A 57,671-nucleotide genomic window follows, 5' to 3' on the forward strand; every position below is an offset into this window, starting at 1 on the left:
TGTGTTGCGGTTTCTGTGATGGTTTGAGTCATAGTCTGCGTCATTGTTTCGGTTATAGTTTGCGTTACAGTCTGTGTTGTAGTCTGTGTCATTGTCTCTGTCACAGTCTGCGAAACAGTCTGTGTTGCGGTTTCTGTGACAGTTTGTGTCATAGTCTGCGTCATTGTCTCGGTTACAGTTTGCGTTACAGTCTGTGTTGTGGTCTGTGTCATTGTCTGCGTCATTGTTTTGGTTACAGTCTGTGTCACAGTCTGCGTTGCAGTTTCTGTGATGGTATGTGTCACAGTCTGCGTAGTTGTTTCTGTTACAGTCTGCGTTACAGTTGACGTATGCACAAGCACTGCCTGAGAATAACCTGTAGGAACGGATGCAATAACCGCGCCGCCCATCCCATTTAATTCCGCGGTAAATGTTTTTAATCCCGCGTCTGATATTGCGCTAAATTTTATTATGTCAAAATTAGGGTCAGAGAAAACATTCCATCCCGCGCCGGCATATGTTACTTCAACATCAGCGCCGTTCATTGCCGCTGTTGCGCCCGGATATGTGGTTGAAAGGCCGCCGGTTACATTAACCCCTGCAGGTATTTTTATAAGCACGCTTGTGATAGGACCTTCATTTCTTGATGATAACCTGTAAGTGTATCCTGTCAGCTGTCCGAACGCCGTATAATTGGGTTCTATATATCCATACGCCGAAGGGGTAAAAGTGGATGTGGCCGTAGCGGTTTGGGTTATTGTCTGCGTTACTGTCTGCGTGGCAGTTTCTGTTATAGTCTGTGTTGCGGTCTTAGTAACAGTGTCAGTACTTGTCTTTGTTGTTGTTTGTGTCACTGTCTGTGTGTTTGTTCCCGTCACTGTTTCCGACACTGTGCTTGTTACAGTCTGCGTGGCTGTTTCTGTAATTGTCCGGGTATTCGTTCCTGTCGCTGTTTCCGACACTGTTCCTGTTACACTCCGCGTTGCGGTTGCGGTAATGGTCTGCGTATTTGTTTCTGTCACAGTCTGTGAAACTGTACCGGTTGCAGTTTCAGTTGATGTCTGTGTTACGGTTTGTGTTTCTGTCTGCGTCATTGTTTCAGTTATAGTCTCTGTTACTGTCTGCGATATAGAACTTGTTGCAGTTTGTGTTACAGTCAGCGTTTCAGTTGCTGTCTGCGAAACCGTCGGCGTAACTGTCTTTGTGGGCGCGCTATAGTCAATTTCAAGATAAAAATGATCAATATATACAATGTCCGTTATATCCCTTGCTGTTATAACAACACCAAGGCTGTCAACTGTTGCCGCGTTCCATGCATAACCTGCCGTTATATCAACATCAAGGATTTCAAGCGCGCTTGTGGTGTGCGTCACGGCATAATACGTATCAATATTACCTGTCTGCCACGTAATGCCGTTATTCGTTGTAAGGTTAATATCCAGCCTGTCATCAACAAGCACACCTGAAGCGTACTGCCTTATACGCAGTTTAACGGAATTAATTATGATTTCACTTGTAAGAAGGTTGTTAAAACCGGTATATAACCTGTTCCCCGAAACGCCTGTCTGGGCAAGCCCATTATTAAAAGAAACAATATTTTCAGGTGTTGTCCAGTCAGACGACTGTCCGGGCATGGAACCATTGGCGGAAAGCGTAATAATATCCGCGCTAACCCCGGAAAACAAACCAGCTATGAAAACTGTAATTATCAAAAACACTCGCAGCACTGACATACCTCTATACTAATTTAGGCCTTTGTATTCCCCCGGCTTTATTTGTACTAATATTATACTATATAATATAGGCAAATAAAGGGATTATTATAAGGAAGGGGGAAAGGCGGCAGCTCGGCAGCTCGGCAGCTTGGCAGCTCAGCAGCTCAGCAGCTTGGTTGAAGCGAGCCTGCGATACGGAAATCCCCTGGCTTGCCCGAGTCTACGAGCGCAAGTGTCAGAGGACGGCACGCGCTTAAAAAATACACCCAATCCCTGTGGAACATAGGATTGTAAGGTAAGAGAGTTAAAGTCAAATAACTATGTAACTGCCGCGCCCTAAAGGGACGCGCCTACCAGGACTTTAAAAACAATAATTAAATACAAAATCCGCGGGCTAAAGACCCGCGTCTACCAATACCAAACCCGGTTGCCCAGCTGCTTAGCTGCCCAGCCGCCGAGCTGCTATTTCTTCGCCCTTGGGTGTGCTTTATCGTATTCCTTTTTCAGCCTTGCCACGGTTAAGTGGGTGTATATCTGGGTTGTGGACAGGCTGCTGTGTCCTAAAAGTTCCTGCACGGAGCGCAGGTCGGCGCCGCGGTCTAAAAGATGCGTGGCATATGAATGCCTTAGCGTATGCGGGGTCACTTCTTTTTGTATGCCGGCTTTCAATACATATTTTTTCATCATTCTTTCTATGCTTCTTGCGGTAAGCCGCGTCCCGTTTTTATTGACAAACAAAGGGCCGGAATCAAACTTTGATTTTAATTCCCTTATATACTGTTTAAGTATATTAAGCGCGATTCCCCCAACGGGTACTATGCGCTCTTTGGAACCTTTTCCCAGAACTTTTATTTCTTCATTCACGTAATCAATATCACCTGAATTAAGTTTTACAAGTTCATCTATTCGCACACCGGTGGAATAAATGAATTCAAGTATTGCCCTGTCGCGCAGCCCGAAAAATTGGCTTATGTCCGGGGTTTCCAGAAGCGCCGCTGTTTCCGCTTCGGTTAAAAAACCGGGCAGCCGTTTTTCGGCTTTGGGGGTTAAGATGTATTCAAAAGGGTTGGATGTAATTTTTTTGGAGCGCAGCAGAAACCTGTAAAAATTTCTGCACGCCACTATTTTTCTTATGACAGAATTGCGGTTGTATTTAGCGCGGGACATTTTTTCCATAAATGCCCTTATTGATGTTTCATCGGCTTTTTCAAAACCGCCGGTATGTTTTAAAAACTGACGTATGTCATTGCCGTAACTTTCGGCAGTCTTGGGCGAATAATTCTTTTCGTGTAAAAGGTGGCGCAGGTACAGTTCAAGTTCCGGGCTGTTTTCCGGCTCACTCATTCGAAACAGTTTCCTTGTCATACTTGTAATCGCACTGCCTGCAGTATACCGTCACGTTATTTTTGCGCCATTTTTCAAGAAGGAAAGGCGCCGCGCATTTGGGGCACTTTTCATCTATGGGCTTATCCCAGACCATGAATTTGCACTTTGGGTAATTGCTGCACCCGTAAAATTTTCTGGTCATCTTAAACGTTCTTTCTATTATATCGCCGCCGCATTCCGGACACGGAACGCCGGCTTTTATTATGTGCTGTTTTGTGTACTTACATTCAGGGTAGCGCGAACACGCGATAAAGGCGCCGTACGGGCCGCGTTTTAATAAAAGCGGGCTGCTGCAGTCAGGGCAGCTTCCTTCTATTTTTTCCTGCTCCCTTTCCATTCCTTCCATCGGCTTGGCGTTTTTGCATTCGGGATATTTTTCGCAGGACAGGAATTTTCCGAACCTGCCCCACTTTATTATCATCCTGCTGCCGCATTTTTCGCACTTTTCTTCAATATTGCCTTCAAGCTCGCGCTTCATTTCATCCATATGCGGTTCCGCCGCCGCTATAAGTTCCGTTAAATTGGCAAAGAAACCCTTTAACAGCGTCTTCCATTCCACGCTTCCTTCTTCCACGCGGTCAAGGTCGCCTTCCATTTTAGCGGTAAATTCTTCATTTATAATTGTGGGGAAATTCTTTGACAGAATGCCCGACACAAGCGTGCCAAGTTCCGTAGGCATAAATTTGCCCCTGTCCCTGTCCACGTATTTTCTGTATACAAGGGTGGATATAATTGGCGCGTAAGTGGACGGCCTGCCTATATCTTTTTCTTCCAGCGCTTTTACAAGCGAAGCGTCCGTAAAATACGGCGGCGGCTGTGTAAAATGCTGCTCCGGCATTAATTCAAGAAGGTTAAGCGCGTCGCCTGTGTTTAATTCGGGAAGCAGCGCCTGTTCCTGGCTGCCGTCATTTGAATCCTGTTCCCCGCCTTCCTGTTCTTTGGGTTCTTCGTCATAAAGTTTCATGAAACCGTCAAATTTCTTAATTGACCCGTTTGCCTGAAGCGTATAAGGGCCGGCGGCTATTTTTACGCGCGTGTCGTCAAATACGGCGGGCACGCTCTGTGACGCCATGAATCTTTTCCATATTATGGAGTATATCTTAAACTGATCCGGGTCAAGGCTGTCTTTTATTGCGCCTAAATTTCTGTAAGCGGATGACGGCCTTATGGCTTCATGCGCGTCCTGTGAAGATTTTTTGCTTTTATAGAAATTCGGTTCCGCAGGCACATATTCAGCCCCCAGGTTTTCACCTATGTATTTCATGGCTTCCTGCTGGGCTTCCGCGGATACCCTTAAGCTGTCAGTTCTCATGTATGTTATTAAACCCACATGCCCTTCGCCTTTAATTTCAACACCTTCATAAAGCTGCTGCGCCAGCATCATGGTCTTCTGCGCGGTAAACCTGAAACGCTTTGCGGCATCCTGCTGCAGGGTGCTGGTTATAAAAGGCGGGTACTGCTTGCGCCTTCTTTCTTTTTTCACCACATCAGAAACTGTGTACTGCTGATTTTGAAGTTCCGCCACAACGACAGCCGAATCCGGCTCTGCTTTTAAATCTATTTTTTCGCCGTTTTTTTCCGTAAGCTTGGCTTCAAATTTACCGGCATTTAATTTTTCAAATAACCCTTTTACGCTCCAGTATTCCACGGGGTTAAAGGCATCAATTTCTACCTGCCTGTCCACAATTAATTTTAACGCAACTGACTGCACCCTTCCTGCCGACAGCCCTTTCCTTAATACTTTCCATAACAGCGGGCTTAAGCGGTAACCTACAAGCCTGTCTAACACCCTTCTTGCCTGCTGGGCGTTTACAAGGTTTATGTTTATTTCGCGCGGGTTATCAAGCGCGTTTAAAACAGCGGACTTTGTAATTTCATTAAAAGTCACCCTTACTATCTTTTGGGAGCCGGGTTCTTTCTGCACGCGCAGAATTTCGTTGGCAACGTGCCAGCAGATTGCCTCTCCTTCGCGGTCAGGGTCAGTAGCCAGATATATTTCTGCGGCATTTTTTGTCTCTTCTTTTATTTCCTTTAATATTTTCTTTTTATCCTTCATTACTATATAGGTCGGGGTGAAGTCATTTTCAACGTCCACACCCAGTTTTGTCTTGGGAAGGTCAAAGATGTGCCCTTTGGTGGCAAGCACTTTATATTTGCCGGCAACAAACTTTTTAATGGTATTAACCTTGGTGGGAGACTCAACAAGTATAATCTTTCCGCTTTTTTCTTTGCCGGACTTTTTTGATTTAACCGCTTTTTTCTTCTTTGCGGCCGGTTTTGCCTTTTTCGCCGGGCTTTTCTTTTTTATTTCTTCGGTGCTGTCAGACAATGTATGACCTCCTGGTTTACCTGTTGCGGACAAAATTCATTCCAGCAAGCTGCCTTACCGCGCCCTTCATTTCAAGAAGAGTCAGCATGGAACTCAATTTAATTACATCAATATTACTTTCAAACGCTATAATGTCAACATGTTTTTTTTCAAAACTTATTTTTTCATATACCTTTTTTTCATCGTCAGTCAGTTTTAACGCCGTATTTACGGCTGTTTCACTCTCTTTTTCGGGTATTTTTATGTCTTCAAAAAATTCTATTAAAATGTCGTCCGCGTCCTGCGCTATCTTTGCACCCTGTGAAATAAGCCTGTTGGCGCCGCGCGACTTTAAGGAAAATATTGACCCCGGAACCGCAAAAACTTCCCTGCCCTGCTCCAGCGCGAAATCAGCCGTTATCATTGTGCCGCTTTTCTCTCCGGCTTCCACCACCAGCACGCCTTTGGCAAGCCCGCTTATAACCCTGTTGCGCTGAGGAAAGTTCTGCTTTAACCCTTCCGCGTAAAACGGAAATTCGGATATTATAGTCGCCTTTTCAAGCATCTCTTTTATAAGGGGCCTGTTTGCCATTGTCAAAAGCTGCCCGAACCCAAAACCTAAAACACCCGCCGTATACACACCGCTGTTTAACGCCGCCCTGTGTGCCCTGCTGTCTATGCCGGTGGCAAGCCCGCTGATTATGGAAAAATCTGAAAAAATTGCGCGCATACGCTGAACCATTCGCCTTACCGCGGCTTCACCATATTCCGTGCACTGCCTGGTGCCCACTATCGCAAGCGGAAGCGCTGTCTCCTGATAGTCCACCCCTGCCATGTACAGGACCGGAGGCGGGTCGTAAATGGTCTTTAACTGCTTTGGATATTCTATGTCATCCAGGCAGATAATCCTGATGGAATGTTTTTCGCACGCATCTTCTTCACGTTCGGTAATTTCCGGGGTTAAGGCAAGTATGTCACGCGCAATCTGTTCGCCTATCCCTTCAACCCCCATAAGCATCTGCTGCGGCGCGTCAAATATATCAAGGCATGTGCCAAAAGCATTTATAAGCCTGCGGAGTTTTATCCCGCCGATTGCGGGAATTGTATTAATGGCAATTAACGCGTCTTTTTCCGTGCAGAATTTTCCCATTATCAAAAACCCCTCTAAAGTTTTTTTGTTCAATAGGATTTTACTATTGTGAACGGGGCGGTGTCAAGGCAAGAATAGATACTTTGATGCTTGGATGCTCAGATGGTTGGATGACGGAAGAACGAATTTTTAGATTTCGCTTTTGCTTATCTGCTTATAGCTTATACTGCTGCTATTTTTTAGTTTTCTTCCGTCCCTCTGTCCCTCCGTGCATCCGTCCCTCGCGCTTCATTAATTAGGCTTCATCTTCCCTATCAGCAGATAATCTTTATCAAAGCCGGCGCTGTAATAGATATAACCGTCAGGGCAAACAGCGGCTGGATAAACATTTTTCCCGGCCGAGATATTCTGGTAGCATAAATCGTCCCCGCCGTCTAAATTTATATTCTGCGTGCTGTGCCTGTCAAGATTTTCCCCGTTATAACACACAACCTGGAACTTGGATTTTTTGTCTTTTTTGGCAAGAAAATATATTCTGCCTTCGTAATCCCCAATATACGCGTGAACCAAGTACCCTGTCCCTTTTTCCTGTTCTACAGTCCCTTCGGCAAGGTTGTACTTCATAAGCTTCATCTTACCTTTATCCACATAATCCTGTATCGCATACACGGTATATTTTCCGCCTATATACGCCTCGTCCAGCAGGCTCATATTATTTATCCCTATAAATTTTCCCATTACGCCGGTTATTCTGCTCTCTTCATCCCCGCTGCCGGCGGGAGGCAGTATTGAATATTGGCCCCTGTGAGGCATCTGGTTTTTATTGCCTTTTTCCACGGGAAGGTATTTTAACCCTTTTTGTTCATACACGCGCCCGTTTTTAGAGTCTATAAAAGCATTACTTATCTCTTTAAAAGTAATAAGCCGCTCACCCTGCGTGTCATAAAAATGCAGCTGCTGCCCCCTTAAAAAATATACGCCGTTGTCATAAAACCCGCGGAACTTCATCCTTATGACCCTGAATGAATCGCTTTTATAAAAAGTATGAATCACTTTGCATTTATCATCTTCCTTTATATACTTAAGAATCCTGTCATTTGCCTGATCTAAAAAATACATCTGCCCCGCGGCATCCGCGGCAAACTGGGTATAAAGATGGCAGCTGTCAGTACCGGCGCCGGATTCCACATTTATTCTGCCCATGTTTTTTCCCATAGCGCTTCTTGGTATTTTTATGATTTCATCCGCGGATAATACACCGGCAAACAGCAGCATAATTATAATTACAAAATATCTCCTCATCATTCAGCCACCGTGACAGCGCTTTGCCCTTCGTGTGCATTGTCACATTCTGCCAGAGCCCCGCGCATCGTTGACATTGGCACGCACACAATATCCCCGGGTACGGTATCGGTGGAATAATGGTCAAGTATACCGCTTGCGTGTATTACCACATCCCCTTCATACGAATAGCTGTAACCGGTAAATTCGCCTTCACTGTCAAATTCAGCTTTTCTCTGAATATCGTTTACCAGATACGGCAGGTCGCCGTCATTTAAGAAAGCCGCTTCGTTTCTTTTCCATGTGACTTTTTTATCCGTGAAAAACAGCCCTACATGCCTTGGCGACCTGTAAAAAAATATTATGTCGCCATTTTTTATTTTTTTAGTTTCCTGTTTTTTCAGAGCTTCAGATTTCTTCTTTTTTTCATACCAGCTGTTTTCCATACACACAAACTGCGTGCTTACAAGGTCTGATACTTTTATTGACTTCACCCCGTTGGTTTTATAGACGTACTGAATAAACCCGGAACAGTCAAAACCGGTCAAACATTTTGTGGCGCTGTCGTAACAGCCGGAAGGTTTTTCCGGGCAGGTTCTGCATTTTATGCAGGGCCCTTTTCTATTGTCATTTTTACTGCATGCAAAATGGTCATACGGCGACTTTGCGCCATAGACATAATCTTTGCCTATAAAATGAACCGCGGTTTTATATACCGCTTTGGCAAACTCCGTTTCCTGTTCAGCCGCGCCTGCCGCCGCGAATAAAAAAATAACAGCGGAAATAATAATCATTGTTTTTTTCATTCAGACATCCTGTTTTAAGGTAATTTCAAATTGCAGTATGCTATTATTTTTTCGATTTATTTTCCGCTTCTGCTTAACCGCTTATAGCTTATTTTTTCAGGTTTGTTTCCGCTTCTGCTTAACTGCTTACTGCTTTTCTGCTTAAGTCCTTACACAAACCTTATTTCCACATTGTCCCCGTTCTTAATAGGCGTTGTGTATCCCGCTTTTTCCCCGTTTAACTTAAGGTCAAGCATCTTTCCCTTAAGCCTGCCCGTATCAATCGGATAGTTTTTAAATATTGTGGAAAGTATAACCGGTTCCTGCGGCGCTTTAATCTCTATGGACGCGCCGTTTATTATGAATTCATCTTCTCCGGCCCTTCTTCCGTTCATAGTAATTTCAAACCTGTCGGCTTCTATTTCATATGGTTTTCCGTTTATTGAAATTGTAATTTTACTTTTAAGTTCTTCTTTAAAAAGGTCGCGTATCCTGTAATAGCTTGGCTTGTCAGAATATTCCAGCCTGTCCATGTTTTTTACCGTAAAATCAGGCGGCACATCCATGCCGTTTACCTTAAGCTGATAAGTTCTCTGTTTTAACACTTCGGGTTCGCCGTTTAACGTGATTATTATATCGCGTTCCTGCGCCTGCGCGCCTATTGCAAGCCCTGATTTGGACAGCACTTCAGATACGGTTTTTGGCGCCGATAATGTGACAGATGCCCTGTCCGGAACCGCTTCGTTTTCGCTTACCTGAAACCCGTTTATATAAATCTCCGGCGCTATTTTTTCCACCCTGCCGTTTATTTCCACCGTAAGGGCGTTATCCGCTGTTACAAGGTCACCGGCTTTTACCGCCGCGTTAACGCCGTTTTTAACGGCTGTTATCAAAATTTCATCGCCATTCTTAATCACGTCATCAATGCCGTGCTGAACTCCGTTTACAAAGAATTTAGCATGTTCCCCGTGGCCGCCGCGCACTATATTTAGCTGCCCGTTAACCGTAAAAGATACAGCTTCGCCCGGTTTTCCATACAGGTGTTTCAATTCCATGCCTGATGCAATTACAGCGTCCATTACTTTTATTTCCTGCTCCATGTTAATAATATAATGTTTTTCTCCGTTTACTTTAACTTCTATGAATCCCAGCCCGCGTCCGTACAGCGCGGTGTCAAGTATGCCAAGCGGGGTCGCGCCTTCTGTGCCGCCTAATTCTTCCGGCAGATTCTCTATTTTCATTGTGTTCCTGGGTTCTCTGCTGCCCACCCTGTTTTCCGGCAGCCCAAGTTTTTCCGCCACCCTGTTTCTTAAATAAACAAAAGAACTTCCTCCGCCCACCATGACAACGGCGCGCGGCTGCCTGCCGTTTAACATCAGTATTTCATCCGCGATGTCCGCGGCTATTTCTTCTGTTTTTTCTTTTACAGCCAGTATAAAATCAGCGTGAGAAATTTCAAAAGCATTACCGAAAATATCATTGCCTGACAGTGAAGTTCCGGCAGCTGACGCCCTTTTTATGATTTCCGCCTGGTTAAAATCAGTCAGGTATTCATTAACTATAACTTCCGTAATTTCATCGCCGGCTTTTGGTATCATGCCATAAGCCGTGATTTTCCCGGATTCGGTAATCGCAATGTCCGACGTGCCCGCGCCCACGTCCACCAGCGCCAGATTTAAAAGCCGCATATCTTCGGGAATGGTCACAGCCATGGCCGCTATCGGTTCAAGGGTAAGCCCTGTAAGTTTTAACCCGCAATTTTTCAAAACAGATATCAAGCTGTCAAAAGTTATTTTAGGAAGGAATGTGATAATTGTGTCCACGCTTAAACTTTCTTTGGCAAAATGCTGCAGCGGGTTTTTAACATGCTGGCCGTCAAGGGTGTAATGCGACACGCTGTACCCCACGCAGTAATACCCCTGCTTTTTTTCTTCTGTCATCTTAAGCGTCGCTTTTTTAACGCACTCTATCGTAAGGCCGCGCAGCTCATCGCGCGTTATTTCGCCTTTCTTATTTATCCGCGCTTCTGTCTTTTCGGTATGCAGGTTTCTTCCCGCAAGCGCAGTGACAGTTTCTGTTATTATAATATTATTTCTTTCTTCAAGTTCTTTTTTTATTTTTGCGACTATCCCGGAAACCTCTTCAATGCTGTGTATCTGCCCGTCCACCATTGCCCTTTTTTCGTGCTCGCGCACACAGGCATCAACTATGCGCATTTTATCGCCGCTTAATTCGCCAAGTATTCCGGCCACTTTTCGTGTCCCTATATCAAGGGCAAAAACAGCCATTGTTTAATCCACCTTTATGGCTGACAGCAGCACTTGTACGGAAGGAATATCAGGTACTAACAGCAGATACCCTTTTATCACTTTATCATTTGCCTCTGAGAACTGGGTTTCAATGGAAAGAATATGATTTGACATGCCTTCAAACCCTTCTGAAAGAGAATTTAAAATAGCGCCCGATATGTCAAAAACCAGGCTGGGTACAGACGGCAATAATAACAGCCCCAGAAATTCATTAAGGGCATTCATATATGCGCCGGCAAGGATGTTGCCGGTCTCTTTTATGGCGGAATTGCCGACTTCTGACAGCACTTTGGTGGTGCCGGCCGGATTCTGCAGCAGCATATCCGCAAGCGACAGCGCGCTTTCCCTTGTAAGCAAAAGCAGAATTTTTGCAGTCACGTCGCCAAGCACGTTCATTATTATGCCCGCGACAAGGGTATTGGAATCCCCAAGCAGGTTTTCCACTTCCTTAAGTTTTAATATCTTAACCTGCGGCACTGATATCATAATTTTTCTTTTTAAAAGCTGCGACAGCGCGGTGGCCGCGTGTCCCGCACCCACATTACCCACTTCTTTAAGCGCATCCACCTGAACTTCAGTCAGCGTCAGCAGTGAATCATCCGGCATTTTATTACCTCTTTTAATTTTTTTGTCAAACAGTATATGCCTGCACGTTTAAAGCAGCGAAGTGATATCCACAATTAAGCTTATACTTCCGTCTCCCAGGATGGTGACGCCGGAAAATCCTTTAGCGAATTTTAAAAATTCACCCAGGCTCTTTATCGCCACTTCCTGTTGACCTATCACGCGGTCCACTTCTATGGCCGCCTTTTTATCCCTTACATCCACTATCACAAGTTCGTGCACTTCAGCTTCAACGCGTTTTTTTCCAAGCAGTTCCATTAAACTGTAAACAGGTATAACTTCTTCTCTTAATATTATTACTTTTCTGTTCTGAATATAGCGGTACTCTTTTTCAAAACTTTCAAATGTTTCCACCGTGTGAATAACCGGTATGGAATATGTTTCCTTGCCGGCTTTTACAAGCAGCGCCTGTACAATTGCCAGGGTAAGCGGCAGTTTAAGTATAAATTTAGAGCCCTCTTTCGGATAATTTTCTATCCTGAATATACCGCCAAAACCTTCTACCTTAGTTTTAACCACATCCACACCCACGCCGCGTCCCGAAACTTTATTCACGCTTTCCATAGTGGAAAAACCCGGAAGGGCAATAAGCGCCACCACTTCATCATCATTCATATTTTTAAGACGCTCTTCAGTAACCACTTTTCTTTCCAGCGCTTTTTTTCTTACCGCCGCGGTGTTAATTCCGGCGCCGTCATCAGACACCTCTATTATTACGGAGTTGCGCTCCCTTTTAGCTGAAAGTCTGATTACACCCTTGGGATTTTTACCGGCTTTTATCCTTACATCCGGCATTTCTATACCATGGGCAAGCGAATTTCTTATCAGGTGAAGCAGCGGTTCGTTCATCTCTTCTAACACAGTCCTGTCAATTTCAATATCCCCGCCTTCTATTTCCACTTCCACCTGTTTGCCCGCCTGCATTGCAAGGTCGCGGACAGAACGCGGATACCTGTCAAAAATATGCGACACGGGAAGCATTCTTACGCTTGTAATTTCTATCTGCAGCTCGTCTATAACCCTGTCAAATTCTTCCACTGTATCATTAAGAAGTTCATATTTTTTTTCCTTGGCTATCTGGTCAAACCTTATCTTGTTGATGACAAGCTCTCCCACAAGGTTCATAAGCGTGTCCAATTTTTCAATGTTCACCCTTACGCTCTGCGCCGAAGAATGTTTTTTCTGTTCCCCTTCACGAGGGTTTTCTTCCGGCTTAACAGGCGCGTTTTTTTCCGGCTGTGACAAAACAGCTTCTGCCGTTTTTTCAGCCGTTAATTCTTTAATATTAACATCTTTAACCTCGGACACTTTTAACACAAGTGATTTTGTTTCCTGTACGCCAAGCGCCGTTGCAAAAACAAATTCAAATTCACTGTCAAATTTTCCTTCTTCTATATCCCGGGAAGACGGGTAAGAGCCTATTATTTCGCCTTTCTCGGAAAGGTTTCTTGACACCATAAATGAACGCACGTTTTTAAACGCGCAGTTTTCAACAAGGATTGTTTTAATAAGGTATACTTTCATTGATTTTGCCATGGCTTCACTTACTATTTTTTCATCCGCTTTCACGTTAAATCCTGCGGCTTCTGTCAAAGGTGTTTCTTTTCTTACCTCGGATTTTTTTGCCGTAATTTTTGGCGCGCTTTGAACAGGCAGCGGCTGCCCCGCATCAAGCTGTTTTTTTATGCTGTCTGCCACAATTGCGGCGCCGGCTGAATAATCGCTGTTAGTCTCTGCAATGGAATCAATAAAATCAGAAAGCGCGTCCACACTTTTAAACAGCAGGTTCATTATTTCCAGCGTCGGCCTTGTTTTGCCGGAACGCACAGAATCAAGCACTTCTTCAAGTATATGGGTAAATCCGGCCATTCTGTCGTAACCCATAGTGGCCGACATGCCTTTTAAAGTATGCGCAGCCCTGAAAAGTTCATTGACCGGCGTTAAATCATCAAGATTTTTTTCAAGGTCCAAAAGGGAATTGTTCAGGTTATTGACATTTTCCCTGGCCTCTTCCATAAAGACTTCCCTGTAACTGTCCATATTCATCATTTGCCGCCCGTTATACGCGCAATTGCCGACACAAGCGCGTCTTTCATCCCTGCGATGGATGATACTTCATCAGCCAATCCTCTTTCGATTACCGCCCTGGGCATTCCATAAATTACACTGCTGTCTTTATCCTGTGCAAGCACAAGGGCTTTTTTTGCCTTTAAGCGCTCTACTCCGGCTGATCCGTCCTTGCCCATTCCGGTAAGAACCACTGCAATTGATTTGCCTTCAAATTTTTCAGCCGCTGAAAACAGCGTCATATCTGCGCTTGGCCTTACACCCAGCCTTGTGGGTTTCTGGTTAAGCGCTATAATATAATTTCCGTCAATTTTTTCAATTTCCATGTGGAAATTTCCCGGCGCCACGTATGCCCTTCCCGCTGTTATTATTTCGCCGTCTTCCGCTTCTTTAATACTGATAAGCGACTGGCTGTTAAGCCTTTCTGCAAGCGTTTTTGTAAAACCCTGCGACATGTGCTGTACTACCAGATACGCGGCAGGAAGGTTCCTTGGAATTTTCGGTATAAATTCGGAAAGCGCCCTTGGCCCGCCCGTGGAAGTCGCGATAATTACAAGGACAAAATCTTTTACTTCTTTCTCTTTTTCCGGCGCTTTTTTTTCAACTGTTTCCGGCGCAAAAAATGTAAGTTTTGAAGCGTCGGTGGTTGCCGCAATTTTTATCTTGCTTATAAGTTCGTCTTTTACTTTTTTTATGTCTATGGAAATTTCACCGGAAGGTTTACATACAAAATCCACAGCGCCATATTCAAGCGCCTGAAGGGTAATTTCCGCCCCTTTGGGAGTATAAGCGGAAAGCATTATAACCGGCGTGGGACGCTCGCTCATTATATAACCAAGGGTGGCAAGCCCGTTCATTTTTGGCATTTCCACATCAAGGGTGATTACATCGGGTTTTAATTCAATGGTTTTCTTAAAGGCTTCCTGCCCGTCTTTCGCGGTGTCTATAACCTCAATTCCGTCATCTTCCTGAAGGATTTGAGGAATGATTTTTCTCATGAAAGCGGAATCGTCTACAACAAGGACCCTTATCTTTCCCATTTATCAGTTCTCCTGAAGCGTTCTGTCAACCGCCTCCAGAACCCTTGCGGGTTGAAAAGGTTTAATAACAAAATCTCTGGCCCCGGCCTGAATTGCCTCTATAACCATTGCCTGCTGCCCCATGGCGCTGCACATAAGTATTTTTGCGGAAGGGTCTTCTGATAAAATGGCTTTTACGGCTTCTATACCATTCATTTCCGGCATTATAATATCCATAGTAACAAGGTCGGGTTTTAACTCCCTGTATTTTTCAACGGCATCTTTGCCGTTTACAGCTTCGCCCACCACTTCAATATCCTTTTTTTTAAGAATATTGCGCAGCATGCTTCTCATAAACTTTGTATCGTCAACTATCAGGACTTTCTTCAATTCCTGCCTCCATCATTGATATTCCCTGCATCTCGGTATTTTCCTGGTCAGAAAATATTTTTTCTATGTCAAGAAATACTATTATTTTTTCGTCCAGCTGAACCACGGCTTCTATATACCTTCCTCCGACGCTTACTATGGAAGGCGGCGCCGGCAGTATCTGTTCTTCCGGCACGGTAATTACCTGCGTGACTTCGTCCACAATCACGCCAACAAGCTGATTCCCGTGCATTTCAATTATTATTATCCTTACGTTTTTTCCGCGCTTGTCTTCATGCAGCATAAACCGTTTACGCAGGTCTATAATGGGAATAATTTTTCCCCTTAAATTTATTACGCCTTCAATAAAAGACGGCGCCGTAGGCACGGGTGTTATCTGCTTTAACCTTATAATTTCAACCACTTTCATTATGTTAAAGGCAAATTCCTCTCCCTTAAGCCTGAAACCCACTATTTTCTTTTCCACTTTTACTCCGTTTTAAACTTTGAAATGGATTCACGAAGTGTTTCCGTCATCTGCGCCAGTTCCTGTGCCTGCGCCGCTATTTCCTGCATGGATGCGGTCTGTTCCTGCGTGGAAGCGGAAGCCTGCTGCGTGCCTGCCGCGGTTTCTTCAGATACCGCCGCAATTTCTTCAACCGCCTTTACCACTTTATCCGTGTCTTCCGCCTGCGCCTTTGTAAGGTTAAAAATTTCATTTGAAAGTTTAACCACTTTTGTGACAACAGCATTTATTTCTTTTAAGGCCTGCCCGCTTTCCTTTACCACAAGCTTGCCTTCTTCTGTTTCGCGTACCCCCGTCATTATATCCACAACCACCTGGGCCGTGCGTTCGTGTATGTCTTCCACAAGCCTGGCAATTTCCTTTGCGGCATCGCCTGAACCTTCGGCAAGTTTTCTTACTTCTTCCGCCACAACGGCAAAACCGCGCCCCGCCTCACCCGCGCGCGCCGCTTCTATGTTCGCGTTTAACGCCAGCAGGTTTGTCTCGTCCGCTATTTCGGTGATGATATTTACAACTTCTTCTATTTTTTCGGAATACCTTTTAAGTTCTTCTATTGAATCCTTTGCCTTGCTTGTCACCTGGACTATATCGTCAATTTTAATTATTGTCTGCCTTACAGCTTCCATTCCTTTTTCAGAAGCCTGTTTGGCCTCATTGGCCACGTTTAGCACGTCTTCGGACTTTGACGCCACTGTCTGTATGGAATCCGACATGTTTTCCATAATTCTGGAAGTCTCCACCGTACGCTCCGCCTGCTGTTCCACGCCGTGGGCTATCTGCTGGACAGTGCTGCTTATCTCTTCCGCAGACGCGTTTATCTCTTCGGTTGAAGCCGACAGATTTTCCGACAACATCCTCATGGTATCTATGGACTCTTTCATCTGCAGAAGCACTTTCTTGGTGCTTGCGGTCATTTTATTTATGGGCCTGGCAATAACGGGCAAAAATCCGTCGCTTTCCTCAACCCTTGTGGTCAAATCCCCGTCCGCTATCCTGTCAAAAAAGAAAGCCACATTTGTAAAAGCATCTATCACGGCTTTTGCCCCCATAAAAACAGCAGCAGCCCCCGCAAGGGCAAGCACACCTATGGTAAGCATGAAAAACATAAAAGGTTTTTCATATAACCTTAAAAAATACAGTAATGACGCAAGCAGAACGCCCGTAAAAACGGCAACCGATAGGTTTATTACCAGCATCTTTTTAAGAAAAAAACCTTTTTTACCGCTGTTATTTCCTGCCATTATTACCTCACACTATTTTAATATCCCTGCCAAAACTTTTCACTTTCGCTTTTTTTTCAGTTACAAAGTATTCTATTGTCCTTCCGTAATTACTTCCGGTATCTTCTCCCAATATCAGAATTCCCTTTTTCTCAAGTATTTCTTTTGCTTTTTTCACATTTCTGTTTCCTATAGAGTCGCCTTGACTTCCTATTTCAAACATCCTCGCTCCGCCAAAAATCTTCGCGCGCATATCTTTTATATTTACTCCCATGTCTATCATTGCCTTTACAAGATTTTCAATTCCTGTATCCGCATATCTGTTCTTATCATGCCCTTTGCCTATCTTTTCCGGAAGCATAGCGTGAAGCATTCCGGCCCTGGGTTTTTCAACGTCAAAACACACCACCACAATACAGGATCCTATACCATAAGCGGTTAACACATCCCCGCTTCCGCCCGTGTGCAGTTCTCCCATACCAACCTTAATGCTTTTATCAGACATTTATTTTTTTAAGCGCCGCTTGCCGTATTATCAAGCGACGTTAATATCTTCCTCATGGATTCTTCATCAGGTATTAAAAATACTGTTGCCTGTATCTTCGCGGTTTCTTCCACCATGTCAGTTTCTATTAAAAGCGCTTCGGATCCTGTCTCTGCTATTTCCGCGGAAACCGTCTGAAATACCGCTTCCACCATATCCACGGCAAGCGCCGGCACTGAAGGCACCGAATTTAACCCCATTAATTTTGCTATCGCGTTCATGTAGGAAGATATAAGTATATTGCCGATTTCTTTTAACGCGGACTGTTCATTTTCGCCAAACTCTTTTGTGGTTCCAAGGGCACGTCTCATTAGAAGGTCAACAATTAAGAATACTTTATTCTGCGGAAATATCATCAGCGCCCTGCCTGTAATATCTCCGAAAATTTTCAGGTAAACAGCGGCTACAATCTCATTTTTAAATTCTATCCTGTCCACCATTTTATCCACAGGAACCATTAAAACTTTTGGAACGCTTAAGGAAACATCTTTTCCCAAAAGCTGTGAAAGCGCGGTCGCCGCGTTGCCGGCGCCAATATTTCCCATTTCACGAAGGGCGTCTTTATGAAAATCACTAAGTTTAATGGTCATCTATACACCCAGTATCTTTCCCACAGTTTCAAGCACGTTTGACTGATCAAAAGGTTTTACAATATAGTCCTTTGCCCCGGCCTGAATGGCTTCAATTACAAGCGCCTGCTGGCCGATAGCACTGCAGATAAGCACGTTGGCATTAGGATAATCTTTCATTATCTCCCTTAACGTGTCAATTCCGCCCATTTCAGGCATAACCATATCTGAAATAAGCATGTCAGGCAAAAGTTTTCTATAAAGTTCAACAGCCTCACGCCCGTTTCCGGCTTCGCCTACAACTTCGTATCCGCCTTCGGTAAGTATATTTTTCAGCATCATTCTCATAAACGCCGCGTCATCAGCTATTAATACTCTTTTTGCCATTTAAGTACTCCTTTTTTTAAATTTATATCATGCACTTTATTACTATTATGAACTTTCTTAATATAATTTATTTGTAATATTAAATGGCATCTTCTTTTCTTTCGCCCGTCCTTATCCTTAAAACATCCGTGATTTCGGAAATAAAAATTTTACCGTCTCCAATTCTTCCGGTTCTGGTACAGTCCACAATTTCTTTTATAACCATTTCTGCTTCGCTGTCTTTTACCACCATTTCCACCTTTGACTTTGGCAGAAACTCCACGGCTATATCCTGGTCCCTCATCTTTTCAAGCTTGCTTTTCTGCACTCCAAAGCCATCGGCAGCGGTTACCGTAAGGCCGCACACGCCTGTTTCTATCATCCGCTTTCTTAAAGCGTCAAACTTTGAAGGGGCTATAATTACGGTTATCTTTTTCATTTAATAATCTTTTTTCTGCCGGCAGAAGGCGAAAGCATAAGTTCTTTTCTCCATATTTCCACCATGCGTATGTTTTCCTGCGACTGTGTTGCAAGCTCGCTTTCCGGATTTACTTCAATATACTTTTTCCACATTTCAATTGCTTCATCCCACCAGCTTTTATTACGGAACACTTCGCCAAGCCTGAAATACGCTTCTGTCATTTTGGGGTCAATTTCAATTGTTTTGTGGTATTCAATATCCGCCTCGTCCCACCACTCTTTCTTCTGATATGCCATAGCCAGTTTCATATGCGCCACCGGGTCTTTGCTGCTGCCGGAAACGGCGGATATGAAACATTTTATAGCCTCATCATATTTGGCGGTCTCATAATAGGCAGACCCTAAATTTATAATGGCATCCCTGTTATCAGGCTGTATTTCAAGCACTTTTTTATATTCTACAATAGCCTCCTGCAAATGTCCAGTATTTCTATATGCACTGGCTAAATCGTAGTGAATCAGGGGATTTTCCCCTTCATTTATTGCCTTTTCGCTCAGTTTTGTAATTGTTTCCTTAAAGACAGTATCCTTTTTTTTGGCCGATTCAAGATTTTTTCTGGCAACTTCATAACCCGGCTCAATTTCAAGGGCTTTTTCAAAGTATTTCTGCGCGTCTATAAAGAAATTCTTTTTATAAAATGCCACACCCAGGTTATTGTATGCCTTAAAATATTTCGGGTCTATCTCCGCGGCTTTTTTATAAAATTCTATCGCCTTGTCCAGATCACCCATATTTTTGTATGATACCCCCATGCTGTTATAAGCCACCGCGTTTGACGGCTGCATAGAAATAACTTTCTGATACTCAATCACAGCTTCTTCATTTCTTCCTTTATCCGTTAAAACCAGCCCCAGGTATAAATTCACCTCGGGTTTTCTCATGTAATGCGGCTGCATTTCAAGAGCGTTTCTGAATTCTGTCACGGCCTCATCATACCGTTTCTGTTTGTAATAACAGGTGCCAAGATAATAACGTGCTTCATTGTCATACGGCTCCTTTATAAGGTGAACGGTAAGTTTTTTTACAGCGTCATCAAGAAGGTCCTGCTTTATGAACACAACCGCCCTTTCAAGTTCTATTCTTCTGAATTCAGGGTTTTCTTCTTCCACCGCGTCTAAAACAGCAAGTGCTTTTGCGTAATCGCCCATTTCCCTGTAAGCCACCGCTATGTTAACCTTTGCGTCCACCAAGCCCGGGTCTATTTTCAGAGTCTGCTTGAAAACTTCTATGGCATCACTCAGAAGGTGTTTTTTTATAAGCAGTTCCCCGAAGAAATTATAATATATTGGATTACTGCCGTTATGGGATATGGCTTTTTTAATTTCCCTGATAGCGTCGTCAATATACCCTTTCATTTTATTTACGCGCGCAAGGTTATAATACGCCTCTTCTTTTCTGTCTTCTTTCATGGATTCCACAAACTTTTCGCGTTTCTGAGATTTTTCGTCAAAGTGCTCTATTACCAGGCTCTTATTGGACTGCACAAACGAAGGGTTAAGTTCAATGGCCCTGTTATAACACATCTGCGCCTCTTCGTCCTTGGACAGCTCGCCATATACAAAGCTTAAATTATAATAGGCAAGGGCGTATTCCTTATTTATCTGCACAGCCTTTTTAAGTTCATCTTCCGCCTCTTCATACATACCCCTTTTATAAAGGGTTTCGCCCAGGTTGTTCCTTATCTCCGCGTAATTCGGATACTGCTCCAGCGCTTTTTTAAACACCTCTTCGGCTTTGTCATATTCGCCTATATTTTTATAAATTACACCCATAAGGTTTCTTGCAAGCAGGTGTTCCGGATTAAGTTCAAGCGCTCGGTTTAAAAGTTTAAGGCTTTCCTGGTATTCCCCGGTATAGCTTAAAGCATTGCCAAGGTTATAGTACGCTTCCGGGTCACCGGCATAAAACTGTACCGCTTTACGATAGGCCAGTATGGCGCGGTCATATATCCCTGTCTGTTTGTTTACGGATTTTAGATTTTCCTGGGCCTGGGTGTAGGTGGGATTCATTTCAATTGCTTTCTTAAAATTTTCTATAGCTTCCTGATACATTCCCTTGGAATAATAATACACTCCAAGGTTATTTAAAGATACGGCATCTTCCTTCTTTTCCTGTTTTGGAATTTCAGCTTTGTCAGCCACTATGTCTCATTATCCTTTTCCGCGAAAGCTTCCGGTTTTAAAAGCGTCACTATCCTGTCTTTATCCCTGATAATACCGGCTATGTATTTTTTATCCGCGCTGAAATTATGTTTTGCAGCGTTTTCAAAATCAGACGCTTCAAAATTACGCACCGAAAAAACACTGTCTACAAGAAGGCCTATTCTTTCTTCTTTCACTTCCACCACAATAACCCTTGAATTTTCGTCAATGTGGCTCTGTTTCCCGAAAATTTTCATTGATAAACTGATTACCGGCACCACATCTTCCCTGATTCCCATAAGGCCAAGAATGTAAGGCGGAACACCGGGGACAGGGATTATTTTTTTTGTTTTTATGATTTCCTTGGAAAATACCACTTCAAGGGCGTACAGTTCTTCGCACACCTGAAACACCACGACAAGCATTCCTTTAAGCATTTCCATAATCTGCTGTTCTTTAATAATGCCTTTTTTTACAAGAATTTTTCCCAGATGTTCGCCGGTTGATACCTGTTCACGCAGCGCTTCATCAAGCTGCTCTTTTGTAATATATTCCGCCTGCATAAGCAGCGTTCCCAGGCTTTTATCCTGTTTTTTTATTGTATCCATCTTTCGCTTAACCGCCCAGCAGTTTTAAGTTCTTTTTTACTATCTCGTTTTCCGGGTTAAGTTCCAGAGACTTTTTCCAGTATTTTTTTGCGTCTTCCGCTTTGCTTTCTTTAAGAGCCATATTCCCCATTTTATAATACATGTCCCCGTTTTCCCTGCCTTTTTCAATTGACCTGGTAAAATATTCCTTTGCCTCTTTATACATTACTTTCTTGTAATAAATATTGCCTATATTTTCCAGTATGGTCACATCATCGCCTTTTTTATCAAGCGCTTTTTTATATTCAATAATAGCATCGTCCTGCTGCCCTTCTTCCATGTATATAAACCCCAGCGCCTTGTGAACCTCTGAATCTGCCGCGCCCATTTCAGCCACTTTTTTATACTCTTCTATGGCTTCCTTCTTTTTCCCAAGTTTGCCGTAAATCTCGCCTACAAGAAGGCATATATCAGAGTTCCCCACGGAGCTTTTTGACCGCTGCAGCTCTTTTAACGCCTGCTCAAACTTACCCTGGTTATAATATAAAATCCCAAGGTTATATGCCACGCCTGTTTCAGAAGGATTCAGCTTAATGGCTTTTTCATAATAATCTATTGCCCTGGAATAGTCTTTAAGTTCCCTGTAAACGTTGCCAAGCATGGAGTTTATTCCGGAACTTTTAGGGTTTGCCTGAAGCACTTTTTCATATTCAGCCGCGGCTTCCGTGTGTTTTTTCTGTGCTTCATAAATATAACCGGTTTTAAACCTTACTTCGCTGTATTCCGGTTTTAAATCAAGTATATCCCTGTATATCTTAAGCGCTTCTTCATAATTATCCATTTTAAGGTATAAATCGCCAAGCGCGTGTTTTAATTCCATATCTTTGGGCTTTACCTCTATGGCTTTCTTATATTCTTCAAGGGCTTTTTCATGTTTTCCCATATTTGCGTGCAGCCTGCCAAGCCTCATAAGCGCGCTCATATTCATGGGATTAAGTTTAAGCGCCTTTTCATATTCCTGCACGCCTTTTTCAAAATCACCTTTAAAGACAAGCACATTGGCAAGATGCGAATGAACTTCCGCGTCATCGGGATTAATTGAAAGTGCCCTTTCAAACTCTGCAATGGCCTGTCCAAAATTTTTGCTTACCGTAAAGGCAAGGCCAAGGTTAATATGGTCCTGAACTGTCTGCATCTATTCTGCCTTTCTTTCTTCAAGTTTTGTAAAAATCCGTTCTTTTATATTGATACATTTAAACTTGTCGCGGTATTCCAGAAGCATGGTTTCTGTCTTACCCATAAAAAAAATGCCGTCTTTTTTAAGCGCGTCATGAAAAAACATAATCACGCTTTTTTGAAGTTCTCTTGAAAAATATATTATCACATTCCTGCAGAAAACAAAATCAAACTGCTCTTTTAAGTAAGGTTTCATAAGGTTCGCCTTGACAAATTTTACTTTCTTTTTTATTGAATCCTTAATCCTGAAAAAATTACCGTCCTTTATAAAATACTTTGTTTTCCTGTTGACGGCCACATTATCCAGTGTGTGCCCTTCGTATTTGCCCTCTATAGCCCTGTATAAAATGGCATCATCAATATCCGTGGCGTGAATCTCGTAATCAATACCTTTAATACCCAGTTTTTCCATTGTTTCTTCAATTGAAATAGCTATTGAATAAGGTTCTTCGCCGGAACTGCACCCGGCGCTCCAGACGCTTATTTTTTTTTTGCCTTCAAGCATCTTTGGCAGAAGATCATTTTCAAATACTATAAACACTTCGGGGTCCCTGAAAAATTCGGTGACGTTGATGGTAAGTTTGTCAAGCAGAACGGACATTTCCCTGCTGTCTTTTTCAATCACATTCAGATAATCAGCGTAAAGTTTTGTTCCAAGAGCCCTCATCCTTACCGCAAACCTTCTTTTTAAATAATTCTCCTTATACTGGCTGACATCAAGCCCGCGGTCAGCATGTATCTTTTCTTTTATCTTCACATACGCAATATTGTCATCCATATCAGTTCAGCTGAATCCCGCCGGCGCTGCCGTTTTCTTCATTAATAATTTCAAGAAACTTTCCCACAAGTTTTGAATCAAACTGGGTGCCGGAACATTTTTTCAGTTCATTTACCGCGGCCTCTTTTGTAAGGGCTTTCCTGTAAGGCCTGTCAGAACGCATTACAGAGTATGCGTCAGCTATAGAACATATCCTGGCGCCAAGCGGTATTTCCTCGCCTTTAAGGCTGGACGGATACCCTTTACCGTCAAAATGCTCGTGATGATACAGGATAATAGGAAGAATTTCATCAAATATTTCCAGTTTATTTAAAATATCAACCCCTTCCGCGGGGTGTTTCATTATTATTCCAAACTCTTCCTGCGTAAGTGAAGAAGGCTTATTAAGGATGCTGCTGCTTATGTTTATTTTGCCTATGTCATGCAGAAGTGAAGCATAGCGAATTTTTTCTTTTTCCGGCTCAGAAAGCCCAAGTTTTTCGGCAAGTTTTATTGCATACGTCATTGTGGCCATAGAATGTCCGTGCGTTTCATGGTCTTTTGTGTCAATTGCAATTGCAAGAGCCTGTATTATTTTTTCATAATTGCCTTTAAGTTTTGAAATAAGGGCGTGTTTTTCCATAATTATAAAAACCTGCTCACTAAAAAATTCAAGTATATAAATGTCAATTTCCCTGAATTCCTTTTCGCGCACGGCTATCGTAATTTCGCGCAGCTTATTTTCATCAAACACAGGGACAATAACAGCATTCAACCCGTCCGCCCCCGAAATAAATCCTGTGGAATTTGCGCTGATATTTTTTAGCAGTAAGTCATTTATAATATCCTGGTTTATTTCATCCTTAATCTGCCCGTGCATATCCCCGTGTGAAAAAACGGATGAAAGCATTCCGTTTTTTTTAGGGTCTATAGAATACACAAGCATGTGTTTTATTCCCATTATTGACTCTATATTCCTTGAAAGCACTTTTCTTACAGACATGGAATTGGTATCAGTTTTTATTTCACGAAGCATGTCGTGGTCCAGCATAAGGGAATTTACCACTTTATTCACAAACTCCCGTTCTTCCATATCCGTATTTTTTGTTTCCGGATCTTTCCTTATTTTTCTTGAAAAATCGGCAAGTACAGACAGAACAGGGAGTGAAAACAGGTAAAAAAACAGTTCCCCTGTCCTTAACCCGTTCATGGAGTAAAAAATAAAAACAGAAAACATGGATAGAAAAAGTCCGTTTACCCAGGATTTAATATAGGACAATAAAACTGCCAGGCAGCAAATTAAAGCAAATACCCATTTCGCTTCCAAAGCCAAAGGATTAAGCGCTAAAACAAACGCTAAAAAACCCGCCAGAACCTGTAAAGAAAAAATCCCGTCCTGTTTCATGAATACCTCTATTTCGCAATAGTTTTTACTGCGTAACCTTCGCTGAAGACCTCGGTCTGTTCAATAACTATCGCTGTTGCACTGCTTTTCATTGAATTTATTACCATAATCCTGCCCGCCACATGATACAGGTCTGCGTCCTTGCTTTCCGGGTCCTGTGTTTCACGTATAACTTCAAGTTTTTCTCCCGGCATAATACCTTTGTCAAGCCCGATATTAATATATACAATATCCTTATTCTGAAAATTAACAGGGCCTTTTACAGTTTTAATCACACGGCCTTCCCTTTCAACGTTTTTAGATTTTATTTTTCTTGAAAGTTTTGCCTGGTAGTCCTTTACTTCCCTGCGCAGTTTTATCTTATTTTTGTTCTCTATGGGTTCATAGCTTTTTATTATGACCACCTGAAATATATTGTCCTTAATTTTCTTTGTTACCCTTGCCACACCATTTACTTTAATAAGTTTTCCCAGAGCCTCTCCCGTTTCTTTTTCAAAAATTTCCTCGGAATCATCGTATATCATCAGTTCACTTCCGGCTTTTACGCTTTTCCCGACTGTTATTTTAACGTATGCCCTGTCGTTCTGGACAATCATAAGTTTATTATCCACGGTATAAATAAAACCGTCATCCGCAAAATTGTCTGTTATAAACCCGGCCCGTTCCACAAGCACATATCCCGCGCTTTGAATTCTTCCCTTTTTTTCATCTTCCACAAGTATAAGTTCGCCTTCGGTATCCGCTTCGTAATCCACGACAAATTCACCGTCTTCACCGCGTTCTTCAAGGTCGCCGTAATCCACATCCGCCCTTTTTTCCTGCGGAGCCGCATCTTCTTTTTTTCTGGCTATAAATTTTTCTATCTCTGCAGGTTCGGTTTCACCCGGAAGCAGTATAATTATACCGTCTGTATCACCGCTTTCATCCACCACTATTGCCTGCGTTGCAGCCGGCTGCACCGTATTAACCGCTGTTGCTTCTGCTTCCTGCTGCTGTGCGGGTTCCGTTTCGGCTGCAGATGTTCTTTCAGACGGTATAGGAGGTATAACATCCTGCGCTTCTTCAACAGCTTTTTTTTCCTCTATCTGCTGTGCAGGTCCGCTTGACATAATAAAATCGTCATCAGCTGCAAAAATAAAACCGGATAAAACAAAGAAAGACAGTACAAATACCTGTATTATTTTCATTTTTCACCTTCCCAATTAGAAGTTCCCAAGTTCCATAAGCCTGTCTTTCGCTTCCTGATAATTCTTGCCATTAGGAAACCTTTCCATATAAGCCTTATACGCAAATCTGGCTTTTGTCCCTTCAATCATCCTGTCAAGGGTCCTTGCCTTAAAGAAATTAATATCATCTATTCTGTCGCTGGAATCATTTTTATCATATTCATCATAAATATCATATGCTTCTATATACTTATCCACCATTTGAAGGGTTCTTTCATACTTTCCAACCGCATAAACATATTTTATATTCTTATAAAGTGCTTCTTCCAGGTACTGGTCCTGCAGCTCTGCCCTTGATTTTTCTTCCCATTTCACGCTTATACTCTCCGCTCCGCCCACAAAAACCACGGCAACTATAATAAGAATTGCTGCGATTATACCTAATCCTTTCATACTTTCCTCCTTATAAATTAAGATAATAATACATAATAATAATATCAATAATAAGGTATTTTGTCAATTTTTGAATACAGGTGTTTTTTGCAGGTAATAAATAAGAAAACTATACCACAGACCGAAACAGCCGTTTATTTATGATATTTTTATGTATTTTATAAATAAAAAAGCCCGCGGCACGAAACCGCGGGCTTTTTTTAATACTATTACAATAAATTTATTTTCCTGCCATCATCGCTTCCACATCGCCTTTTACATCCCCAATGGGTTTTATGTTAAACTTTTCCACCAGAACCTTTACCACATTAGGTGATATAAACGCAGGAATTGTAGGCCCAAGCCTTATGCCTTTTACTCCCAGCGAAAGAAGTGCCAGCAGCACAGCCACTGCTTTTTGTTCGTACCACGCGATGTCAAAAGAAATCGGCAGTTCATTAATGTCTTTTAAGCCAAAAACTTCTTTTAATTTTAATGCCACAACCGCAAGCGAATAGGAATCATTGCACTGTCCGGCATCAAGTACTCGCGGTATGCCGCCTATATCCCCAAGATTAAGCTTGTTATACCTGTACTTGGCGCAGCCGGCTGTAAGAATCACAGTATCTTTTGGAAGTGTTTCCGCCACTTCGGTAAAATAACTTCTTGAAGGCTGCCTGCCGTCGCATCCGCCCATTACTACAAATCTTTTTATCGCGCCGCTCTTTATGGCATCCACCACTTTGTCAGCAAGAGCAAGAATCTGGTCGTGGGCAAAACCGCCTATAATTTCGCCTTTTTCAATTTCAGTCGGCGGCGGGCATTTTTTTGCAAGTTCAATTAAAACAGAAAAATCTTTTGCCTTTCCATCTTCTCTTTCTGCAATGTGTTTAACTCCGGGATACCCGGCCATTCCGGTGGTAAATATCCTGTCTTTATAGGAATCTTTAACCGGCACAATGCAATTGGTTGTCATTAATATAGGCCCGTTAAATGTTTCAAATTCTTTATTCTGATGCCACCACGAACCGCCGTAATTACCGGCAAATTGTTTATATTTTTTAAAGGCAGGGTAGTAATTTGCCGGAAGCATCTCGCTGTGAGTATAAACGTCAACTCCTGTGCCTTCTGTCTGCTTTAACAGTTCGCTCATGTCCTTTAAATCATGGCCGGATATCAGTATACCCGGGTTATTTCTTACCCCTATATTTACCTTTGTAATTTCCGGTTTTCCGTATGTTTCGGTATTGGCCTTATCAAGCAGCGCCATTGTTTTCACCGCTGTATCCCCGGTTGCAAGCACAAGTGCGGTAAGTTCATCCGCACCAAGGTTTTTAGGAATTGAAGCAAGCGCCTTTATCACAAACGCGAATACTTCATCGTCATAATACCCAAGCATTGCGGCGTGGTCCGCGTAAGCGGCTATTCCTTTAAGCCCATAAACCATCAGAGATTTCAAAGACCTTGCGTCTTCGTTGGAACTGTAGCTTAAAACCCCTGTTAAAAGGGCTTTTTGTGCGAATTCTTCTTTTGTGGACCCTTCCCACACCGCACAGTCAGGCGCGTCAGAATCAGCGCCGGCTTTTACTTTTAACTCGCCCCTTAATACAAGCGCTTTTTTAATAAGATTTTCTATTTTATCATCGTCAAAATTCGCGTTTGTAATTGTGGCAAAGAGGCCCTGGCACAGAAATAATCCGTATTTTCTGTCTTTATTACCTGTTTTTTCCGCGTAGTAAGATATTCCCTGCAGAAGGAATATCAGAAGGTCCTGCAGGTTTGAAGTACTGTCGTTCTTCCCGCATACCCCCTTCATCGTACAGGCTGTGTTCTTAACTGTTTCCTGACACTGATTACAGTACATTCCCATCTTTTGCCTCCTTAATTTTTATTTTGGAGCAGAGATTTAATTGTCATTTTTTCAAACCTGCCTGTCACAAGTTTTTCAATCTTCATCACTTCACGCCTTAACACACAGGTCTGACGGTTGCAGCACGGTTTCCCGCGGAACATGCATTCGGACATTTCAAATCCTTTGTGATATATTTTTATCAGGTCAATCACTTTTATTTTACCGGGGTGTATAAGAAGCCTAACCCCGCCTTCCGCGCCTTCTTTTGATTCTACCACTTTATTTTTTATCAAAGGTTTTAAAAGCCTGCGCAGAAACGGATAGGGGATGTTCTGTACTTTAGAGATAGCTTTCGCCGACATGTAAGAATCACCGTTTCCTGCAAGCGTCATCAGCGCCCTTACCGCGTAATCAGTGTCTTTATTTATGATTTTCATTTAAGCTCCTTTTATTAACTGATACCAGTTTAGTATCAGTTAATAAAATTGTCAAGCAAAATATAATATTATTTCAAATATCCGGACTGCGATGACTATAGGAACGTATGTATTCGAGGGTTTTTTATCTTTTTTTCAGATTATTTAATCCGCCTTATGATTTCACTTTGGCGCAATATATGCAAAAAAAAAGCCCGGGTGCCTTTCGGCGCCCGGGCTTTTAAACGTTATTTAAGGTTTAGGCCTTTGTTACGTTTGCGGCCTGTGGCCCTTTCTGTCCTTCTACGATGTCAAAATTAACTGCTTCGCCTTCTCTGAGGTTCTTAAAGCCGTCCATCTGAATCGCTTCGTAATGTACAAATACGTCCTTTCCGCCTTCCTGTTCGATGAAACCGTACCCTTTCTTTTCGTTAAACCATTTCACTTTTCCTGTTGCCATAATTCTAAATCCTCCTTAAAAACTTTAAACTCTTGCGGTATTAAAACCGCAACTTATACGGATAAGTATATCACAAAATTCCCTTTTTTTCCTTATTTATTATATTTATTATTTCTTCAAAGGCGGCGCCCTTGTCCAGCATTACCCGGTTCTTCGGGTCGCGCCTTAGGGACATTTCCACCTGTCCGGCTGCAAAGTTCTTTTCACCCACCACTATCCTTAACGGGAAACCAATAAGATCGGCATCCTTAAACTTAACGCCCGGAGATATATCACGGTCGTCCATTATGACATCCACACCCGCTTCTTTAAGCTGTTTATACAGCGCTTCAGAATAATCCATACCTTCCTTATATTTCGCGTTTACCACAACAATATTCACTTCATAAGGAGCTATTGCCATGGGCCAGATAATGCCGTTCTCGTCATTATTCTGTTCTATAGAGGCTGCAACCACCCTTGAAACACCGATGCCATAGCAGCCCATTACCATTTCCTTTGATTTTCCCGATTCATCAAGAAATGTGGCTTTCATGGATTTGGAATATTTATTGCCAAGGAAAAACACGTGTCCCATTTCAATGCCTTTCTGCTCGTTTAATTCCCCGCCGCACTTGGGGCAGCTGTCGCCCTTTTTAGCGGCTGCAAAATCCGCAATAAGATTTTCCTGATAATCCCTGCCGCGGTTGACCCCTGTGTAATGGTAGTCGTTTTCATTTCCGCCGGTGACCGTGTTTTTTAAATATGCCGCTGTTTCATCCACTGCCAGCCTTACACCCTTTTCTCTTAAGTTAATCGGTCCGGCAAATCCGACAGGCGCGCCTGTTTTTTCAAGTATTTCTTCAGGTGTGGCAAGGCGTAATTCTGCCGCGCCAAGGGCATTTTTTAATTTAACTTCATTTATTTCCCTGTCGCCCCTGATAACAGCCCCTGCCATTTTTTTGCCGTCAACAATGTATAGAATTGTCTTTGCTGTTTCTTCAGGTTTTTTTCCAAGAAAAGCGGCAAGTTCTTCCACTGTCCTGATATTGGGAGTGTGGACTTTGGTAAGCGCCTCTTCAGGCGCGTCCATTGCCGGCTCTTTTTTAAAAGCAGCTTTTTCCATATTCGCGGCGTACTCGCATTTTTCACAGTAAATGATTGTGTCTTCGCCTGTTTCAGCCAGCACCATAAATTCCGATGATAAATTGCCGCCTATGGCGCCGGAATCCGCTTCCACCGCGCGGAACTTAAAACCAATTCTTTTGCAGATTTTTACATAAGTTTCAAACATATTTCTGTAGCTTTTCATCGCGCCTTCTTCATCACGGTCAAAGGAATAAGCGTCCTTCATAAGAAATTCCCTGGAGCGCATAACGCCAAAACGCGGCCTTATTTCATCGCGGAATTTTCCCTGTATCTGGTATAAATTTATCGGCAGCTGTTTGTAAGAATTTACTTCCCTTCTTACAAGGTCAGTTATAACTTCTTCGTGAGTCGGCCCAAGCGCGAATTCGTTGTCGTGCCTGTCTTTTATCCTCATCAGCTCTTTCCCGTAAACGTTCCAGCGGCCGGTTTCTTTCCAAAGTTCTGCAGGTGATAATACAGGTAATAATACTTCCTGCGCCCCCGCTTTGTTCATCTCTTCCCTTATTATATTAATTACTTTCTGAAGCGACTTAAATCCCAGCGGCATCCAGTCATATATGCCAGCCCCAAGTTTTTTTATCATGCACGCGCGCAGCATGAATTTATGCGCGACTGTTTCCGCCTCTTTTGGCGTCTCGCGAAGAGTATTTATCAGAGCATTGCTGAATCTCATTTTATTACCTCCTGAATTTTTAAACCTGTTAATAATTCAATATAGAATTTAACATATCCACGGAGTTTACTCTATTTATTTTTTATATGCTCGTCGGTACAGCCTGCCTGACAAGCCCCCCTAAAAGACGCTTAAAATTTTTAAATCTCCGTTCGTTTCAAGTTTAGTGCATATCACAAGTTTGTCGGTATAATCTCCATGGCCTTCTATAGCGCTGATAGAATATAGAAACATCATATCCTCATATCCGTCTTCATTAAAGTCACCATAAGCAACAGGTGTCAGCAGGTGAGAAAATATATAACCTTTAAATTCCAGAAAATTATTATCAACATTTGATGCAACTATCTTATCTTCCTGCCTTAGCGTCGCTGCACATTCCATATTTTTATTTCCGCAGCAAAGGGAACCGGGTAAAAGGTCAACTATATATTCATCAAGCTTTACATCTTTAATAAAGGATATTTTTGAAGGTTTAACAGAAAACAATACCCTTAACGCCTCACAATCCATTTTCATTGATGAAAATCTGCGGTTCTGATCACTTCCGCCGGTCATCGAGTAATATTCATCCCCATAATCAAATAATTCCTTACAGGTACAGATATCTTTTTTTTCATTAGATCTATTATTACATTCAAAACAGTCGTAAAGTTCCGTTTTCAAAAGTTCATCTATTCTTTTTTTTCCGTCATCTGTAATTAAAGATATGCCTTTCAAATAGCCCGTTATGTGCCACTGTTTAAATAATCTTGGTTTTATTAACATCCCGCCGTCAGGCTTTGAATTACAGGAAAAAAATATTCCTGTAATTAATAACAAAATTAATACCTGCGCCGCCTTCATTTTTCAGCCTCCGCGCTTAAAGGTTTAATCATTTTCCATGAACTACATTCTTTATTATCACCTGTACCCAGCTGACCTTTAATATTTTTACCTGAAACCCATAAACTTCCGTCACTTTTAACCGCCAGACTATGATTAAAACCGCAGGTAATAAGTGAAGTGTTATCAAGGGTTTTTTCAAATATATTTACGGCTTTATTATCAGGCAGCCCAAGCTCTCCGTTTTGATTACTTCCGGCGGCCCATAAAAAGCTGTCATTTGTGATAACAAGTGTGTGCCCATAACCAGCGCTTACAGTTTTTACATCATCCTTAACTTTTACAAAAAAATCCCTGTTTTCATAATCCCCTGTCCCAAGCTGTCCGTATCTGTTATTCCCGCACGCCCAAAGGGTATTGTTATCCTTTACCACATAACTTGAACCAAATCCGCATGCAATAAATTTTACACCATCCATGATTCTGACCGGTTTATCGGTTTTGATGATATTCTTTTTTCCCAAACATCCGTAATTATTGGAACCGGCACCCCATAAAGACCCGTCATTTTTTAAAATAAGGGTGTGATTTCCGCCGCAGGAAACCTGTTTTACATCTTTAAATATTTCAGTGTATTGGCTTATATCACCGGAATATTTCCCCCTGTTTATGCCAAGTTCCCCGTTTTTATTGTAACCCGCACCCCACAGGGTGCTGTCCGTCTTTATCACCATACTGTGATACCACCCGCCTGATGCCGAAACAACATCCTGCATTACCGGTTCAGGTTCATAAACAATATTTTTTTCTGAAATCCCCAACTGTCCATTATCATTAAGCCCATACACCAGCAGAGAACTGTCCTCTTTTATCGCTAAAAACGAATCACCAAATCCTGTTACATCCTTTATTCCGTTTAATATATTTTTAAAAGCCGTGCTGTCCTCCGCGCTTTCAGACCCTATTATTCCCTTTTCCCCCGCAGCCCATACGCTACCGTTATCCAGCAGCACGTAACTTGTATCCCATCCTGCTGATACTTTAATAATATTGTTTATTTCATCCGCACCGGCATAAACAGAACAAAAAATAAACAGCACAGCGGCTGATAACATAATTTTTTTCATTTATCTCCCGGTAAAACCGACAAATTATTTGTTCATTATTTTATTAACTTTATTTTAATTGCTAAAGAATTTAACACACAAATAAACAAAAAAATAATGAATTTTATTTTAACTGAATTGTAATATATTTAATAATCAGTTATATATTAAAATACATAAATATAGTCTAACCCAACAAATCACATTCAGGAATAAATATCTTTAAATCAAATATATATGCTTACAAACAATCCCGAAGTATCCGGCTGTATAATTGGATATACACTTAAACCTGACTCTTTTGATATTGGTATTTGTCTTTCAAACATCATCATGGCTACAGAAACACTTGCAACAAATAATCCCACCCATCCCCTTATTTGTTGTTCGGTATTTTTTGTCACATAACCATTGATTATACCGTAATACGGATAAAGAATAATACCTCCTAATCCTAAAGCAAATAAACCTGTTCCTAAACCAGACCAAGAATTATCATTTTTTTCCCCACTCAGAACTCCAATTCCAATACCGACAATAGCTGCGCTATCACAGATTATTGCGTAAGTCAAATTTTTATCTGCACAAATTTCATAATTGAAATAGATAAGCGTTGCACCAAATACCCCCATCATTAAAGGCGAATCAATAATTGAACGCCTATAATAATATTCTTCTTTAGGTGTATTCTGTATATATGAACCATTTTCGTCGGCTTTACTGACAGGATTAGAAATTGTTTCGGCAATACAGAACTTAGAAATAATCAGTAGAATTGAAATTATAATTAACTTTTTCATTTCTCCCCCTGATAAACATTTAAAATATTTTAAACTCAGTCCGTCATTTCATTAAATCATTAAAAAATATTAACTTTTTGAAAGCGTAAATGTTTTTTGCGGATAGTTAACGGTTAAGATAAATTCCGAAAGAAAACTTTTCACCCCTAAAAGAGGGGTATGCAGGCCAGGCATAAAATCTATGAGTACGTTTGATATAATAAGCCCGTCTATTCTAATATCAACTGTATGAGAATAAGCGGTTGAAATACCGCTTCCCGTCCTGATAGTTTTTGGCTTTCCTTTTCTTAAATTGTGCCCAAGTATTTCTGCCAAATCCTGCGGCATTGCGCATTCATCAGCCCCTGTATCAATAAGAGCAACAACAGAAATTGCCTTATTTGTATCCGGATTTTTTAATTCAATTTCCAGCCAGGGCCTTGGAATCTGCCCCTGTGCCAGCAGTCTAAAAGGTTTAGTTATGCTGAACATTTAATAAATATGCACCGTATTTTTTTCAGGAACATATATTAATAAAGGTTTTTCAACACCCGTCTTTACCGCTTTATCAAAAGCTATTTTCATACTGCTTCCGCTTGCAATAACCTTGGTGTCTTTCATACTTTTTACAGCCACATATTTACCCTGATACTTTTTTTCTTTTATCATTACCTGATGCATTTTTTTCTCCTTGAAAACGTCATTATTACAGTAATTATAATCTTTATATTTTCTTTGTCAATCATTCTAACGTATAAAACCAGTCTGCAACTTGATAACATACTTTAGAATTATACTGCCAAAACTATTTTATAAACTTCATCAGTTCTTTATTGAACTCTTTTAAAAGGTCTTTTTTGGGGACGCGTTTGATTATCTTTCCCTTAACAGTTATAATGCCCACTTTCTTACCGCCGGACACGCCAATGTCCGCGTGCGCCGCTTCTCCGGGGCCGTTTACAGAGCAACCCATAACAGCCACTTTAAGGGGTTTGGGAATGTACATTGTCATTTTTTCCACGTCTTTGGCAAGTTTGATTACGTTAATTTCAGTCCTGGCGCATGTGGGGCAGGATATTATTTCAACGCCATATTTACGTATGCCCAGGTTGGACAGCATTCTGTACGCCGCATAGATTTCCAGTTCCGGCTCTGCCGTTAATGACACCCTCATGGTATCACCAAGGCCTTCATATAAAAGTATGCCAAGCCCTTCGGCAGATTTTATCATGCCCGATATTTCCGTGCCCGCCTCTGTTATCCCTATATGCAGCGGGTAATCGCGCTCTTTAGAAAATAATTTGTACGCTTCCACCGTGGTCATTACATCGGATGCTTTCAGGGAGACAACAATATTATTAAAATCATATTTTTCAAATGTTTCAATGTGTTCCATAAGGCTGGCTACCATTATATTGGCATCAGCGTTATTGCTTTTATTCTTAAGCGTATATTTTACATTTTTCTGAAGCGATCCTGAATTAACACCAATGCGTATTACAGTTTTGTGTTTTTTAGCGGCGTTTATTACGGCTATTACCTTTTCTTCACTGCCAATATTACCCGGGTTTATCCTTATCTTATCAGCGCCGTTTCCCATTGCCTCTATGGCAAGTTTGTAGTCAAAATGAATGTCGGCTATAAGAGGGATGTTTATCTTCTTTTTTATCTGTTTTAACGCAAGGGCGGATTCATGGTCAGGCACGGAACAGCGGACAAGTTCGCACCCCGCTTTTTCAAGCCTTTTAATCTGTTCTACTGTCCCTTTAACATCAACAGTCTTTGTGTTGGTCATGGACTGCACGCGAACAGGCGCGCCGCCGCCTGTTTTTAATCCGCCAATAATTACTGTTTTTGTCTTATGCATATTTTTCCTTTTATGTAAAAATATTAAAACTTCCGCTTTCTTTAACCTTTTTAAAAACTACACTTTAAAAAATAACCTTACAATATCCTTATAAGTAACAAATACAAGAAGCGCGATTAATAGAAACCAGCCAAGCTGCATTAAGGCTTCCTGTACTTTTAAAGACACAGGTTTTTTTGTTATTCCCTCAATTGTAAATATCAGGGCAAGACCGCCGTCCAGCGGCAGCACAGGCAGAAAGTTTACAATGGCTAAGTTTATATTAATTATGGCAAAAAGCATCAGCAGGTTTATTATCCCGGTCTTGGCCACTTTATATGATATTTCCATAACGCCTATAGGCCCTGCCACATCCGCCGCCATTTTTCTTGTTATCATCCTGTAAATGGATTTAACCGTAAGTGAAGTCAGTTCCCATGTTTTATCAACAGCTTTGCCCAATGCAGTTATAGGATTATACCTTTCTTTTATTGCGTTATAAGCCGGAACTATTCCCGCAATATAAATAATTTCATTCTCGTTTTTCTGTTCTTTTGGGGTGATTTTAAATTTCATTATAGCGCTGTTTCTTTCCACTTCTATTACGGAATCTTTACCTTTTGTGTTTTGCATCTGCGCCTTAAAATCTTCCCAGTATTCTGTCTTATTTCCGTTTACTGAAATAAGTTTATCGCCTTTTTTTAAGCCGGATGTTTCCGCGGGGTAGCCCTTTTCAAAACTGTCTATATACATTGTTTCCGCAAGCGGGCTTATGCCAATAAAAGGCCTTTTTACCTTCTCGTTTAGAATCGTAACCGAGTCTTCTATTTTAGGAATAATCTTAATTGTCTCTTCTTTGCCGCCGCGCGTTAATTTAATTATCATTTCTTTTTCGCCGGCTTCTTTTATTCCTTCTGACAGGTCTTCCCAGTACTTTACTTTTTTACCGTTTATTTCTGTTACCATGTCTCCTATCTTTATTCCTGCCGCAGCGGCAGGATACCCCGGTGTTAATTTTCCTACCTGCGGTTTTAAAACATCCGTACCCGCCATTAAAACCACCCATATAAGAAAAACAGCAAAAACATAATTCATAAAAACCCCGGATACTGCCACAAGCAGTTTTTTATGCACCGGCTGATTTAAAAAAGCATTTTCATTTTCAGGGTGAGCTTCTTCCGGGTGTTCCCCTTCAAGTTTTACAAAACCGCCAAGGAAAAAAAGCCAGGAAATCATGTATTCAGTGTCGCCTTTTTTAAAGGACACAATAGGCGGGCCCCAGCCGATTGAAAACTTTTCAACTTTTATCCCCTGCGCTTTGGCGGAAACAAAATGTCCAAGTTCGTGTACAAGAACCGTTATACCAAGGGCAACTATTATATACAGTACTTCAACCATTTATAATCTCCTCTGCAGCCTGCCTTGATAGCAGGTCAGTTTTTAATATCTGTTCCAGATTTGGATTTTTTATATTTTTATGCAATAAAATAACTTTTTCAACTATGTCCGTAATTTTATCAAACGTGATGCGTTTTTCAAGAAACGCGTGAACGGCAGTTTCATTTGCGGCATTCATGCAGGCAGGCATTGTGCCGCCTGCCTTTCCCGCTTTTAACGCGATTGAAAAAGCCTTAAACTTTGTAAAATCCACCGGAAAAAACTCAAGTTTTCCGGCCTGCGCAAGGTTTAACGGTTTTACAATACCACGCCTTCTTTCCGGATATGTAAGCGCGTACATAATAGGCAGTTTCATGTCCGGATTTGAAAGCTGCGCGATGACAGAACCGTCTATGTATTCCACAAGCGAATGTACTATTGACTGCGGGTGTATCACCACTTCTATTTTTTCAAAAGGAATGTCAAACAGGTAGTGCGCTTCAATAACTTCCAGCCCCTTATTCATCAAGGTGGACGAGTCAATTGTTATCTTTTTTCCCATTTTCCAGGTGGGGTGTGCAAGCGCCTGTTCCACTGATATTTTATTAAAACTTTCAAACGGCATGTTTTTTAAAGGGCCGCCGGACGCGGTAATAATTAGTTTTTTTATGTATTCTTTTTTATTTCCCTGCATTGCCTGAAAAACCGCATTGTGTTCACTGTCCACGGGAAGTATTACGGCTTTATATTTTTTTACCTCTTTTTTTATAAGTTCGCCCGCTATAATCAGGGCTTCTTTGTTTGCAAGCGCTATTGTTTTTCCTTTTCTGATGGCGGATAAAAGCGGCACCATTCCCACAGCGCCTACAACGGATAATAAAACTACGTCAGCTTCTTTTAATACCGCAAGTTCAATAAGCCCTTCCAGTCCGGACAGAACTTTAACGCCTTTTAATTTCTTTTTTAAATATTCCGCGGCTTTTGTATCAAGCATGGCTATATATTTTGGCTTATACTTTTTTGCCTGTTTTAACATTTCCTGCACGTTGTCATTGGCAGACAGGGCAATAACTTTATAATCTGACAGCGGCCCGTCAAACAGTTCAAGCGCGGATTTTCCTATGGAACCTGTAGAGCCAAGTATAGCTATCTTTTTCAAAGTTTATCCTTTTATTACATTAAAAAAGTTTTTATATAAAAATATAAAACCGGGGCATTAAACATCATGGAATCAATTTTATCCAGCGCGCCGCCGTGTTCCGGCAGCAGGTTGGATGAATTCTTTACCCCGGCGTACCTTTTAATTACAGATTCCGCAATATCGCCAATCTGACCGGTAAAAGATAACAAAACAGCAAGTATCATGACGTGATGCACCGCTATGAATCCTTTTGGAAGCACAGTTAAAGAAATAACCGCCGCCACAATAACGTTTACCACAACACCGCCTATGCACCCTTCTATTGTTTTACCCGGCGACAGTTCAGGTATAAGTTTATGTTTGCCGATTGAAGATCCCACAAAATATGCACCGCCGTCATATGTAAGCGTTAAAAGCCCAAGCAGGAATACCCACCAGCTGCCTCCCGGTTCTATGAACCTTAACAGTATTCCAAACGAACCAAGGATTGTAATATAAAACACAGGCCCAAGGGTATTGAACACCCTTGGCAGCCCTGCCACATCCTTTTTTATTATTACCATAAAAAACAGCCCCATAATAAAGAGCGCGGAAGCAAAAAACACATAGGACTTTTCCATCTGCATTGTGATTAATGCAAGGACCACAAAAGAGATGGCAAGGCCTGTCATCCTGAAATTTTTGTCCCCCTTATTTTCAAGCATCACATACAGCTCGTTTAACGCCATTGTAAGGGCAACAATATTAAGGGCAATAAAGAAATAAGGATTTGGATAAAATATTAAAAAAACAAAAACCGGAAGAATAATAAGCGAGATGATAATTCTTTTAACCATTTGTCAGCCCTCCGAACCTTCTGTCGCGCTTCTGATACTCTTCAATAGCCGCGGCAAGTTCTTTTTTTCTGAAATCCGGCCACAAAGTGCCGGTCACGTACAGTTCCGAATAAGCAAGCTGCCACAGCAGAAAATTACTTATTCTCATCTCTCCGCTTGTCCTTATCATCAGGTCCGGGTCAGGTATGTTTTTTGTGTAAAGGTTTTCTTCTATCATTTTTTCCGTTATATCAGAAGGTTTAACTTCCCCTGTTTTTACCTTTTTGGCTATTTTAATGACAGCCTTTTTTATTTCATCACGCGAACCGTAGTTTAACGCCAATATCATGGTAAGGCCCGTGTTTTTTAAGGATTCTTTTTCAAGATAATTTATTTTTTCCACCACTGCATCGGGAAGTTTTTTCCTGTCCCCTATTGATTTAAACCGTATATTATTTTTCATTATGGTTGCGCGCTCGCGCTTTAAATATGAATCCAGCATGGACATCAAAAATTTCACTTCAGGTTTGGGGCGCTTCCAGTTTTCCGTGGAAAAAGCGTAAAAGGTCAGGTATTTTATCCCAATTTGCGCGCAAGTTTCCGTTATTGCCCTTACGGATTCCGCGCCCTCTTTATGCCCCATTATTCTGGGCAGTCCCCTTTTTTTTGCCCATCTTCCATTGCCGTCCATGATAATGGCAATGTGAACCGGCAGGCGGTTTTTATCCACAATATTTATCCTTAAATCTTCATCAATTCTTCTTCTTTTTGTTTGGCTATGTGGTCTATATCCGCTATGGCTTTATCGGTTATCTTCTGAATTTTACCTTCCGCGTTTTTTAATTCATCTTCTGATACTTCTTTATTTTTTTCTTTTTCTTTTGCTTTCTCATTGGCATCACGACGTATGTTTCTGACATCTACCTTTGTTTCTTCCGCCATCTTTTTTACTTTTTTTACCATATCTTTTCTTGTCTCTTCCGTCAGCTCGGGAAACCTTACTTTAAGCGAGTCGCCGGTATTGGTAACAGAGACTCCAAGGTTTGATGATATAACAGCTTTTTCAATTTCAGACAAAGCGCCTTTGTCCCACGGTTTAATATCTATTGTCTTAGCTTCTATTACAGCCATGCTTGCCACCTGATTGATGGGCATTTCATTTCCGTAATAGGGAACCTTTATGCCGTCAAGTACGGAAGTACTTGCCCTTCCCGTCCTTAATGACCCAAGTTCCTTGACAAAATGTTCTGTGGTTTTTTTCATTTTGCCTTCGCAGTCCGCAAATATATTGTTCATATTGCCCTCCTTAGCTAATGGTTGTGCCTATGTTTTTCTTCTGCACAACTTTCTTTACATTCCCCTTTTCTTTCATATTAAATATAACCAGCGGTATATTATTTTCCATGCAAAGCGATATCGCCGTGGAATCTATTACCTTTAAATTTTTGCTTAACACATCCATATATTTTAAAGCAGTATAGCGTTTGGCATTTTTATCCGTCATGGGGTCTCCGCTGTAAACGCCGGAAACCTTTGTGGCTTTTAAAAAAACTTCCGCGCCTATTTCAATCCCCCTTAAAGCCGCCGCGGTATCTGTTGTAAAATAGGGGTTTCCCGTGCCTCCCGCAAAGATAACCACCCGCCCTTTTTCAAGGTGTCTCATAGCCCTTCTTCTGATATATGGTTCCGCTATCTGTTTCATTTCAATTGCCGTTAAAACCCTTGTCTGAACGCCCATGTGCTCTAAAATATCCTGCACAGCCATTGCGTTTATAATTGTGGCAAGCATTCCCATATAATCGCCTACCACCCTGTCTATTTTTATCTTGCCCCGGCCTCCGCGGAAAATATTTCCCCCGCCTATTACCACACCTATCTGAACGCCCATTTTCTGAACTTCTTTTATCTCTGAAGCAATTCTATAAATTGTTTCATAGTCAATTCCGCTGCTTTTGTCCCCGGCTAAAGCTTCGCCGCTTATTTTCAGCATAATACGTTTATAATTTTTACCGCCAGATTTTGCTTTTTTAGCCATCAGAGTCTCCGCCTTTTATCAGGATACCGCTATAATTTCATTAATTTAAGCCCTTAAAATACTATCCCCTCCCCAGGTTAGTGAGGAGGGGAATTGTTTAATTATTATAAAACATCCGCCTGTAAATCACAATGAAATATTAAGGTTTCGCCTGTGTTAAACGTTCTCTCCAAGTACAAACCTGGCAAACCTTTTAACAGAGATATTTTCCCCTATTTTGGCAATCTTTTCCTTAATAAGCGTATCAATATTTTTGGTGTCGTCTTTTACAAAAAGCTGTTCCACCAAACACACTTCGCTGAAATACTTGTCAAGTTTTCCAAGCACAATTTTTTCAATGATATTTGCCGGCTTTTTTGTTTCTGCCATCTGTGCCGTGTATATTTCTTTTTCTTTTTCAATTATTTCAAGCGGGACTTCTTCACGCCTTACATAAAGCGGATTCATTGCCGCTATCTGCATGGCTATGTCCTTGCAAAGTTCTTTGAAATCCTCTGTCCTTGCTACAAAATCTGTTTCACAGTTTAATTCAAGAAGCACTCCCACTTTTCCTTCGCCGTGAATATAGCTGAAAATAAGCCCCTGGTTCGCGGACTTTCCCGCCCTTTTACCGGCAGATGCAATTCCTTTTTCGCGCAGCCACTCGCCTGCTTTTTCAATGTCGCCTTCGCACTCCATAAGAGCCTTCCGGCAGTCGCCTATTCCGGCGCCTGTTTTTTCCCTTAATTCTTTTACCAGTTCAGTTGTCACTTCTGCCATTTTATCTCACCTTTTTTTATAGTTTGGATCTTACTTTGTGCCTTCCGGCTTATCTTTAAATACTTCCGCGTAATTTGTATTATCAGCTGCCGCAGCCGCAACTTCTGCCGCGTTTTCCATTCCTTCAACAGACTGTTCTTTTGTCTTTTCCGATTCTTCTTTCTGCATTGCCACTTCTTTTTCTTTTTCCATGGCCACTTTTTCTTCAATAATTGTATCAGCCATTATCTTGCACATAAGCCTTACAGCCCTTATTGCGTCGTCATTACCGGGGATTATTTTGTCAATTCCATCAGGATCGCAGTTTGTATCAACAACAGCCACTACCGGAACTCCAAGCCTGTTGCCTTCACGTACGGCGTTTTCTTCCCTTTTTACGTCTATGATGAAAAGCGCTCCGGGAATTTCGTTCATGTCCTTTAAGCCGCCAAGGTTATTCTGCAGCTTTTTCATTTCCTTAAGCATATTCATTTTTTCTTTTACCGGATAGCGGTTGATGTAGCCGGTTGCTTCCATATCTTCAAGCTGTTTTAAACGGGCTACCCTGGTTTTTATTGTGGTGAAGTTGGTAAGAATTCCGCCAAGCCAGCGTGTTGCAATGTAAGGCATTCCGCAGCGTATGGCTTCTTCTTTGATGGCGTCTTTGGCCTGTTTTTTGGTGCCGACAAATATGACTTTTTCGCCGTTCCTGACAATGGTCCTTAAGTACTGTGAAGCTTCCTTGGTGTACTTTAAGGTCTTCTGAAGGTCAATGATGTAAATCCCGTTCCTTGCGGCAAAGATGTAAGGTTTCATCTTTGGGTTCCATCTTTTGGTCTGGTGTCCGAAATGGACCCCTGATTCAAGCAGGGCTTTCATGGTAATCTGTGGCATAGTATTCCTCCGTACCGGTTTTTTCGCCTCTGTTTTCATCAGCTCCCGCAGCACCCTTATGATAAAGGGACCAGCCGCAAAATCCGAAAACATGCGTTTTTTAAAAGCCTGACAATAATATCAGACTTAAGTCCTTAAATCAAGCACAATTTCCTTTTTTAACCTTACTTTTCATTCCTGTGAACGGAATTCATGGTGAACGCCGGCAGGCATACGGAAAAATACTCCGCGCCTTTAGGGGTGGAATACTGCACCCACGTATCTTTTGTCATAATCACAGACTGCCCCGCTTTAATATCCGCTGTCTTGGTTTTTGTTTTTACACGCAGAAAACCTTTAATAACGGTAATGTACTCGTCAAAATCAGGGGTCTGCCCCGGCTCGCTCCAGCCTGAAAGGCTTTTCATGCGCGCTATACTTATTTCTTTTATCCCGTTATTCTCCATGCCAATAAATTCTTCTATCTTTTTCGGAGGCTTTCCCGCAGTCTTCATAACTTTTGCTTTTTTAATTATTTCCATTATTACCTCCGTTTTTTTATTTAAAAATAAACTGATACCACTTACGCCATAATTGCCAATACACAAACCGCCGTCAGTAATTTGGATTATTTCCCCTTAACAAAAATTATCAAAAAAAACACGCGGGTTTTATACAATAAGTATGCCCGCGCCTGATAAAAAACTAAATGTCGTACTTAAACAGTGTCTTTAATCCGTTATATAAAAGCACGTTAGCATAAGGCTTAACCACAGTTTTAATGGGTTCTATAAACCACGGATGTTTAAGCATGTACCTGTAATCATCCGGTTCTTCCTGCCCTATGATATTTTTTATTTTACCCGCGGAAACCGGGATACTTACCACATATACCTTGCTTTCTTTTATCTTCATGGACGTAAGGTAAGGATACGCGTCATTTAACAGGGCTAAGTGTTTTCCGTCAGTCACTTCAAGTTTTAAATATAACTCCTCGTCCAGGTGCTGCGTGCGTCCGGCGTATTTTATTCTGCTTACCCTTACTTCTTCTCTTACCTCTTTAACACCAAAATATTTTTTTATGGATTTCGCGAAACCTGTGGTCATAAGGATGTCTTTTTTTAGTTTTAATAACCTGTTAAACAGCGCCGGCCTGTCCTGTTCGCGCGCGGACTGTTCTGTAAGTATTATCAGTTTTTCCCTGTATTTTGTCTCTACAGGCGTAAGGTATGCGGGAATACCCGCCATTAAAAGGTACTGATGAAGGTACTCTTCACCTTCTGTATTTGCGGCCCTTATTACCGGCACCGCGAATATTTTGCTGAACCCCGACAGCCTGTCTATTTTTTCCGTGGATTCAATTAACGCAGTTACAAGCGGACGCATGGTTTTCTGCGGTATTATTCCCGCGCAGAATATTATAATTTCATCCGCACCGCCCAGAAGCGACTGGTATGCCTGTTCCGTGAATATTTTTTCATCGCACATATAAATGTCAAACCACGCTTTTTTAACTTTTTCAGGAGCAAGCTGTTTTATATATGTAAATAACATGGACCCGTGAACGGGCATAAACCTTGTTGTCTTTGGATCCCTGCTTTCCGTTCCCACTGCAATTTCATCAAACAGCGGCACAAGCCTTTCAAGGTCATAGCCGTTTTTGTGAAAATCCTGGTACCAATTTGGCAGTTTTAGAATAAGCTTAACTTTGCTGTTTATTTTTTTAGAAGGTTCTATTATATATTTTTTCGCGGCGTCCGCGATAATTCTGCACCTGTATTCCGGCCATTCCCTGGCGCCCTTTGCCTTTACGCAGGCAGGGCATTTACACACCGTAAAAAACCAGTCATCTATTATAATTTCATTAAAGATTGATGCCGTGGTTTCAAATATTTTTTTAAGGTTTTTTAACGCTGTTTTATCCGTATAGCAGCTTGCTGCAGACGGGCTTTCGTTGTATTTGGCAAGGTCAGACAGGTGCGTGGTGGTAACGCACCCTGATACCGCGTACCCTTCTTTTTCAAGGTCTTTTTTTACCTGCTTTAAAAGCGCGGTATCCACGCTATAACCGTCCCTGTATGACTCTATATAAAAACGCCTGATGTTAAGGTTATCAAATATTTTTATAAATTTTTTTATTTCAGGCCCGTAATCGCGCACGTCAAAAGCCGTGAAAATAAGAGAGTATGAGAAATTTTTTGGCGTAGTTTTCTTTCCGGGTATCGGCGTATAGTCAGTTATAATCGGGTCCTTGGGAACCGACAGCGGCCACTTTCCAAGCGGCCTGTGTTTTTTCGCGGGGTAACTTAATGCCTCAATAAATTCAAGAGGTAATTCTTTTTTAGTGGTTTCCTTCATTTTTGCTCCTATTCACAGCAAGTTCATTATACACCCGCGGGGCAAAAGTGACAATAGCTTAGAATTTTATAATCGCATCAGTTTCACAGCGCAAAACCTGCGTTCCGGCAGCATTAAACCGAATGAATGGGTGTATTTATTAATATTATTCTATTTAAATACAGACTTGGGAAGGTTTTTCTTAAGTTCGCTTATAATTAATTGTGCCTGGCTTATATTCAAATTATCAGCCAGGACATCCTGTTTGCTGTTATGTTCAACCGTAATTTCTATGTTGTTTTCTGTTTTAGCGGCTGTTATTACTTTTTTTATACTGTGCCTTTCAGCAGAAAAATACATAATATCCGTTAAAAATACCGGATACACCCCAATTATTCTTTCTTTGTATATTGTTATTTTTATTGTCCGGCCGGGTTTAAAGATATATGACGGCCTGAATTTTCTATTTACAATAAACTGCGTGCCGTGCGGAACTTTTTGGGCCAAAATGGTATTGTTATTCTTCATCCGCTGCGCTTGATGCTTTTTTATTGTCAATTATTTTCTTTATTCTCTGTTTTGTCTTTCTTTCATCCCTTTCTATTTCATTAAGCTGGGCCCTGTAGAACGGTTCAAGTTCTTCCATGCGTTTGATATATTCTTTCTGTTCGGCGCTCATTTTTCCGCTTAACTTCCGGCTGGATTTCATAATCTTTAAATTATCTATTCTTTCCAGCCTGCGTTCAAGCCTGTATTTTTTTATTTTGCCGTCCCTGCGCAGCTGCCTTACATGTTCTATTTTGCCGCGCATATCCTTTATTTCACTGTACCTTTTTACAAAATTGCGGCTTAATTTTTTGGCTTTTTCGGGTTTGCGTAATTTCTTGGTTATAACCGTTTCTTTATCCTTATCCAGTATTATGCTGTGCAGTTCGTTTCCGTCCATGTCATATCCCGTTACTGATACAGCACCGTCAAAAACCGCAACTTTATCATCATCCCCTGCCGTAACAACAAATTCAGTGCCTTTTACGGCGGCCATTGCCATTTTGGTTTTTACGGAAAATTCCTCTTCACGCGTCAGTTTTTTTACAACCGATAACAGGCTTCCTTTTATAAGATCAAGTATGGTTTTATTTGCCTTGCCCCTCTTTAAAAGTTTAATGGTCAGTTTGCTGTTTGGGTCAAGTTTTATGATTGTGGCGTCGTCAAATATAATTTCCAGTTTTGACTGTATTTCCGTGTATACAGTGTCCCCTTCATAAAGCGGAATAAAGATGTCTTTTATTGTTTCCGCGTAGCTTTCGCCCTTTCTTTTTACCTGGCATTCGCCTTCAATATCATTGATATATGCCGCGGCGTTATCGGGAAAAAGCGATTCCTGCACGGCAGAAGGCACGGGAGTTTTTTTCTTTGAAACAGCAGGGGCGGTTTTACCCGCGGCGAAAAGTGATGATACCAAAAATATACCCATAAAAATCAATACGGCTGTTTTTTTCATATGACACCTCTTTATTATATTTCAGAAGACTTCAATAATAGACGCAATATCAGCCTTTTTTGTTTACCTGAAAAACAGAAAGCCTTCCTTTTTCCCCGCCTGTGCCGTGAAAATTAACAAATACAATATTCTGTACTTTAGGGAAACATTTTTTCACCGCGGCAGCCGCTTTTACCGGAGTATTGCCTTTCACATACACCGGCACCACTCCGTGATACATAGCCAGCTTATAAAACAGATTCTTATCATCAGTAACCGCGGCAATCATATTTTTGGGCCTGTAATCAGAAACATACCTTATATCATTCAGCCCGCAGGCGCATACCGATATCACGCTGTTCTTTAAAACCCTTCCGCTTAAAGCGGCGCCGTAAGAAATTACATTTTCACAGTCATGGTCGGTTTCTATAAAAACCGGCATACTGTCAGACTTTTCAATATTTTCTTCCGCTTTTTGTAAAATATCCGACATTACTGTCACGCTTTTTTCCGGATACCTTCCCATTGATGTTTCCCCTGAAAGCATAACCGCATCCGCGCCGTCCACAACCGCGTTATAAACATCGGTTATTTCCGCCCGGCCGGGATATGGGTTGTTTATCATGCTTTCAAGCATCTGCGTGGCCACTATAACTATTTTGCCGGCGCTGTTAGCCGCTTTTATAAGTTTTTTCTGATACTCCGGAATATTGGCATAGCCGGCTTCCACGGCAAGGTCGCCGCGCGCCACCATTATGCCATCCGCTTCCGCAAGTATTGCTTTTATATCCTTAACCGCTTCCGGTTTTTCTATTTTGGCTATTATAAGCGGGGTGTTTTTTGTATTTAATTTTTTAATTATTTTTTTCATTTCCACAAGGTCTGCCGCGCGCCTTACAAATGACAGGCACACTATATCAACACTGTTTTTAAGCCCGAATTCAAGGTCCTGCCTGTCCTTTTTACTCATTGAACTTATGGGAAGTATTATCCCCGGAAGATTTACGCCTTTTCTTCCCGCCACATCGCCTCCCGCCGTGACACAGCACAGAATTTCTTTTTTTTCAATATCCACGGAAACAACTTTAATCTGAACCATCCCGTCGTTAATAAGAATTTCACTGCCTTTTTTTACGTATTTATATAATATCGGTACATCTATGGGAATAATTTTAATATCGGCGCCCGCGTTAAATTTACCGGCGCAGGAAATAATCACCTTTTCATTTTTTTTAAGGGTTACAGGCGCGGGTATTTTTCCAACCCTTATTTTTGGACCCTGCAGGTCCTGCATTATCGCCGCAGTATGCCCCAAAGCACGCACTTTTTTAATGGATGCGATTATGCCGCCAAAAAAAGCGTAATTGCCGTGTGAAAAATTAAGCCTGAATACGTTTACCCCGTTTTTTGCCAGCTGAAGTATTTTCGAACTGCCCGCTGTAGCAGGGCCTAATGTCGCCACTATCTTTGTTTTTTTCATTTTGTATTTTCCATTATCCATTTTATATAGTTTGAATTCCCGTTTTTAATCTCAACACATGCCACTTCCGGCACTTCATATGAATGCAATTCTTTTACCCTTTCTGTTATTTCCGGCACAAGCGCTTCTTTTGTAGAAATCATCATCAGTTTTTCTTCGGCTTTTTCTATAGTCCCGTTCCACCAGTACGAAGACTTAACCCCCTGAATGACGCTTACGCATGCGGCAAGTTTTTCATTAAGCAGCGCTTCTTCTATTTTATCCACATCTTCCTGCCTGTCCGCAGTAATATAAACAAAACAAGGTTTATCCTGCATATCATTACCTCCCCCAAAAAATTTTCTGCATACCATGTTTAAAGTATAACACAACATAAAACGGTTACAAGTTCAAGGTTAAAGCCCGTTTAATTAACCACCCTGTCCCTGCCCGCTTTCTTTGCTTTATAAACATTATCATCCGCCTGTTTTATCTTTGCGCTAATTGCGTTAAGCCCTGAATCTGAATACGCCACACCTATACTAAGTGTTGCTTTTATTGATTTGCCCTTATAATTAAAGACAGCTTTTTTTACGTTTTTTCTTATCTTCTCGGCCCTGGTTTGTGCCTCTGCCGCGGTTTTATCCCTTAAAAAAACTATTATCTCTTCGCCGCCATACCGGCAGACAATGCCTTCCGGCAGCGCGGTTTCCCGGATTATAGACGCCACCCTGTTTAACACAACATCCCCGGCCGCGTGGCCATAAGTGTCATTTATTTTTTTAAAGTGGTCAATGTCTATCATCATCACCGCAAGTTTATTTCCTATTTTTGCGTCCGCCACACCGCTTACTATTCCTTCCATATACTGCCTGTTATAAATCTTAAGCAGCGGATCGTAGTTGGCCATATGAAACAGGCAGCTTATCCAGTGCGCAAGCATTCCAAGAAATAAGATAATTCCCATGACCGGCGCCAGCATAAGTGTTTTTTCATAAGGGTCAGCGTGCATGTTCAGATAAAAAACAGTAACCGCCAGGCTTACTATTACGCTTCCAAAATTATGTTCTTCTTCTATTGTCAATATGGAAAAAATCATTGTTAAAACAAGCACCAGAAGGTTAAAGGTATTAAAATATGAATCGCTGTCCTTTTCAAACGCCGGAAAAACATTAAGAAGAAAGACATACGCGGCAATATTGAAAACAAAAATCGAAACAGCCCACGCCCTGCCCGCTGCAAATCCCGTGGTGGCAGTGGCAAGTATCACAAGCAGAAGGTTTAACGCCAGCAGAAGCAGCATTATCTTTATGCCAAACCCTTCCGGCAGTAATTGAGCCTTCTGATAAAGATCAAGCGAAATATCCATAACCTTAATCCCGCTAAAAGGCCTGTTATATACCAGAAAAAGGTTTATAAAAAAGGATGAGAGTACCGCGCCGGACAGCAACATCTTGAATTTGTATATTCTTGGGTAGGAAAATAAAGCCGTAAATATTATAACCGCGCCTGTCAGAATAAGCACAACGTTATAATTCAAGGAATTAAAATAACCTGACATCTGATTCTGATAAAGATAATACGCGGAATGGAAAACCGCAAGCATAAGAAGTGTTCCTATTACAAATTCAGCCCTGTATTTTTTAAATGTATCTTCGTGTTTTTGGTTCATTTTTCTCTCCGCATCATATTCAGACAAAATACAACAAATCATTAAAATATGCAAGCGACGTAAAAGAACGAGGGACGGAGGGACAGATGCACGGACGCACGGATGCACGGTTAGATCGAAACCGCAGGCTAAAATCCCTGTTAAAGGCAGCATTTAGGAAGTTTGAAAACTTATATTAACGCCGTTAAAAGACAAATATTTTATGAGGCAAATATTACTATTTTACCTTACACACGTATAATCTTGCGGTGGCGAACCTGTTAGTCCACGGAAGAAACAGCGCAAGTATGTTCCCCTTTATTTCTTTTTCTATAACAAAACTTTCTTCAAGCACTTTTCTGAATTGTTTCTGCGTCCAGCACCTTACATGTGACGGGTCAGTTAACAGCATACCCGGATGTATGATGCCTGATAACAGCTGCATTGGATGATACATATCATCATATACAACAAGCATTTTCCCGTTCTTTTTAAGAATTTTTGGTACAGCTTTAAACCACTGCCGCCTTACTTCATCTTCCAGATGCTCTATCAGATTCACGCACGTTATAACAGAATATTTATTTTTATCTGTTATAAGGCTTTTTATTGTTTTATTCATGAACTTTATTTTGGGATAATTTTTTTTTGCAAATGCAATGGCGCTTTTATTTACATCAACACCGGTTGCTCCAAGAAATGAAGTTATATAGCCAATACCGCATCCAAAATCCAGAATGTCCTTTGATTCTCCCGCTTCTTTTTTCAGGGTGCTGTATATGGACATGGTATTCAAATCGCGCTTCATAACAACAGAGTAGTTTTTGTAATAATTTATTCCCTTATGAAAAGGGGAAAACAACAGCCTGAAACGGCGCATAAGTGTCATATTTCTATTATATCCTCCTTAATTTATCCCTGCAAAACAGCCTGCAAACACATTCTTAAGTTCCCTATAAGTACTTAATAATAACACATTAACAACAGCTTTTCCCGCATGCTTTATCCCGTAAACCCGCTTCAGCCGCCCTTCCGACCCCTCAGTTTTACCGGTGTTGGATATATTTTTTCATCACGCGCCGCAATTAAGGCGGATTGGAAGAACTGAGGTTTGATAGATGCGGTTTTTTAGTCTGCGCGTAGTAGTGAATTATTTATATTCTACTGCCGCGCCTTAAAAGGCGCGCCTACCGGAACAAAACCAATTCCAAAACAAAAACAACTGCCGCGGGCTAAAGACCCGCGTCTACCAAATACAAACCGTCCCTCCGTCCCTCCGTCCCTCCGTCCCTCCGTCCTTCCGTCCCTCCGTCCTTCCGTCCCTCCGTCCCTCCGTCCCTCCGTCCCTCTGTCCCTCTGTCCCTCTGTCCCTCTGTCCCTCCATTTCTTTACTTTCCTTATAATAATATGATATTGACGCTTTATGGGTTTACTGTTAAAATAACTAAAATTTTGAATCCCGGAGGACAATTGTGAATAAATACACCGCAAAACTTATAACAGTTTTAATACTTTCAGCTTTTATTTCCGTTATCGCAGGCGGAAGCACCAAGCTGACCAAAAGCGAACTTAAAGCCCGCGGCCTTCTGTGCAGTTTCGAAAAAACACAGTCAGACACCACCCTTGGGGAATTTTTATGGGAAACTTACGGTTATGTAAAACTTGAACAGTTTAAAAAGCACGCCACAAAAGGAAAATACAGCGCCAAAACCACTTTTTCAGTCCCTGCTGATTTTCTTACGGAAAGGGAGCTTAAAAAAACCGCATCATGGATTTCACCCTTAATTATAAGCATAAACACCCTTACAAAACTTAAGGTCACCGACTGGTCACAGTACAAAAAACTTGGCGTTGATATTTATAACAACGAAGAAAAAAAATATGATTTTTACATAAAGTTAAACGACGCTGCAGGCCGCGAGTATCTGGCTTTAAGGCCCGTTGTCAAAGGTAAAAATAAACTTGAAATAGTAATAGAAGATGTTGTCAACAAAAGGATAGATATTGCCAACATAGTTTCCGTCACCCTTTATCTTGATACCAAAGCGGAACCGCAGGACGTTGTCCTTTACATAGACAATCTAAGGCTGATTCCATAAAAATTATGCACATACACTTTAAAACCATTACCGAACTTTTAAGGGTAAAACAATGGATTAAAAATCTGCTTCTTTTCGCCGCTCTGGTCTTTACAGGAAACATCCTTAACCTTCCTTTATTCCTGAAAGTCCTTACCGGTTTTTTTCTTTTTTGTTTTGCAGCAAGCTCGCTTTATATCATAAACGACCTTAAAGACGCAAAAGAAGACCGGCTGCACCCTCTTAAAAAAAACAGGCCCATTGCTTCAGGCACTATAGACAGTGTTTTTGCCGTCACGCTTTCCTGCCTGCTGTTTGTAATTTCTCTTACGGGCGCTTTTTTCCTTAATTTTAACTTTTTTATTGTGCTTCTTTCATACATAATAATGACAATGCTTTATACATATTATCTGAAACACATCGTTATCCTTGACGTACTGGAAGTGGCGGCGGGATTTGTTTTAAGGCCTGTTGCCGGCGCTTTTATAATAGACGCTGTAATTTCCCCCTGGCTTTTAGTATGCACCACTTTGCTGGCGCTTTTTGTCATCCTCTCCAAAAGAAGGCACGAATTGTTAACTTTAAATGACGCTTCCAAACACAGAAAAACCCTGGCGGAATATTCGCCGGAATTGCTTAATGAAATGATGTCAATTGTCACTTCTTCCACCCTTATTGCTTACTGCCTTTATACATTTTCTTCCACTACCTCATCTAACCATCATTATATGATGTTCACCATCCCGTTTGTACTTTACGGTATTTTCAGATATCTGTATCTTATGCACAAAAAAAATCTTGGCGGGGCCCCCGAACTTATTTTTTTAAAAGACATTCCTATGATAATAGATATCTCCCTTTGGGTTATTACCTCTGCCATAATTATCACTTTCTTTAAATGATACTGGCCGTTTCCTTAAACACCACGCAGGATATTTCTGCATCCATACCCCGTTATGAAAGCGGCATCGTCCTTCGCACCGCTGAAATAACATCATATCCCGGAGGAAAAGCGCTGAATGCAGCCAGGGCATTATCAATTCTTGGCGCAAAAACGCTTTTAACAGGGCTGTGCGGTACTGAAAGTTTGCAGATAACAGAGTCTTTCTGCGCTGCATACGGTGTTAAAACAGATATGACACAGGCCGCAGGGGCAAACAGGATATGCCTGATAATAAACGAAACAGAAGAACACTCCGAAACTGTTATAAACAGCGAATCTTCTTTTAAAACACCCGGAAAAACAGCGGGGCTTGTCCTGACTAAAATACAGCAGAATTCAAAAAAATCATCATACGTACTTTTTTCAGGAAGCCTTCCAAAAGAATTTCCGGCGGATTTTTATGTCAAAGCCATCGAAAAAACATCAGATAAAAAAAAGGTAATGATAGATACTTCCGGCCGTTTTTTATTTCACGCCATTAAGGCAGGCCCGGGTATTGTAAAAATAAATTTAAAGGAACTTGAAGACGCCTTTTCGGTAAATTTAAAAAGCATGTCAAAACTTGAAAAATTCGCTTCGCTGTTATCCACCAAGTACGGAATATGGCTTTTTATAGTTACCCTTGGGGAAAGCGGGGCAATGATATACAGCAGCGGGAAACACACCTATCACCCGCCGTGCGTGGTAAAAAATATCGTTTCTCCGGTAGGGTCAGGCGACGCTTTTTCAGCCGGACTTTTATACGGCCTTTCAAATAAAATGAGTATAGCGCAGTCAGCCAAATGGGCAAATGCCTCGGCCGCAGCCAACCTTTCGTCAAAAGGCGCCTGCTTTTTCACCAAAGAAGATGTATTAAAATACCTTTAAAAAAACCACCCGTGTTTTTGATAATAAAAAAGGCCTTCCCGATTTGGGAAGGCCTTATAATTTATTAAATCAGCTGTTCTTTTATTGCCTTTTGCTGACTTTTATTTCAATGTAATTTTCCACTCCCCTGTTTACCGTATACGCTACGGCTTTTTCTTTTATGAAAGTGGCTTCCACGCTTATTATGTAAGCTCCTAACGTAAGCTTGTTAAACTTAAAGTATCCGGAGCTGTCAGTTTTAACTTCAACTATTCTATTATTATGTTTGCTTATAGCCTTTACTTTTACGGAAGCCACAGGCTGGCCTGACATTGTCACTTTTCCCCTTAAATCCTCGCTTAAAAGCGAAGGGGTGGCAGTTGCTGCCGGAGTGGGTTTTCTTGTGGGCTTTTTTGTGGGCACTTTTGTATAAGTGTTTGTAGGCGTAAAAGTAGCCGTATATGTGGGAGTATTCGTAAAAGTATGGGTAACTGTGGCCTTGGGAGTGTTTGTGCTTGTTGATGTGGGCACGTGGGTTGCCGTAGGCCTGATTTTTCTTATTTCCAGATAATATGGCCATCCGTCAATATCAACTTCTGCCACAATTTCGTTAACTTCCGGATCTACTACAGCTATCTTTCCGGTTGCGCTTCCCTTGTCATATCCGGCTATGTAAATCTTATTTCCTGATGATGTCTTGCCGTATGCCGCGTCATATACCACATAATCCAGCCCCATTGACGCGGGTTTTTCAAACCTTTTTGTTTCAAATACATCCACACCGTTCATTACGGATACATATATCATCCCGTTGTGGTATGCCACACCCCTTGGTGTATCAGAGGTGATAACTTCATTTGTAACTTTGTCGTTTCTTACATCAATTACTGAAATACTTGCCAGCCCTTCATTGGAAACGTAAAGGTTCGGGTATTTTAATTCCATACCCCACGGGTCAGCCCCGGTTTCAATTGTTTTAATATGTTTATTTGTCGCGGTATTTATAACAGCCACACCCGCGTTTCCGCCAAGCGCCACATATACCTTCTGGTCATCATCAGTTATCGCCACAGCCCTTGGTGAACCCGGCATCTGAATGGGATCCATAATTACTTCCATTTTTTCAAGGTCCACAACGGATACGTTATTGGATTTGCTGTTGCCAACATAGGCGTATTTTCCGCTGTTGGTTATTTCAAAAGTAAGCGGCATGTATCCCACATTTACAAAATCATCGTCTATCCTGTGATTTTTTGTGACAATCCTGTAAAGGGAATTATTCTCTGAACTTAAAAAATACAGGTATTTGTTATCCGGTGAAAGTTTAAGGTCTTTTACGGAAAAAGGCGCCTTTATTTCCCCAATCACTTTATTTACCGCGGTGTCAAAAACTGATATTTTCTTAAACTGGCTGTTGGAAATGTACAAGTAAGGGGCCGCAAACGCGGCTGACGCAAACGCAAGCAGCATAACTGCCATAATGATTTTTTTCATTTTAATCCTCCTGAATTTGTTTATTTAATATAACACGCATAAATAAAAGTTCCAATAAAAAATTCTATATTCATATTTATAGGACGTATTAAAACCGCTTTTGTATTACATCACTCCCTGTATTTATTGGTAATAGGCATCCTTCTGTCCCTGCCGAACGACTTGGGCGTGATTTTAACCCCGGGCGGCGCCTGCCTTCTTTTATATTCCGCAAGGTCTATCATTCTTAAAACTTTTTTCAGTATCTGCTGGTCATATTTATTTTTAAGTTCTACATACGTCATGTCATTTTCCACATAATCCTTTATTATGCTGTCAAGCACCGGATAAGGCGGCAGTGTGTCCTGGTCTTTCTGGTTAAATTTAAGCTCCGCGGTTGGCGCCTTTTTAATAATATTTGCGGGTATAACTTCCCTGCCATTCTTCTTATTTATATGGCGGCATAAATCATATACTATTGTTTTAGGCACATCTTTTATAACCGCAAAACCGCCTGCCATATCCCCGTAAAGCGTGGCATAACCCGTGCTCATTTCACTTTTGTTGCCGGTAGTAAGCACAAGCGCGTGGAATTTGTTGGACATAGCCATTACTATATTTCCCCTTATCCTGGCCTGCAGGTTCTCTTCAGTTATATCCGGCTGCATTCCAACAAACAGCCCCTGCAGTTTCTTATTATAAAGGTCCGCAATATCCTGAATTGCCAGCACCTGAAGCTTTATCCCAATATTTTCAGCCATTGCTTTTGCATCCGTTAATGACTCTTGTGAGGAATACTTTGTGGGCAGAAATATAAGCGTTACATTTTCTTTTCCGGCGGCTTCCGCGGCTATAAGAGACACAATTGCCGAATCAATGCCCCCGCTTAAAGCCACTATTACTTTTTTAAACCCGTTCTTTCTTATATAATCCTTTGTTCCTGTCACAAGCGCCCTGTAAATTTCCTCTTCCCTGGAAAGCCGGCTTTTTACGGCGCTATTTTTATCTTTCACGGCAGAATCTTTTTCACTGTAAAAATAAACCATATCTTCGTTGAACTGCGCGGCCTGCATTATAAGTTTCCCTTTTTTATCTATTACCAGGCTGTGCCCGTCAAAAACAAGTTCATCCTGGCCGCCGCACAGATTGGCATAGATTATTCCGGCTTTATAATTTTTTGCCATTTTGGAAAAAACACGCACCCTTTCCATTCCCTTGCCCATATGGTAAGGTGACGCACTTATGTTAATTATCCAGTCTGTTTTGCCTTTTGTTTTTTCCAGCACCGGGTTTTTATACCAGATATCCTCGCAGACGGTTACGGCAAAAGATATGCCGCGGACTTTAAAAATAAAATTTTTATTTCCGTGCCCAAAGTACCGTTTTTCATCAAACACCCCGTAATTGGGAAGCAGCGTTTTTCTATAAATGCCGGATATCTTGCCGTTTGAAACCACGGCGGCGGAATTATAATTTATACCGTCTTCGCGCTCTACAAACCCTATTACCGCAGTTATACCTTTTATTTTTCGCGCGGCAGCTTTCATGGCTTTTATATTGTCATTAATGAATTTCTTCTTTAAGAGCAGGTCTTCGGGCGGATATCCGGTGATTGTCAGTTCCGGAAATACGATTATTTCAGCGCCGTTATCCGCGGCTTCCTGAGCCTTTAACAGAATGGCGGATGTATTTTCCCTGATGTCCCCAACCGCTGTATTAAGCTGACAGATGCATATTTTAACCTTACTTTTGTTCATTGATTATCCTTTTAATCTCTCTCTTTAATATTTTTCCTGTGGCATTTCTTGGAATTTCAGCCCAGAATTCAAATTTATGCGGTACCTTAAAATTGGCAAGATGCGGTTTGCAGAACTTTCTAAGTTCCGCGTCAGTTGCTGCCGCGCCTTCTTTCAGCAGAATAACACCTATGGGTATTTCGCCGTGTATGTTGTCTTTTTTTGCCACTACTGCCGCATCAGCCACCGCCGGGTGGCTGTAAAGCACTTCTTCCACTTCTCTGGGGTACAGGTTCATCCCGTTAACAAGTATAAGGTCTTTTTTTCTGTCCATTATAAAAAGATACCCGTCCGTATCAAGCCTTCCTATATCTCCGGTAAACAGCCAGCCGTCTTTTAAGACTTCCGCTGTTTCCGTCTCCCTATTGTAATACCCTTTCATTATATTGGGGCCCTTTATCATTATTTCTCCGGCTGAACCCTGCGCAGCATCTTTTCCGTCTTCATCAACTATCCGCACTTCAACGCCGGGTATGGGTTTACCCACGGAACCGGCTTTTCTTGTATTATCAAAAGGGTTAACCGATACCACAGGGGACGCTTCAGACAAGCCATACCCTTCCATCAGGGGCACCCTGAATTTTTTTTCAAAGTTTTTTAATACCTCTCCCGCAAGCGGCGCAGCCCCGGAAATGCACAGCCTGATAGGGTTAAGCCACAGAAGCCAGCCCGGTATTTTTTTTCCCGACAGCACATTATAAACAGGAGGAATGGCTACAAATATGGATATCCTGTCTTTCATAATAGCTTTAATTATATTGCTGAACGGCTGTATTGATTTTATTATTGTCAGCCTGCAGTTTACGTACAGCGGGATAAGTACGCATACGGTAAATGAAAAAGCATGAAACATGGGAAGAAAAATTACAAATCTGTCGCTTGGTTTTATGTTAATGGCTTTAATTGACTGTTCCACATTGGAAACAAGGTTGCTGTGAGTCAGCATGGCGCCTTTGGGGTGCCCCGTTGTTCCGGATGTGTAAATAATAGCCGCGGTGTCCGTATCCTTTGGTGCAACAGGCGTAAAAGGTGTGTCTGACAGCACTTGCTGAAAATTTAAACATTTTATTTCATTTAGATTACCGGTGGAAATTATATGCTTTAAACAGTTTGCCCTTGATATGCTGAAATCCTTCAGCGCAGGATAAAAATCAGGGGATGTGATAAGCACCACCGCGTTTG

56 protein-coding genes (1 of these 56 running past the window's edge) are annotated in these 57,671 nt (G+C 41.6%); 3 read left to right on the top strand and 53 right to left on the bottom strand.

Translation table 11 applies throughout. The annotated features are described in order from the left end of the window. The 50 genes from CVV21_08115 to CVV21_08360 form a co-directional block, all read right to left on the bottom strand. Positions 1-1,712, bottom strand: a 1,712-nt coding sequence (locus CVV21_08115; protein PKL91169.1) for a hypothetical protein, incomplete at its 3' end; no start/stop codon positions are given. 444 nt (positions 1,713-2,156) lie between these two features. Further along, on the bottom strand, positions 2,157-3,038 hold the full coding sequence (locus CVV21_08120) for a tyrosine recombinase (GenBank protein PKL91170.1): 882 nt from the start codon (positions 3,036-3,038) through the stop codon (positions 2,157-2,159). Further along, positions 3,031-5,442 (bottom strand): type I DNA topoisomerase, encoded by a 2,412-nt coding sequence (locus CVV21_08125; protein ID PKL91171.1) that lies wholly within the window; start codon positions 5,440-5,442, stop codon positions 3,031-3,033. The genes CVV21_08120 and CVV21_08125 overlap by 8 nt, the downstream gene beginning before the upstream one ends. After that, positions 5,426-6,538 (bottom strand): DNA-protecting protein DprA, encoded by a 1,113-nt coding sequence (gene dprA, locus CVV21_08130; protein PKL91172.1) that lies wholly within the window; start codon positions 6,536-6,538, stop codon positions 5,426-5,428. The genes CVV21_08125 and dprA overlap by 17 nt, the downstream gene beginning before the upstream one ends. Positions 6,539-6,769: 231 nt before the next feature. Then, a complete protein-coding gene (locus CVV21_08135) occupies positions 6,770-7,780 on the bottom strand; it encodes a hypothetical protein (protein PKL91173.1) in 1,011 nt (336 codons plus the stop codon). Then, positions 7,780-8,565 (bottom strand): hypothetical protein, encoded by a 786-nt coding sequence (locus CVV21_08140; protein PKL91174.1) that lies wholly within the window; start codon positions 8,563-8,565, stop codon positions 7,780-7,782. The genes CVV21_08135 and CVV21_08140 overlap by 1 nt, the downstream gene beginning before the upstream one ends. A 149-nt stretch (positions 8,566-8,714) precedes the next feature. After that, on the bottom strand, positions 8,715-10,832 hold the full coding sequence (locus tag CVV21_08145; GenBank protein PKL91175.1) for a hypothetical protein: 2,118 nt from the start codon (positions 10,830-10,832) through the stop codon (positions 8,715-8,717). A 3-nt stretch (positions 10,833-10,835) separates the two neighbouring features. Beyond that, positions 10,836-11,459, bottom strand: a complete 624-nt coding sequence (locus tag CVV21_08150) for a CheY-P-specific phosphatase CheC (GenBank protein PKL91176.1) — start codon at positions 11,457-11,459, stop codon at positions 10,836-10,838. A gap of 48 nt (positions 11,460-11,507) precedes the next feature. Beyond that, complete coding sequence (locus tag CVV21_08155) at positions 11,508-13,526, bottom strand: chemotaxis protein CheA (GenBank protein ID PKL91177.1); 2,019 nt, start codon at positions 13,524-13,526, stop codon at positions 11,508-11,510. Continuing rightward, positions 13,523-14,584, bottom strand: a complete 1,062-nt coding sequence (locus tag CVV21_08160) for a chemotaxis response regulator protein-glutamate methylesterase (GenBank protein PKL91178.1) — start codon at positions 14,582-14,584, stop codon at positions 13,523-13,525. The genes CVV21_08155 and CVV21_08160 overlap by 4 nt, the downstream gene beginning before the upstream one ends. A 3-nt stretch (positions 14,585-14,587) precedes the next feature. Then, positions 14,588-14,953, bottom strand: coding sequence for a two-component system response regulator (locus CVV21_08165; GenBank protein PKL91179.1), 366 nt, complete (start codon positions 14,951-14,953; stop codon positions 14,588-14,590). Continuing rightward, entirely contained in the window at positions 14,931-15,419 is a 489-nt protein-coding gene (locus tag CVV21_08170; GenBank protein ID PKL91180.1) for a chemotaxis protein CheW, read from the bottom strand. Before CVV21_08170 ends, CVV21_08165 begins: the two co-directional genes overlap by 23 nt. Before the next feature lie 2 nt (positions 15,420-15,421). Beyond that, positions 15,422-16,699: a hypothetical protein gene (locus CVV21_08175; GenBank protein ID PKL91181.1), complete on the bottom strand. Its 1,278-nt coding sequence runs from the start codon at positions 16,697-16,699 to the stop codon at positions 15,422-15,424. Between the two features lie 7 nt (positions 16,700-16,706). After that, positions 16,707-17,183 (bottom strand): chemotaxis protein CheD, encoded by a 477-nt coding sequence (locus CVV21_08180; GenBank protein ID PKL91182.1) that lies wholly within the window; start codon positions 17,181-17,183, stop codon positions 16,707-16,709. Between the two features lie 8 nt (positions 17,184-17,191). Then, entirely contained in the window at positions 17,192-17,812 is a 621-nt protein-coding gene (locus tag CVV21_08185) for a CheY-P-specific phosphatase CheC (GenBank protein PKL91183.1), read from the bottom strand. After that, entirely contained in the window at positions 17,813-18,178 is a 366-nt protein-coding gene (locus CVV21_08190; protein PKL91184.1) for a two-component system response regulator, read from the bottom strand. A gap of 79 nt (positions 18,179-18,257) precedes the next feature. Then, positions 18,258-18,596: a transcriptional regulator gene (locus tag CVV21_08195; GenBank protein ID PKL91185.1), complete on the bottom strand. Its 339-nt coding sequence runs from the start codon at positions 18,594-18,596 to the stop codon at positions 18,258-18,260. After that, positions 18,593-20,779, bottom strand: a complete 2,187-nt coding sequence (locus tag CVV21_08200) for a hypothetical protein (protein PKL91186.1) — start codon at positions 20,777-20,779, stop codon at positions 18,593-18,595. The genes CVV21_08195 and CVV21_08200 overlap by 4 nt, the downstream gene beginning before the upstream one ends. Next, entirely contained in the window at positions 20,779-21,387 is a 609-nt protein-coding gene (locus tag CVV21_08205; protein ID PKL91187.1) for a hypothetical protein, read from the bottom strand. Before CVV21_08205 ends, CVV21_08200 begins: the two co-directional genes overlap by 1 nt. A gap of 7 nt (positions 21,388-21,394) precedes the next feature. Beyond that, positions 21,395-22,561 carry a hypothetical protein gene (locus CVV21_08210; GenBank protein PKL91188.1) on the bottom strand — a complete coding sequence of 389 codons (1,167 nt, stop codon included), beginning with the start codon at positions 22,559-22,561 and terminating at the stop codon, positions 21,395-21,397. Continuing rightward, a complete protein-coding gene (locus CVV21_08215) occupies positions 22,562-23,380 on the bottom strand; it encodes a hypothetical protein (protein PKL91189.1) in 819 nt (272 codons plus the stop codon). Between the two features lies 1 nt (position 23,381). Then, on the bottom strand, positions 23,382-24,764 hold the full coding sequence (locus CVV21_08220; protein ID PKL91190.1) for a hypothetical protein: 1,383 nt from the start codon (positions 24,762-24,764) through the stop codon (positions 23,382-23,384). 8 nt (positions 24,765-24,772) lie between these two features. Beyond that, on the bottom strand, positions 24,773-25,951 hold the full coding sequence (locus CVV21_08225) for a hypothetical protein (GenBank protein ID PKL91191.1): 1,179 nt from the start codon (positions 25,949-25,951) through the stop codon (positions 24,773-24,775). A gap of 15 nt (positions 25,952-25,966) precedes the next feature. Beyond that, entirely contained in the window at positions 25,967-26,383 is a 417-nt protein-coding gene (locus tag CVV21_08230; protein ID PKL91192.1) for a hypothetical protein, read from the bottom strand. 220 nt (positions 26,384-26,603) lie between these two features. After that, a complete protein-coding gene (locus tag CVV21_08235) occupies positions 26,604-28,226 on the bottom strand; it encodes a hydroxylamine reductase (GenBank protein ID PKL91398.1) in 1,623 nt (540 codons plus the stop codon). A 17-nt stretch (positions 28,227-28,243) separates the two neighbouring features. Further along, a complete protein-coding gene (locus CVV21_08240) occupies positions 28,244-28,651 on the bottom strand; it encodes an Rrf2 family transcriptional regulator (protein PKL91193.1) in 408 nt (135 codons plus the stop codon). 238 nt (positions 28,652-28,889) lie between these two features. Further along, positions 28,890-29,090 (bottom strand): cold-shock protein, encoded by a 201-nt coding sequence (locus tag CVV21_08245; protein ID PKL91194.1) that lies wholly within the window; start codon positions 29,088-29,090, stop codon positions 28,890-28,892. Positions 29,091-29,160: 70 nt separating this feature from the next. Next, on the bottom strand, positions 29,161-30,891 hold the full coding sequence (locus CVV21_08250; GenBank protein PKL91195.1) for a proline--tRNA ligase: 1,731 nt from the start codon (positions 30,889-30,891) through the stop codon (positions 29,161-29,163). Between the two features lie 120 nt (positions 30,892-31,011). After that, positions 31,012-31,737 carry a hypothetical protein gene (locus CVV21_08255; protein PKL91196.1) on the bottom strand — a complete coding sequence of 242 codons (726 nt, stop codon included), beginning with the start codon at positions 31,735-31,737 and terminating at the stop codon, positions 31,012-31,014. Beyond that, on the bottom strand, positions 31,734-32,843 hold the full coding sequence (locus CVV21_08260) for a hypothetical protein (protein ID PKL91197.1): 1,110 nt from the start codon (positions 32,841-32,843) through the stop codon (positions 31,734-31,736). Before CVV21_08260 ends, CVV21_08255 begins: the two co-directional genes overlap by 4 nt. Positions 32,844-33,049: 206 nt before the next feature. Continuing rightward, positions 33,050-33,622 (bottom strand): hypothetical protein, encoded by a 573-nt coding sequence (locus CVV21_08265; GenBank protein PKL91198.1) that lies wholly within the window; start codon positions 33,620-33,622, stop codon positions 33,050-33,052. Positions 33,623-33,691: 69 nt separating this feature from the next. Beyond that, a complete protein-coding gene (locus CVV21_08270) occupies positions 33,692-34,093 on the bottom strand; it encodes a hypothetical protein (GenBank protein PKL91199.1) in 402 nt (133 codons plus the stop codon). Then, entirely contained in the window at positions 34,094-34,282 is a 189-nt protein-coding gene (locus CVV21_08275; protein PKL91200.1) for a hypothetical protein, read from the bottom strand. It lies immediately after the preceding gene. Between the two features lie 124 nt (positions 34,283-34,406). Further along, a complete protein-coding gene (locus CVV21_08280; protein ID PKL91201.1) occupies positions 34,407-35,468 on the bottom strand; it encodes a 4-hydroxy-3-methylbut-2-en-1-yl diphosphate synthase in 1,062 nt (353 codons plus the stop codon). Between the two features lie 57 nt (positions 35,469-35,525). Continuing rightward, complete coding sequence (gene rseP, locus CVV21_08285; GenBank protein PKL91202.1) at positions 35,526-36,845, bottom strand: RIP metalloprotease RseP; 1,320 nt, start codon at positions 36,843-36,845, stop codon at positions 35,526-35,528. Continuing rightward, positions 36,838-37,983, bottom strand: a complete 1,146-nt coding sequence (locus tag CVV21_08290) for a 1-deoxy-D-xylulose-5-phosphate reductoisomerase (GenBank protein ID PKL91203.1) — start codon at positions 37,981-37,983, stop codon at positions 36,838-36,840. The genes rseP and CVV21_08290 overlap by 8 nt, the downstream gene beginning before the upstream one ends. A 14-nt stretch (positions 37,984-37,997) precedes the next feature. After that, positions 37,998-38,801, bottom strand: coding sequence for a hypothetical protein (locus CVV21_08295; GenBank protein PKL91204.1), 804 nt, complete (start codon positions 38,799-38,801; stop codon positions 37,998-38,000). Next, positions 38,794-39,510, bottom strand: coding sequence for a di-trans,poly-cis-decaprenylcistransferase (locus CVV21_08300; protein PKL91205.1), 717 nt, complete (start codon positions 39,508-39,510; stop codon positions 38,794-38,796). Before CVV21_08300 ends, CVV21_08295 begins: the two co-directional genes overlap by 8 nt. Before the next feature lie 11 nt (positions 39,511-39,521). Next, on the bottom strand, positions 39,522-40,076 hold the full coding sequence (locus CVV21_08305; protein ID PKL91206.1) for a ribosome recycling factor: 555 nt from the start codon (positions 40,074-40,076) through the stop codon (positions 39,522-39,524). A gap of 10 nt (positions 40,077-40,086) precedes the next feature. Beyond that, the gene (locus CVV21_08310; GenBank protein PKL91207.1) at positions 40,087-40,815 is read right to left on the bottom strand and encodes a UMP kinase; all 729 of its coding nucleotides are present in this window, start codon (positions 40,813-40,815) and stop codon (positions 40,087-40,089) included. 156 nt (positions 40,816-40,971) lie between these two features. Beyond that, positions 40,972-41,574 (bottom strand): translation elongation factor Ts, encoded by a 603-nt coding sequence (tsf, locus tag CVV21_08315; protein PKL91208.1) that lies wholly within the window; start codon positions 41,572-41,574, stop codon positions 40,972-40,974. A 30-nt stretch (positions 41,575-41,604) separates the two neighbouring features. Next, positions 41,605-42,447, bottom strand: a complete 843-nt coding sequence (gene rpsB, locus CVV21_08320) for a 30S ribosomal protein S2 (protein ID PKL91209.1) — start codon at positions 42,445-42,447, stop codon at positions 41,605-41,607. 164 nt (positions 42,448-42,611) lie between these two features. Then, positions 42,612-42,968 carry a cupin gene (locus tag CVV21_08325; GenBank protein ID PKL91210.1) on the bottom strand — a complete coding sequence of 119 codons (357 nt, stop codon included), beginning with the start codon at positions 42,966-42,968 and terminating at the stop codon, positions 42,612-42,614. A gap of 163 nt (positions 42,969-43,131) precedes the next feature. Beyond that, positions 43,132-44,784, bottom strand: coding sequence for a hypothetical protein (locus CVV21_08330; protein ID PKL91211.1), 1,653 nt, complete (start codon positions 44,782-44,784; stop codon positions 43,132-43,134). A 150-nt stretch (positions 44,785-44,934) separates the two neighbouring features. Further along, a complete protein-coding gene (locus tag CVV21_08335) occupies positions 44,935-45,291 on the bottom strand; it encodes a hypothetical protein (GenBank protein ID PKL91212.1) in 357 nt (118 codons plus the stop codon). Then, positions 45,281-46,264 carry a hypothetical protein gene (locus CVV21_08340; GenBank protein PKL91213.1) on the bottom strand — a complete coding sequence of 328 codons (984 nt, stop codon included), beginning with the start codon at positions 46,262-46,264 and terminating at the stop codon, positions 45,281-45,283. Before CVV21_08340 ends, CVV21_08335 begins: the two co-directional genes overlap by 11 nt. Positions 46,265-46,313: 49 nt before the next feature. Beyond that, entirely contained in the window at positions 46,314-47,744 is a 1,431-nt protein-coding gene (gene pyk / locus CVV21_08345) for a pyruvate kinase (GenBank protein PKL91214.1), read from the bottom strand. Next, entirely contained in the window at positions 47,720-48,097 is a 378-nt protein-coding gene (locus CVV21_08350) for a hypothetical protein (GenBank protein PKL91215.1), read from the bottom strand. Before CVV21_08350 ends, pyk begins: the two co-directional genes overlap by 25 nt. Positions 48,098-48,129: 32 nt before the next feature. After that, positions 48,130-49,527 (bottom strand): hypothetical protein, encoded by a 1,398-nt coding sequence (locus CVV21_08355; protein ID PKL91216.1) that lies wholly within the window; start codon positions 49,525-49,527, stop codon positions 48,130-48,132. 64 nt (positions 49,528-49,591) lie between these two features. Then, on the bottom strand, positions 49,592-50,242 hold the full coding sequence (locus CVV21_08360; protein PKL91217.1) for a hypothetical protein: 651 nt from the start codon (positions 50,240-50,242) through the stop codon (positions 49,592-49,594). Positions 50,243-50,825: 583 nt separating this feature from the next. Here CVV21_08360 and CVV21_08365 point away from each other — a divergent pair. From CVV21_08365 to CVV21_08375, 3 genes are read left to right on the top strand one after another with little or no spacing between them, the layout of a single operon-like run. Beyond that, a complete protein-coding gene (locus tag CVV21_08365) occupies positions 50,826-51,452 on the top strand; it encodes a hypothetical protein (protein PKL91218.1) in 627 nt (208 codons plus the stop codon). An 11-nt stretch (positions 51,453-51,463) separates the two neighbouring features. Beyond that, positions 51,464-52,333, top strand: coding sequence for a decaprenyl-phosphate phosphoribosyltransferase (locus CVV21_08370; GenBank protein ID PKL91399.1), 870 nt, complete (start codon positions 51,464-51,466; stop codon positions 52,331-52,333). Beyond that, positions 52,330-53,241 (top strand): hypothetical protein, encoded by a 912-nt coding sequence (locus tag CVV21_08375; protein ID PKL91219.1) that lies wholly within the window; start codon positions 52,330-52,332, stop codon positions 53,239-53,241. The genes CVV21_08370 and CVV21_08375 overlap by 4 nt, the downstream gene beginning before the upstream one ends. Before the next feature lie 81 nt (positions 53,242-53,322). Here the strand turns inward: CVV21_08375 and CVV21_08380 are convergent, their stop codons facing one another. From CVV21_08380 to CVV21_08390, 3 genes are all read right to left on the bottom strand, one after another. Continuing rightward, a complete protein-coding gene (locus tag CVV21_08380; protein PKL91220.1) occupies positions 53,323-54,714 on the bottom strand; it encodes a hypothetical protein in 1,392 nt (463 codons plus the stop codon). 110 nt (positions 54,715-54,824) lie between these two features. Then, positions 54,825-56,450: an NAD+ synthase gene (locus tag CVV21_08385; GenBank protein ID PKL91221.1), complete on the bottom strand. Its 1,626-nt coding sequence runs from the start codon at positions 56,448-56,450 to the stop codon at positions 54,825-54,827. Beyond that, on the bottom strand, positions 56,437-57,671 hold the 3' portion of the coding sequence (locus tag CVV21_08390) for a long-chain fatty acid--CoA ligase (GenBank protein PKL91222.1). The gene runs 292 nt beyond the window's last position; 1,235 of the gene's 1,527 nt are visible here — the last part of the coding sequence; its start codon lies beyond the right edge, outside the window; its stop codon occupies positions 56,437-56,439. The genes CVV21_08385 and CVV21_08390 overlap by 14 nt, the downstream gene beginning before the upstream one ends.

Source organism: Candidatus Goldiibacteriota bacterium HGW-Goldbacteria-1, from assembly GCA_002839855.1.
GTDB lineage: Bacteria > Oederibacteriota > PGYV01 > PGYV01 > PGYV01 > PGYV01.

Coding starts and splice junctions, on each gene's coding strand:
- CVV21_08120 (PKL91170.1), bottom strand. CDS start 3,038: ATGAGTGAGCCGGAAAACAGCCCGGAACTTGAACTGTACCTGCGCCAC.
- dprA (PKL91172.1), bottom strand. CDS start 6,538: ATGGGAAAATTCTGCACGGAAAAAGACGCGTTAATTGCCATTAATACA.
- CVV21_08135 (PKL91173.1), bottom strand. CDS start 7,780: ATGAGGAGATATTTTGTAATTATAATTATGCTGCTGTTTGCCGGTGTA.
- CVV21_08140 (PKL91174.1), bottom strand. CDS start 8,565: ATGAAAAAAACAATGATTATTATTTCCGCTGTTATTTTTTTATTCGCG.
- CVV21_08145 (PKL91175.1), bottom strand. CDS start 10,832: ATGGCTGTTTTTGCCCTTGATATAGGGACACGAAAAGTGGCCGGAATA.
- CVV21_08150 (PKL91176.1), bottom strand. CDS start 11,459: ATGCCGGATGATTCACTGCTGACGCTGACTGAAGTTCAGGTGGATGCG.
- CVV21_08155 (PKL91177.1), bottom strand. CDS start 13,526: ATGATGAATATGGACAGTTACAGGGAAGTCTTTATGGAAGAGGCCAGG.
- CVV21_08160 (PKL91178.1), bottom strand. CDS start 14,584: ATGGGAAAGATAAGGGTCCTTGTTGTAGACGATTCCGCTTTCATGAGA.
- CVV21_08175 (PKL91181.1), bottom strand. CDS start 16,699: ATGGCAGGAAATAACAGCGGTAAAAAAGGTTTTTTTCTTAAAAAGATG.
- CVV21_08180 (PKL91182.1), bottom strand. CDS start 17,183: ATGTCTGATAAAAGCATTAAGGTTGGTATGGGAGAACTGCACACGGGC.
- CVV21_08185 (PKL91183.1), bottom strand. CDS start 17,812: ATGACCATTAAACTTAGTGATTTTCATAAAGACGCCCTTCGTGAAATG.
- CVV21_08190 (PKL91184.1), bottom strand. CDS start 18,178: ATGGCAAAAAGAGTATTAATAGCTGATGACGCGGCGTTTATGAGAATG.
- CVV21_08195 (PKL91185.1), bottom strand. CDS start 18,596: ATGAAAAAGATAACCGTAATTATAGCCCCTTCAAAGTTTGACGCTTTA.
- CVV21_08205 (PKL91187.1), bottom strand. CDS start 21,387: ATGGATACAATAAAAAAACAGGATAAAAGCCTGGGAACGCTGCTTATG.
- CVV21_08210 (PKL91188.1), bottom strand. CDS start 22,561: ATGCAGACAGTTCAGGACCATATTAACCTTGGCCTTGCCTTTACGGTA.
- CVV21_08215 (PKL91189.1), bottom strand. CDS start 23,380: ATGGATGACAATATTGCGTATGTGAAGATAAAAGAAAAGATACATGCT.
- CVV21_08220 (PKL91190.1), bottom strand. CDS start 24,764: ATGAAACAGGACGGGATTTTTTCTTTACAGGTTCTGGCGGGTTTTTTA.
- CVV21_08225 (PKL91191.1), bottom strand. CDS start 25,951: ATGAAAATAATACAGGTATTTGTACTGTCTTTCTTTGTTTTATCCGGT.
- CVV21_08230 (PKL91192.1), bottom strand. CDS start 26,383: ATGAAAGGATTAGGTATAATCGCAGCAATTCTTATTATAGTTGCCGTG.
- CVV21_08235 (PKL91398.1), bottom strand. CDS start 28,226: ATGTACTGTAATCAGTGTCAGGAAACAGTTAAGAACACAGCCTGTACG.
- CVV21_08240 (PKL91193.1), bottom strand. CDS start 28,651: ATGAAAATCATAAATAAAGACACTGATTACGCGGTAAGGGCGCTGATG.
- CVV21_08245 (PKL91194.1), bottom strand. CDS start 29,090: ATGGCAACAGGAAAAGTGAAATGGTTTAACGAAAAGAAAGGGTACGGT.
- CVV21_08250 (PKL91195.1), bottom strand. CDS start 30,891: ATGAGATTCAGCAATGCTCTGATAAATACTCTTCGCGAGACGCCAAAA.
- CVV21_08255 (PKL91196.1), bottom strand. CDS start 31,737: ATGAAGGCGGCGCAGGTATTAATTTTGTTATTAATTACAGGAATATTT.
- CVV21_08260 (PKL91197.1), bottom strand. CDS start 32,843: ATGAAAAAAATTATGTTATCAGCCGCTGTGCTGTTTATTTTTTGTTCT.
- CVV21_08265 (PKL91198.1), bottom strand. CDS start 33,622: ATGAAAAAGTTAATTATAATTTCAATTCTACTGATTATTTCTAAGTTC.
- CVV21_08270 (PKL91199.1), bottom strand. CDS start 34,093: ATGTTCAGCATAACTAAACCTTTTAGACTGCTGGCACAGGGGCAGATT.
- CVV21_08275 (PKL91200.1), bottom strand. CDS start 34,282: ATGCATCAGGTAATGATAAAAGAAAAAAAGTATCAGGGTAAATATGTG.
- CVV21_08280 (PKL91201.1), bottom strand. CDS start 35,468: ATGCATAAGACAAAAACAGTAATTATTGGCGGATTAAAAACAGGCGGC.
- rseP (PKL91202.1), bottom strand. CDS start 36,845: ATGGTTGAAGTACTGTATATAATAGTTGCCCTTGGTATAACGGTTCTT.
- CVV21_08295 (PKL91204.1), bottom strand. CDS start 38,801: ATGGTTAAAAGAATTATCATCTCGCTTATTATTCTTCCGGTTTTTGTT.
- CVV21_08305 (PKL91206.1), bottom strand. CDS start 40,076: ATGAACAATATATTTGCGGACTGCGAAGGCAAAATGAAAAAAACCACA.
- CVV21_08310 (PKL91207.1), bottom strand. CDS start 40,815: ATGGCTAAAAAAGCAAAATCTGGCGGTAAAAATTATAAACGTATTATG.
- tsf (PKL91208.1), bottom strand. CDS start 41,574: ATGGCAGAAGTGACAACTGAACTGGTAAAAGAATTAAGGGAAAAAACA.
- rpsB (PKL91209.1), bottom strand. CDS start 42,447: ATGCCACAGATTACCATGAAAGCCCTGCTTGAATCAGGGGTCCATTTC.
- CVV21_08325 (PKL91210.1), bottom strand. CDS start 42,968: ATGGAAATAATTAAAAAAGCAAAAGTTATGAAGACTGCGGGAAAGCCT.
- CVV21_08330 (PKL91211.1), bottom strand. CDS start 44,784: ATGAAGGAAACCACTAAAAAAGAATTACCTCTTGAATTTATTGAGGCA.
- CVV21_08335 (PKL91212.1), bottom strand. CDS start 45,291: ATGAAGAATAACAATACCATTTTGGCCCAAAAAGTTCCGCACGGCACG.
- CVV21_08340 (PKL91213.1), bottom strand. CDS start 46,264: ATGAAAAAAACAGCCGTATTGATTTTTATGGGTATATTTTTGGTATCA.
- pyk (PKL91214.1), bottom strand. CDS start 47,744: ATGGATAATGGAAAATACAAAATGAAAAAAACAAAGATAGTGGCGACA.
- CVV21_08350 (PKL91215.1), bottom strand. CDS start 48,097: ATGTTGTGTTATACTTTAAACATGGTATGCAGAAAATTTTTTGGGGGA.
- CVV21_08355 (PKL91216.1), bottom strand. CDS start 49,527: ATGCTGCCTTTAACAGGGATTTTAGCCTGCGGTTTCGATCTAACCGTG.
- CVV21_08360 (PKL91217.1), bottom strand. CDS start 50,242: ATGACACTTATGCGCCGTTTCAGGCTGTTGTTTTCCCCTTTTCATAAG.
- CVV21_08375 (PKL91219.1), top strand. CDS start 52,330: ATGATACTGGCCGTTTCCTTAAACACCACGCAGGATATTTCTGCATCC.
- CVV21_08380 (PKL91220.1), bottom strand. CDS start 54,714: ATGAAAAAAATCATTATGGCAGTTATGCTGCTTGCGTTTGCGTCAGCC.
- CVV21_08385 (PKL91221.1), bottom strand. CDS start 56,450: ATGAACAAAAGTAAGGTTAAAATATGCATCTGTCAGCTTAATACAGCG.